Source organism: Marinomonas sp. S3726, assembly GCF_000967665.1.
Lineage (GTDB): Bacteria > Pseudomonadota > Gammaproteobacteria > Pseudomonadales > Marinomonadaceae > Marinomonas.
Genome location: NZ_JXYC01000029.1, coordinates 1 through 57,671, shown reverse-complemented (window position 1 = coordinate 57,671; position 57,671 = coordinate 1). Strand labels below are relative to the sequence as shown.

The following is a 57,671-nucleotide window of genomic DNA, read 5'->3' as shown; positions in this document are numbered from 1 at the left end:
TTCTTTTTCGGCTTGCTCTCTAGCTGCTTTCTGAGCTTCTTTTTCTTTTAGCTCAGCCGCTTTTCTCGCTTTCTCAGCATTTAACTTTTCAGCTTTTTTACGTAACTTTTCAGCTTCGCGCTCTTCGTTTTCTCTTGCAGCTTCTTTTATCGGGTCATACTCGTGTTCAGAAACATACTCTTCATCAAGTATTGTTCTTGCGCCTGCATAGGTATGTGTTTTATCAACTGGCGCTTCATTAAATTGCTGGCTTGTTGCCGAAGACGTTCTGGCGTATTTAGGGGTATAAGTTGATTGCGCCTTAGCCCCCCATTTCACTTTATTTAAGGTAATCGGGTCACATAAAGCAGATAAAGGCACCTCAGAACGACTAATTGAATTTTGGCGCACAATTGTTTCTGCATGCCTTAACGCCATAGTCGCTTCACTTGGGTTACTAGAAGTAGCAAGATTCAATAGTTTTACAACTTTGGATATAGCTTTTTTTCTTCTTCGTATGCTCATAGATTCTGCCTTATGCACATTGGCAACTTAATTCAAAAATATAATTGACCATCCGTATCTTCAGTCACAACAAGATCATCAGCCAACAACATTCGAATCTTCTGCAAAATATTGGCCAACTCTTTCTTTTTATATGCAAGGGCTGGAAACTTGCCCCATACAGGCTCTGGCCAAGCTTTATCAGAAGTAAAGCGCACTACATGATGCAGGTGTAACTGATGCACTTTATTGCCGATAGCGGCAATATTTAGCTTATCAGGAGAAAATGCGTCATGTAGGTTTTCCGCTAATAGGCAACTTTCGTCCATTAGCGTATGCCTATCTGACTCTTCTAATTGATAAATCTCCGTGATTCCAACGCGCTTAGGTACCAGCACAAACCAAGTATAGTTAGCATCATTAATTAAGCGTAACTCACATAAAGGAAACTCCCCTACTTTAACTGAGTCCTTTTTTAATCTTTCATCTAGCTCAAACATACGACTTCCTATTTACAATACGTTTATACATAAGCACTATAGCACCCCATTGAAAATCCACCCAGAATCAAGAGCCTAAGATGACAAATTTACCTTGTGTTATAGATGCTAAAGCTAAACTTGCGGAATGCCCTCGCTGGGACGAGATCAATGAGTGCCTATATTTTGTAGATATCGACTCATTTGAGCTGCATGCCTTTGATACCAAAAACAATCGCCATGATATAAGAAAGTTCGATGAAGCAATCGGGTGTTTCTCGTTAACTAAAGAAGGTGGTTTCATTGCTGCGCTGCGTTCTGGGGTATATACATTTGAAAGCTTTAATGCGGAATTGAAGCCATACTGGTTGGCAGATTACGACCAAGAAACAACACGGTTTAACGATGGTCGCTGTGATTTTAACGGACGTTTTTTAGCTGGCACCATGTACTCACCTAAAGATGCCTTTAAAGGTGCTCTACATCAATTCTCAAAAGGTGAAAATAAGGTTCTGGATCAAGCTGCTTGGACATCAAATGGTCTAGCTTTTTCTCCAGATGGAAAAACCATGTATTACTCCGACACACCAAATCACGTGGTTTATCAATTTGACTATGACATGGGAACCGGTGAAGCAAGTAACAAGCGAGACTTTATCCGCTTCCCTCATGGCAATGGCCGTCCTGACGGTGCCGCCGTCGATAGCGAAGGCAATTATTGGTCAGCACTCTACCAAGGACAAAGAATTGTTAAGATTAGTCCTCAAGGTAATATCTTAGAAGAGTACCCTGTCCCTGCAATTTATCCTACAATGGTCGCATTTGGTGGCAAGGATATGAAAACACTCTTTATATCAACTTGTCGCGGTGCCCATTCTGAAGAAGAATTGAAAGATTACCCTCAAGCAGGGGGCATTTTTGCCATGGACGTGACAACACCAGGTCTGATCGAAGCCAGATTTGATCAATAGCATTTAACTTTAACTAAAATAGACGACAGAACAATGCGCGCAAGCAATTATTTATTTTCTACTTTACGTAATCCTCCAACTGATGCAGTTGTAACTAGCCACAAGCTGATGATGCGAGCTGGCATGATTCGCCAAGTTTCTAAAGGTTTGTACACTTGGCTACCAACCGGCTTAAAAGTGTTCCGCAAAGTAGAGAACATTGTCCGTGAAGAAATGCAAAAGGCAGGTGCCTTAGAAATCATCATGCCTGGTGTGCAACCAAAAGAATTATGGGAAGAATCAGGTCGCTGGCAAGAATACGGCCCTGAGCTTCTGCGCATCAAAGACCGTCATGAACGTGATTATTGCCTTGGGCCAACCCACGAAGAAGTGGTAACTGATCTGGTTCGTAATGAGATTAGCAGCTACAAGCAACTGCCTCTTAACCTTTTTCAAATCCAAACTAAGTTCCGTGACGAAGTAAGACCACGTTTTGGTGTTATGCGCTCCCGTGAGTTCATGATGAAAGATGCTTACTCTTTCCACTCTTCTCCTGAATCATTGCAAACAACCTATGATGTTATGCATGACGCATACTGCAAAGTGTTTGACCGTGTTGGCCTAAACTATCGCCCAGTACGTGCAGATACAGGCAGCATTGGTGGCGCTTTCTCTCATGAGTTCCATGTACTTGCAGAATCTGGTGAAGATGATATTGCATTCAGTGATAGCTCTGATTTCGCAGCAAACATTGAGCTTGCAGAAGCAATCAGTGATAAACAAGCGGCAGACGCACCGACACTTGCGCTGGAAGAGATCCTAACACCTAATTGCAAAACGATTCAGCAAGTCGCTGACTTCTTATCTTTAGATGTTAAGCAAACTGTTAAAACCATGTTGATTAAAGGTCAAAATGCAGAAGGTGAAAGCAATATCATCGCCTTGGTATTACGTGGCGACCACAACATTAATGAAATTAAAGTGGAAAAAATCGAAGGGGCACTTGTTCCTTTCGAGTTTGCTTCAGAAGCTGACATTCTTGCTCAAATTGGCTGCCAACCGGGCTCTATCGGTCCGATTGGTTTAGTTGAAAAAGGCATTCGTGTTATTGCTGACCGCTCTGCGGCTGTTTTATCTGATTTCTGCGCTGGCGCAAACAAAGATGATTATCACGTTACTGGTGTTAACTGGGAACGTGACTTTGGTGAAGTTGAAACGGCTGACATTCGTAATGTTGTTGCTGGCGACCCTTCTCCAGATGGTAAGGGCGTAATTGAAATTAAGCGCGGTATCGAAGTCGGTCATATTTTCCAACTTGGACAAAAATATGCTGAAGCATTAAATGCTAATGTTCTGGATGAAAACGGCAAAGCACAAACCATGTGGATGGGTTGTTACGGTATCGGTGTTTCTCGCGTTGTAGCGGCTGCGATTGAGCAGAACTTTGATGACAAAGGCATTCTATGGCCTGATGCCATCGCACCTTTCCAAGTGTCTATTGTGGCAATGAAATACGAAAAGTCTGAAGCCGTGCGTGAACAGGCAGATCGCATTTATGCAGAACTACAAGCCGCAGGTATCGATGTCATGCTTGACGACCGTAAAGCAAGCCCTGGTGTTAAGTTTGCTGATGCTGAGCTTTTAGGCATCCCGCATCGCGTAGTTATTAGCGATAAAGGTTTAGACAAAGGCACAATCGAATACAAGCACAGACGTACAGGTGACAATGATGACCTTGCGCTTGATACGCTTGTTGAGACACTGATTTCTCGCCTAAACTAACTTTCAACTTATTTCCCCCCTTATTTAAGTAATCATTTAAGGGGGGAAATAAATTATAAGGAATGAAGATGACTACTATTTATCACAACCCTCGCTGCTCCAAATCTCGTGAAACATTAGCCCTATTAGAAAGCAACAAAATAGAAGCCGATGTTCGCTTATACCTTGAAGACACACCAAGTGTAGATGAGTTAAAAGTATTATTAACTCAGCTTGATATCACACCAATTCAACTAATGCGCACCAAAGAAGCTATCTATAAAGAAAATAATCTTCACTTAGATTCTGTAACAGATGAAGAGCGCCTAGTTGCTATGACTCAGTTCCCTAAGTTGATCGAGCGCCCAATTGTTATTCACAATGAAAAAGCCAAAATTGGTCGTCCTCCAGAGCAAGTTCTAGAACTTTTTAAATAACAAAACATTAGGTTTACAGCTGATCCACTAGATTAAAAGTAGAGATAATGACGCCCTATATTTTGGTTTTATACTATAGCCGTCACGGCTCGGTTGCAGAAATGGCAAAGCATATTGCTCGCGGTGCCAAGCAACAAACATCACTGGATGTGATGATAAGACAAGTACCTGAAATCTCAGATATTACTCAAGCTGCACAAGAACCGATTCCTGCAGATGGCGCGCCATATTGCAGCCTAGAGGATCTAGCTAACTGCAGCGCTTTAGCCTTAGGTAGCCCGTCATACTTTGGCGGTATTGCCAGCCCTTTAAAATACTTTTTAGACCAAACCTCTATGATATGGATGTCGGGTCAGCTAGCGAACAAACCTGCCAGTGTTTTTACTAGCGCCAGCACAATGCACGGTGGCCAAGAAATGTGCCTACAAGCATTAATGACACCTCTCTTTCACCACGGCATGATAATTCACGGCTTGAGCTATAAAAGCCCAGCGCTTCACAAAACAGCATCTGGTGGCACGCCTTATGGCGCAAGCCATTTTGCTTCGAGCACAGGTTCTTCTACCCTAAGCGAAGAAGAAAGCAAACTTTGTCACGACCAAGGCGAACGTCTTGCCAAGCTATGTAAAGCCCTTTTAAACGAGTCTTAATTCAAGTCTATTTAGTGAGAAACTGATAACAATGGCAAAAAGAGAACATGTCACCTCTACTGAGCGAAAAACTTACAAGGCACTTTGTAAACAGACTAAGCCCTTAATGGTTTTAAACCTATGCGCCTTGATTATAACCATCGCGGTTTGGCACTTGGCTTTAAATAAAATTGAGTTAAACGCCCCTTGGATAGTTCTTACCGTTGCTATTCTACCGCTATTAATGGTGTTTCCAGGTACTCTGTCAGGAAGTTATCGGGGTGCAATCTGGACCTGTTTTGTCACCCTTATCTACTTTGTCGCTGGGGTTTTAAACTGGATCCAAACCCATGCTTGGGCATATGGTATGAGTGAAACACTTTTGTCAGTGATTTTGTTTATCGTTGCACTCATGTATGCAAGGTGGAAAGGCCTTAGCGAGTTACCAATTAGGAACTAGCTAAAAACAGAAGACGAAAGATGCTTTTTTAACGCTCTGATAAAAGTCGTTCAATAAAAAAGGGTGCTATTGCACCCTTTTTCATCATTCATAAACTGCTTTTGCTATAACCTTGGTAGCTCGATACCTTCAAAAATAGCATCAACTTCGTGGCGACCTACCGCTTCCATTGCAGCCTCAACTCTATCTCGCGTTAGGTGAGGTGCGAAAGATTGAATAAATTCATACATATAACCACGAATAAATGCATTTGAGCGTATACCAATACGTGTACAACTATCTTCAAATAAGTGAGAAGCATCTAACGCCACAAGATCTTCATCTAATTTTTCATCGTAGGCCATAGTTGCCACAATACCTACCCCTAAACCTAATCGAACATAAGTTTTGATGACATCAGAGTCTGCAGCAGTAAACACCACGTTCGGCTCAAGCTCTGCGGCCTGAAAAGCTTGATCTAATTGGGAACGTCCCGTAAAACCAAATACGTAAGTCACAATAGGATACTCAGCCAAAGTTTCTAAACTTAATTTTTCCTCTTGCGCCAATGGGTGATCTTTTGGCACAACGACAGAGCGATTCCAAGTATAACAAGGCAGCATTACAAGATTACCAAAAAGCTCGAGTGCTTCGGTTGCTATAGCAAAATCCACTACCCCATCATTTGCCATTTCAGCAATTTGCATTGGCGTACCTTGATGCATATGTAGCGTGACATCAGGATAGCCTTCCATAAATTGGTGAATAATACTTGGCAATGCATATCTTGCTTGAGTATGAGTCGTTGCAATATCTAGAGAGCCTTTTCTATCGTCACTAAACTCTTTCGCAACTTTTTTTATGTTCTTGGTTTGATTGAGTATCTCACCTGCTATCTCAATAATTTTTTCACCGGCAGGTGTTACATGAGTCAAATGTTTACCACTTCTAGCAAACACTTCCACACCCAATTCATCTTCAAGCAAACGAATTTGCTTACTCACACCAGGCTGAGAGGTATATAAACTCTGCGCCGTTGCTGAAACATTCAGGTCGTGACGGGCCACTTCCCAGATATATCTAAGCTGCTGTAGTTTCATGTAGAGGCCCTTATTCGAAAAAGAATTAAAAACATAAGAAAATATTACTTTATAGAATAGAGAAAAAGCACTAACGTTGCCAGCTTAAACCACATATAGATGGAAAACGATGGATTTTATTTGGTACATATTAGCGGGTGTTGGCGTTGGTTTCGCTGTTGGCATGACAGGTGTTGGCGGTGGTTCTTTAATGACCCCCCTATTACTCATGTTTGGTTTCCCACCTAATATCGCTATTGGAACCGATCTAATGTATGCAGGCATAGCCAAAAGTACGGGTGTGGTCATGCATGCAAAACACGGTCACGTGAATTGGAAGATAATGGGAAGCATGGCTGCCGGCAGTATTCCCGCATCATTAGTCACTATATGGGTATTATCTCAGTTTCACGCACCTGAAAATTACCAAACCATTTTAACCAGCTCGCTTGGGGTTATGTTAGTTGCGACTGCCTTTGTCATTATTTTCAAAAAGAAATTAGTTAATCCAAACAAGGCACAAGATTCAAACTCACAAAAAAGTCACACTTATATCTTTTTAAGCGGCATCATTTTAGGCTCATTAGTTACCCTTACATCTGTTGGCGCTGGGGCCCTGGGTACCGCGTTAATGATGATTTTATTTCCTGCCATGTCAGCAAGAAACATAGTCGGGACAGATTTAGCCCATGCGGTTCCTCTAACGCTTGTTGCAGGTCTTGGTCATCTCGCTTTAGGCAATGTGGACTATTCTCTTCTTGTAGCACTCTTAATTGGTTCCATCCCTGCTATCTATGTTGGCACTCTCGTTGCCACACGTGTACCAAACAAGGTATTACAACCAGTTCTTGCCAGTGCTTTAATGGGGTTTGGCATAAAATATTTGTTTTTCTGAATGCACAAAGATAAACAATATGTACAATACTAACCCCTTGGATAAAAATCCGAGAGGAAACATAATTAAAAAAGCATAACAAACTAGCAGAATAACGCAGGAAAAGATTAATGAGCGACGCCCGTCTCGAAGATTTAAATGTATCTTCTTTTAAGCCACTGGTAACCCCACAAGCCCTTAAAGAAGAGCTACCAGTGAGCGAAGCCATCCGTGCCACAGTAACTCAAGGCCGTGATGATATTAAAAATATTTTAGATGGTAAGGATTACCGCCTTGCTATCGTGATTGGACCTTGTTCAATCCATGACCCAGAAGCCGCTTTAGATTATGCAAAAAGACTAAAAGCACTATCTGAGAAGGTCAGCGATACTCTGTATATCGTTATGCGTGTCTATTTTGAAAAACCTCGTACTACTGTTGGCTGGAAAGGTCTTATCAATGACCCTCACCGCAACGATACTTTTGCGATCGAAGAAGGCATGCACATTGCCCGTAAACTATTGCTAGACCTTTCTGAACTAGGCCTACCACTAGCAACCGAAGCACTTGATCCAATTTCGCCTCAGTACTACCAAGACCTTATTAGCTGGTCTGCAATTGGTGCACGTACAACTGAGTCTCAAACTCACAGGGAAATGGCAAGTGGCCTTTCTGGCCCTATTGGCTTTAAGAATGGCACAGATGGCTCTATGACAGTTGCGGTAAATGCTATCCAGTCTACAGCTCACTCACATTCTTTCCTTGGTATTGATGAGCAAGGTCAAGTAAGCGTTATTACTACTAAAGGTAATCATTACGGCCACATGGTTCTTCGTGGCGGTAACGGCAAACCAAACTATGACTCTGTGAATGTTGCATTAACAGAGCAAGCGATGGAAAAAGCCAACATTCCAGCTAACATTATGATTGATTGCTCACACGAGAACTCAAACAAAAAACCTGAGATCCAACCATTAGTCGCTAAAGATGCAACTAAGCAAATTCTAGAGGGTAACAACTCTATTATGGGTCTAATGATTGAGAGTAACATTGGTTGGGGCAACCAAAAGATTAGCGAGAACCTTGCTGATCTTGAATACGGCGTATCCGTTACTGATGCCTGCATCGACTGGGAGACAACTGAAAAAAGCCTACTTGAAATGGCTGACCAGTTAAGAGATACGCTACCTAAGCGTCCTCGCGGTTAATCCCGTTAAGCATAAAAAAAGGAGGCATCAGCCTCCTTTTTTTATGCTTGCTCATGATTGTTTACATGAAAGCATTATCTGTCACAGTATGATCAGTAGAGTCTTGCACACCATTCAGAGCGGGTACTTTTTCAATCAAAGTTTTTTCAACACCTTCTTTTAGTGTTAAATCGACAGCACTACAGCCTTGGCAACCACCACCAAACTTAAGCACAGCAATGTTACCTTCTTTGATTTCAACCAAACTCACTTCACCACCATGAGAGGCAAGGCCTGGGTTGATATCAGAATAAAGCACATAGTTAATTTGATCTTCTAGTGGGCTATCCGCAGATACTTTCGGCATTTTAGCATTAGGCGCCTTAATGGTAAGCTGACCACCCATTTTCTCTTTTGCGTAATCGACAAAAGCTTCATCTAAAAAGTTTACTGAATTCTTTTCAATCAATACTTTTAGTTTAGGAAGATTCAACACTTCATCTGTATCGACCATTTCTTCAGGTCGGCAATAGGCAAGACAAGTTTCTGCGTAAGGTGTACCTGGTTGCTGAATAAATATGCGAACCGCCATCCCTTCAACGTCTTGCTTCTCTAATAATGAACCCAAGTATTCTTGAGCACTGTCAGTAATCGTAATATTCATATATAACCTTCATAAAATCGGTAAGGCGAATCATAAGGCTATGGTAACTTAAATCACTAAGGCAACGAAAGACCGAGCAGTTAACTAAGGTATTAATTCAATAAAAAAGTCGCATTTATTACACCTTGTGTAAAATCCTAAAAGATAAAAATTTCGACTGATATGCCTTATCAGTAAAACCACTAACCATATGCATAAATATTCGTTTTTTGTATATAGTAATTTTGATAAAGTAGCCGCAAATATTATTTGTCTACTTAGTGGTTGTTCCAACATGTATCAATATGACGCAATAGATCAGCAAATTGTTGAAGAACGCGTAAATCAATTTCGCGATCAAACTCAACGTTTTCTTAATAACGAGCTTCCAGAGGCAGAGTTCCTACCTCTTCGTTTACAAAATGGCCTTTACGTTCAACGTCATGCGCCTATGCTTCGAATCGCTATTCCTTATGGCATGCTGTCTAGTAAGCAAATTCGTAAGCTTGCTGATATCAGTCGCCGTTACGACCGTGGTTATGGCCACTTTAGTACTCGTCAAAACCTTCAATTAAACTGGCCTACTCTTGAATCTGTGCCAGATATCTTGGCAGAACTTGCTGAAGTACAAATGCACGCAGTTCAAACCAGTGGTAACTGTATTCGTAACACCACGACAGACCAATATGCAGGTGTAATTGACGATGAGATCGTTGATCCTCGCCCTTATTGTGAAATGATTCGTCAATGGTCTACTTTCCACCCTGAGTTCGCTTTCTTACCACGTAAATTCAAAATTGCAGTAAACGCAACTGAATCTGCTGATAGAGCAGCAACTCAAGTACATGATATTGGCCTACACATTAAGAAAAATGATGCGGGTGAAATCGGCTTTAAAGTTATTGTTGGTGGTGGTCTTGGCCGTACACCAATGATAGGAACAACGATTTGTGAATTTATGCCTCGTAAAGACATCTTGTCTTACTTGGAAGCGATCCTTAGGGTTTACAACCAACAGGGTAACCGCCTAAATAAATATAAAGCTCGTATCAAAATCTTGACTAAAGCATTGGGCATTGATGAGATTCGTGCTCGTGTTGAAGCTGAATGGGAACACTTGAAAGGTCGTGAAAACACAGTACCTGAAGTGGAATTCGAACGCTTACAAAGTTTCTTCACTGAACCTGCGTACAAAGCATTAAGCAATAACCCTAGCTCTCTAACTGAAAAGTTAAGCCAGAGCCCTGGTTTTGCCCGTTGGTATGAGCGCAATACTTTTGCTCACAAGAAAGACGGCTACCGCATTGTCACCCTTACATTGAAGAAAACAGGTATTGCTCCAGGTGATGCTACGTCTGAACAAATGGACCTTGCTGCTGATTTCGCCGATAAATACAGCTTTGGCGAGCTAAGAGTGAGCCATGAGCAAAATCTAGTACTTGCGGATGTAGAACAAGAGCAACTAGTAGAATTGTGGGAAGCAGCCAAAGACGCTGGTTTCGCTACACCTACACTAGGCTTATTAACTGACATGATTTGCTGCCCTGGCGGTGACTTCTGCGCCCTAGCCAATGCAAAATCTATCCCGATTGCTCAACAAATCCAAGAGCGTTTCGATGATCTTGATTATCTATACGATATTGGCGACCTTGATTTGAACATCTCTGGTTGTATGAATGCTTGTGGACACCACCATGTTGGTAACTTAGGTATTCTAGGTGTTGATAAGAAAGGCGAAGAGTTCTACCAAGTTTCGATTGGTGGTGCTTCTGGTCACGATGCCAGCATAGGTAAGATTATCGGGCCTTCTTTCTCTGAAGAAGAGATTGGCAGCATCATAGAAAAAATTGTTAGCGTTTATATTGATAACAGAACTGAAGAAGAGAGATTCATCGACACCTACCGTCGTATTGGCATCGCTCCATACAAAGAGGCAGCATATGCAAAAAATAATTAAAGACGGCGTAATCCAAGATTGCGATCTGAACTGGATTCAAGATCAAGAGCAAGCTGTTGAAGCATTAGCTGGCGATCAAAAAGCAAAAGCTATTATCCCACTAAACCTTTGGTTGGATGATGCGCACGATACATCTGGCGTTGCTGGTATCTGGATTGACAGTACAGAAAGCACTGAACCTCTAGCAGGTAAAGACTTGTCTGAACTTGCAGTAATAGGTTTGAACTTTCTAGCTTTTGCTGATGGTCGTTGTTTTAGTTATGCACGCCTACTACGTGAGCGCCTTAACTACCAAGGCGAAGTACGTGCACTTGGTAACTTCATCCCTGATCAACAAGGATATATGTTGCGTGTTGGTTTTAATGGTTTCCAATTCAACGAATCAGTTGATATTGAAAAAGCATTATTACTGCACAAACCTTTTTCCGTTGCGTATCAAGGTGATGTAGCAGATCCAAGACCTGTTTTTGCTCGCCGCTAAGCAAAATAGCAGTAAAATTAGCAAATCTTATTAATTTGCTTAAAGAAAAGGCCCTTCACGGGCCTTTTTCTATTGCGTATTTTGTTTCCCATCATTAAGGTATAAAACACGCTAAAGTTGTTGATTGTTAAAGGGTCTTAACGTGTTTTATAAAAATATCATCACTGCACTATTGGCTATTTTCTTCGCCACATCAGTATATGCTGAAACAGCATATGTATCAGACATTCAATTTGTCTCAGTACGAGAAGGTCAAGACAATAGCACTCGAGCTGTTGAAAGAGGACTTCGTAGTGGTACATCTTTAGAAGTACTTGAACGTGCAAACGGACATACTAGAGTACTTACACCAAAAGGAAATGAAGGCTGGATCGCTGATTATTACCTAACAGGTAAAAAAGTAACCCGTGAGAAAGTCATCGAGCAAGAAGCCCAAATAACAGAACTAATTGAAAGTAAACTTACTATTCAAAAACAGCTTAACCAATCTAGTACCTTAATCAATCAGTTGAAAAAAGATGTTGCTGGATTAACTTCTGACAAAACATCTCTAGAACAGAAGCTAGCTGATCTAAATGAATTAACACTACAAGCGCAAGAAATCGTAAAAGATAAAGAAGTCATGAGCTTCGAAGTTGATTCTATTATGCAACGCCTGCAGTTCGCTGAAGCTGAGTCATTACGCTTAAAAGACGAACGCCAGTTAAAATGGTTTATAATTGGAGCAGGTACTTTAGTCATTGGTGTGTTGTTTGGTGTTATCGCCCCTTCAATGCGTCGTAAGAAAGCTAACAATGGAGCATGGTCGTAACTAGATGGAAGTTTCCATAGTCCACTCTTTTTTCCTTATCTTTGCTGGTGCAGCTGTTATTGCGACAGTTGCACTTTATACCAGACAACCTCTAATCATTGCTTATATTGCTCTAGGCGCCCTTCTCGGCCCTTACGCGTTTAGCCTCATTGATGAGCCCAAGCTAATGGATGAGATGTCTCACATAGGCATCATTTTCTTACTTTTCCTATTGGGCTTGGATATGCAGCCAAGCCACTTGCTCAATATGCTTAAAAAGGCCTCCTGGGTCGCTCTATTAAGCTCTATTGCCTTTGCAGGTGTTGGTTATTCAATTGCGTTAGCTTTCGGTTACAGCCAAATTGAGTCAAGTATCATAGGCATTGCCATGATGTTCTCAAGCACCATTGTCTGTATCAAATTATTACCTACTACCGTATTGCATCACAAACACACAGGTGAGCTAGTTGTTGGTCTGCTGCTGTTACAAGATATTATTGCGATTGCAGTATTATTAGTGCTTTACAGTATCGCTGGTACACAAGAAAGCAGTGCGAGCCAAATACTCATCCCCATCATAGGCCTACCTAGCCTTATTGCACTCGCCTTTTTGTTTGTTAAGTTTGTACTACTTAAACTGATCGCTAAATTTGATCGCTTTCATGAGTTCATCTTTTTAGTATCAATTGGCTGGTGTTTATCTATGGCTGTTGCTGCAGAATACCTAGGCCTTTCTGCCGAAATGGGAGCCTTTATTGGTGGTGTTGCCCTAGCCACAAGCCCAATCTCTCAATATATAGCAACACACTTAAAGCCTTTGAGAGACTTTTTCTTAGTACTCTTCTTCTTCACCATTGGGGCAAGCTTTAATCTTGAGTTGCTAGGCCTTGTGATAGTACCTGCAATTATCTTGGCAGTTACTAGCATGCTGTTAAAGCCAGTCGTATTCAGGTACTTATTAAAAGGTCTGAAGGAAGATGCCTCTACCTCATGGGAAGTAGGCTTTCGACTAGGTCAAGTGAGTGAGTTTTCTTTGTTAATCGCCTACCTATCTGCAAGCATAGGCCTTATTGGCATAGAAGCGTCTCATGTTATTCAAGCCACAGCGATTCTCAGTTTTGCTCTCTCAACCTATGTGGTGATATTAAACTACCCCAACCCAATCGCTATTTCTGATAAATTAAGGCGAGATTAAAGCTAATTAAAAATAAAAATGCCAACCGAGTGTTGGTATTTTTTTGCCTATTTATCACCTTTCTGTCCAAATATCCCTTCAAGCAAATGTATCGATTTTGTTGAAATTAGCTCAGCTTGTATCAAACCTATGAGACTTTTTAAAATTGATACATCTTGCGACAAATTAGCTCTAGACTGACAAACTTTTGCGACATGCCAATGTTTTACTAATCACATCGAAAAACAACAGGTTTTTCATTTATTAAATTTGAGTAAAACAATGGAGCTAAACATGAAAAAGTATTTTAAAAAGACCACTACTATTGCCCTAATCAGCCTTTGCGGTTTATCTCTAACTGGTCTTGCGACAGCCATGCCAAATGATGGCGATAGAATGATGAAGCACGGCAAGGTTCAACTTGAACGTGAATACACCTTAACTGAAATCAACACCTTGGTTGAAGCAAGACTACTACGAAGCCGTAATGCAGAAACAACCTTAGAAAGTATTGAAAAAACGGCTCAAGGTACCTTCTTAGTTACCCTAAGTGGAGCAGAGGAAGGAGAAAAGAACATTGAGCTAAATAAATATGGGTTACCTGTCGATGCACCCTTCCTAGGCTTATTTTCTAAGCACGCAGGCAAAGGCGGTAAAAAAGGCAAAGGTCAATGTGACAAGGGTGAGCGTGGCTATAACAAACATTTCGGCAAACAGGATGATATGAGCCCAGAGCGCCAAGAAAGAATGGCAGAGAAGGCAGAAAGAAGACAAGAGAAGCGTGAAGCATACATCGAAAAGCACGCACTAACGCTTGAAGAAATGACCACTCTTGCTGAAGCTAGACTAATTCGCCTGAATAACGAGAATTTAAAATTAGGTGAAGTTACTAGCAATGAAGAAGGTGGCTACACAGTTACTATTTTAAGTGCTAATAATGATTTGGTAAGCCGTGTAAAACTAAATGAAGCGGGGTTTCCTGAACTTAAAATGAAACATCACAAAGGTTAATATTTGAACCAAATTAAAAAGCCCCATTCGGGGCTTTTTTCATTTTTAATTCAGCTGAGATTCGTATCTTGCATCCGTCAATGTTTTAAGGAATGCAACTAAGGCGTCAACTCTTTCATCTGGTAAAGCAGGACCATCAGTCAACTCAGTTGCTAGGTTTATCCCAACTTCTGGTTGCCCCCATAACTCACCTGTTTCAGGGTTCTCTGTACGTGTGACATTGTTATATTTATCATAAAACAGAACCACTGTTTTTAAATCTTGAAATACACCATTGTGCATATAAGGCCCAGTCACTGCGACATTACGCAAACTTGGCACTTTAAACTTACCTTTTTCTGACTCAAAACTGGCTTCCGGATTATTGAACAAGCCGAAATCTGTTGCTGTCACACCGTTGATCGCTCTTAAAGCTTTATTTTCTGGCACTCCAATATTGTGATAACTAAAATCGGTAAAACTTTCTGTCGCATAAAATGGCGAAGAACTTAGCTGATGACATTGATTACAATTGGTAAACTGCTCTGAGAAAAATAGCGTTCTTCCTAACTCTTCCTGATCCGTAAACGCCACTTCACCGCGAAGATATTTGTCATACTTTGAATCAAACGGCATAAACAATTCAGTTTGCTCGAATGCCATAATAGCATCACTCATGGCTTTATAAGCTTGTTTACTGTCCGTCAGCACCTCAGCTCCGAACAAGTGTGAAAACAGTTTTTGATAAGTAGCATTTTCATTGATGCGAGTTAGCACTTGATCCTCAGATAACATTGCCATCTCACCTGGGTTTAACGGTGGCCCAGCAGCTTGATCTGCTAAAGTTGAAGCTCTGCCATCATGGAATTGACCACCAATATATTTACCTTCTTTATTTTTTGAGAACAAAGGACTTAGTGCAGCATAAGCAGCGGTTGGCGCATTACGATCACCAATGGATATATTATCAGAGCCAAGAGAAGCCATACCAAAAACACCATTATCCCTATCATCAATAAAGCCTTTTGCAGGATTATGGCAGGTAGCGCAGGACTGGTTACGGTTAAGCGACAAGTTCACATCAAAGTAAAGTTGCCCACCTAATTTTGCCATGGGGTCATCCATAGCAAGAGGTAAGCTCGACTTCTTCTTTGTATCAAGCACACTAGTGGTTTCATCAACTGACTGACAAGCTGTCAGAGCAAAACCAGATAAACACAATAACCAAGCAAATTTGCGCACACTTCACCTTTTTTCTAAACAAATTTTGTTTTAACTTCTTACAAATAGTAACACAAATAGTAAGTATTATCGTTTTGATAAAAGTCAAAAAAAAGCAGCATTTTCATGCTGCTTTTTTAAAGGCTTAAATAACTGAAGTGTTAAGCTTGATCTGGAAGTGTCACATTCAGCTCCAATACTGAGCAATCCTCAATATTTTCTAACTGTATTTGAACATCATCCGAACCAATATTGACGTATTTGCGGATCACCTCAATAATTTCTTTCTGCATCTGAGGTAGGTAATCCGGCTGCTGCCTTTTACCACGTTCGTGGGCAACGATAATTTGTAAACGCTCTTTCGCTACAGACGCTGATGTAGGCTCATTCTTACTTTTAAAATAATCAAAAATACCCACTCAACTAACCCCCAAGTAATCGTTTAAAAAAGCCTTTTTTAGGCACTTCCAAAAAGCGTAACGGGCGATCTTCGCCTAATAATCTGTGAACGGCATCATCATATGCCAGACCAGCTTCTGATTCAGTATCCAAAATAACAGGTGTCCCTTGGTTTGAAGCTTTTAACACAGCTTCAGACTCAGGAATCACGCCTAAAAGAGGAATAGCCAGAATCTCTTCTACGTCAGCAACGCCTAACATTTCACCTTGCTCTACACGCTCTGGATGGTAGCGAGTTAACAGCAGGTGCTCTTCGATAGGGTCCATACCTTGTTCTGCACGGCGAGATTTGCTTTGCAGAATACCTAGAATACGGTCTGAATCTCGAACAGAGGAGACTTCTGGGTTAGTTACAACAATGGCAATGTCTGCGAAATAAAGGGCCATTTGCGCCCCTCTTTCAATACCCGCTGGTGAATCACAAACGATGTAGTCGTAAGTCTTACCTAATTCGTTTAAGACTTGCTGAACACCTTCTTGTGACAAAGCATCTTTATCACGAGTTTGTGACGCAGGTAATATAGATAAATTTTTTGTACGTTTATCTTTAATCAGAGCCTGAGTCAGTGTCGCTTCGCCATTAATTACATTCACAAAGTCATAAACAACACGTCGTTCACAGCCCATGATTAAATCTAGGTTTCGCAAACCTACATCAAAATCAATAATGACAGTTTTATGGCCGTTTAGAGCCAAGCCAGTGCCAATGGCAGCACTTGACGTGGTCTTCCCTACCCCGCCTTTACCTGACGTTACCACAATAATTTTTGCCAATTTTTTTCTCCCAAACGCAATTTTTATGCGTATTTATCATTTTTTATAATTTAGAGTGTCAAACCATACATATGAATAGCCGCGGCATTAACCTAACTTGAGCAGACTAAAAAGCGACAACATCTAAATTTTCATCATTCAACAAAACTTGAGCAGATTCCTTCCACAAAATTTTCTGTAGCGCATCACTCAGGATAAAATTACCCGCGATTGATACTAACTCGGCTTCCATACTACGACAAAAGATGCGCGCATTACTATCACCCTTAACACCCGCTAAGGCTCGACCTCTCAAAGCACCATAAACATGGATGCTACCATCAGCCAGCACTTCAGCACCTGGACTAACAGAAGATAGTATAATTAAATCCCCTTCTGCGTATACCTGCTGCCCTGAACGTATCGGCTTACTGATAATTTTTGAGCTTTGCGCAACTCTCTTTTCTTCAACGACAGTTTTAATCACGACATCAGGGTTAGCTTTATCTTGATTAACATTATTCTCTAATCTGGTCGCTCGAGTTTTTGATGCAGGCAACAAAGGTAAACTTACCTCATCTTGCCAAGCAGGTTTATTCGTCTCGTGTGAACGCCAGCCAATAGGGCTTAAACCTAAGTTTTTTAAATGTAGCAAAAGACGATTAAATTCGTCTAGATTAATCACTTGATCTAGTTTTGACAGATCAATAATAACAGGGGCCATCTGAAAAAAATTAGGCGCTTGCTCTACTTTATTTTCAATTGCAGCGATAAGCGACATTTCATCAAAATGACTTATCTCTAACAAAATAGTGGTCACAACACTTCCTTTGAACTGGAAGTTTGACTCTGACATACGTGTGTCCTTATAAATGGTGTTGAAGCGCTTTTTCGCCACACTTATTTTAACAAGCTCAAAATTTAAAGAAAGCTAGAAACAGGGATTCGCACCCAAGAAATACCTTTCTACAACAAAAGTTAATTCTTTTCGGCCAACTTGTAATTTTTTACTGAAATGTTTTTTTCAAATGTACACAAAACTTCGCAGCAATGAGGTACTTACTAACCTGCAAAAAAGCATCTGATAACCATCTTTACACGTTAAAGCTTTTGAAACATAAAAAAAATAAAAAAGAAGCTAGACAAGGAGTTAACGCACTGAAAAATAAAATGAAATTCCACTTATTCAGAGAGTTATTGTATTGTTTCTGGGGACAACTTCTCCCTAATATTAGGGAAACTTCGATTAAATCACCTCTTCTCAGTCTTCTCAGAAAAAGTATCAATCAAGGCGTCACTTTGCCGCTTTTTCTGAGAAGAGCTGTAGGTACCTTTCGAGAAGGGACAACACAGGATGATATTTTTTTCTGAAATGCCGTTTAGGTATTCTTCAAAGACCCGCAGGGCGTGGTCTAAAAGCCCTACCTTTAAGTTGAGGATCTTATCAATAGAATCACTATTAAGTTGCGCTCCTCGCCATAAATCTAGTTGCTTTTATCCACACGCTGAGGCGGGAGGACTTATTCGCAGCTCCCCTAGAGAGAAGTTCAGGTTATTTAAATGGCATAAGCCTTGTCGAGTTGGCTAATCCCAAGCCCAGGCAATTTAGATAATTTTATTTGCACAGGAATACGCTCCTTTAATGCTTCAACATGGCTAATTATGCCGATCATTTTACCTGCTGCATTAAGAAGCTCTAAAGCATCAAGTGCAATATCTAAAGTTTCACTATCCAAAGTACCAAAACCTTCATCTAAGAAAAGAGAATCAATACTCGTTTTATGAGACACCAAATCAGATAAAGCGAGGGCAAGCGCCAAGCTGACTAAAAATGACTCTCCACCAGATAAAGTACGTGTGTCCCTTTCACTATCTGCTTGCCAAGTATCTAATACAATAAGTTCTAGTTTATCGCCAACTTTACGCTTTAACTGATACCTATCATGTAGCAAAGCAAGCCTTTGATTTGCTAAATATAGTAGGTTATCTAAGGTAAGACTTTGAGCAAACTTCCTAAATTTAGCCCCATCAGCCGCGCCAATCAACTGCTGCAACTGAGTCATCAAGGCCATATCATCTCTAGCTTTAGCCAATTTTTTAAGATTTGATTGATACTTAGTTTGAGCCTCATCATGCGCTTTAAGCTGCATTTGAATTTGCCCAAAACTTTGATGCTCTTGGCTGTGCTGCGCTGATAATTCAATAATCGTTTCTTGCAAAGATTTTATCTGATTGGCCAAGTCTTCTTCTTTAAATGCGAGAACTAAATCAAGGTTAAAACCTGTATTTTCAGGCAAGGCATCTTGGTGCTTTTTCATTTCACCTTGTACTTGCTGTAATCTATCTTGTGCTTGTGCTTTTTCTTCTTCGAGACGTTTTCTCTCACGAGTTAAGCGCTCAATTTTATCATCATCTAAACACAGAGCCTGCCAACTCGCTTCGTCTTCAAAACCCGCCTCAGATAGCTTTTGCTGCCATACACCTTGAGCCTTTATCTTATTTTCACGTAAAAGCAACAGGCTGTTTTCTTGTGCTAACACACCTCCTTCTAGGGATTGAATGTCAGCACTATTGTCTAATACCTTTTGTTGAGCAGCCTTAAGCTCTTTATCAGATAAGGTAAGAGCGAGTTTAGTTGCCTCTCTTTTTTGCTCTAAACTGTGATCACCCAAATGATTCACTAACTCAGTTTGAATCAAAGCCAGCTCTTTTTGGTAAGTCTCTAAAACTAAATTTAATTCATGACTTTTTTGTTGTAACTGCTGCAACTGCTCTTGGCTAGCTGCAAGCTTGGCATTTTGATTAACTTCTTGCTGCTTCAAAGTCTCTTGTCTTGCTTGCGCATCTTGCCAAGTAAGCAACCTATGTTTAAGTTGTTCAAATGCTTGATTCAGTTCTTGAAACTCATAAGGTCTGTCTAGGTGAGGCTGTAACTCTTGCAACAACTGAGTTTGTTTATCATGAAAAAGATTAATCTCAGCGCGATTCTCTCTGCAAATTTCATCGATACGAGCATTCATCGCAAGCAAAGATTGAGCATCAAAGCCTTGCTGTTGTATGAGTTTTTCCAGTGTTTGTTTTGCAGCTTGGGCCTGCTGTCGAGCGTTATCAACATTTTGCATTAGAAGAGTGAGCTGATTTCGTATAACGTCGTTTTGAGCTTGTAACGTTTGTGACTCAGCCTGAATAACTTGCCAAGCCATGAGATCAGAAATTGCAGGCCAGACCTTATCATTAGGTAAACTTAAGTCATTCGCACCTTGCTTAATTTGATCGATAACAGACTTTTGTTCTAACAGGTTTGCCTCTTGCTGGCTAATCAAAACCTCTAATGTTTGTCGCTGAGATTTTAACTCACGCCCCTCACTTTCAAGCTGATTGACCTTAGTTAGCTGAGTGTCATACTGAGCAAGCGTTTGTTGATTAACACTAGGTTGATGCCCGTGAGCATAGGGGTGTTCTAAAGCACCACATAAAACACAGGCTTCATTATCCACCAACTCTGCTCTTAAGACCTCCAACTGCTGAATTCGCTCTTCTTTCTTTGCTAACAATTCGAGAGTCTCTAAATGGGCCTTTGCTTCTTGAAAAGCTTGTCGCTTAAGTACTAGCTGTTGATCTAAGTGATCTTTTTTCCCCTGATCTTCTGCTTTTTGCTGCTCGAATCGCAATAATTGTCCTTGAGCATAATCATAGTTTTGCACTATTTGCCAAGCCTGCTGAATCGAAGGCGCTGCTTGCAGAGATTGACGATCCGCCTCTAACCAAGCATTAGCTTCCATTCCAGAAGTAAGATTTAGAATATCGTTTTCAGCGTTAAGTAAGACATTATCTAAATGAGCTAAGCTAGCATTTTCATGCTCAACTTTAGTTTGATTATCTTGCTGTCGTTGCACTAACTCAGTTTTATCAAGTTGGAGTTTATCCTTTAGTTCGTTAGCTTGATGTAACGAATTTTGTTGCTCTAACAAGTATTGCCATTGCTGCTGCCAAGCTGCCAATCCATTATTTATCAACTCATTTTGCGGTGACTGACTTAAGCTTATTTGGAGTGATTGCATCTCCTGAGTGAGGTGCGTCAATTGCTTAACATCTGCCTGTCTTTGTAAGTCTAACTTTTGACTTTGTGCGTTAGTTTCTTTTAAGTCTAAAGCTGTTTTAGACAGCAATGCATCTTGCTTATTTTTTTCACTTAAAAGTGGACTAATGACCTGAATATCTAATTGATGAAAGTTTTCTGATTCAGTCTCACACAAGGTATGTTTAGCTATAGCGCTGGACTCTGTTTTAACTAGGCTATCTTTTGCTTCTTTTAATCTGGTAAGTTCGACTTGGTTTACTTTTAGCTTTTCTACCGCATCTCTTTCAGCTGTTGACGTATGCTGTTTTTGCTCATAAAACTGACGGATAACTTTGGCACTTAACGCCGATTCAAGAGACATCAAACTTGGTTTAAAGCTTTCCCAGGCGCTATCACTTGTCCCTAACATTAGACCCAAATCAGCTTGTTTGAGACTTAAACTTTGCCAAACTTTGAACCAATTCAATTGGCTTTCGTGACTTTCTTTTTGTAACTTTAAAGTGGCTTCACGTTCAGCAAATTCTGCTTCTTTCTTTCTTAAATTTGCGAGTGTTTCTTCATCTAAACTTTCGTATTCGTCCAACTGCTGCTCTTGTAAAAGCAGCTCTTGGCGTTGCCGCTTATGCTCCTCAAACACATATTTAGAAATATCCCCGTAGACTTCTGTTCCCGTAAGCTCTTCTAATAATTCTGCTCTGGCGTTTGCTTCTGCATTTAGAAAAGCCGAAAAGCCACCTTGAGCAAGTAGCATGGATTTAGTAAATCGAGCAAAATCTAAACCAGTGATTTGAGCCATTAACGTCAATTTTTCATTTACTTTTGTTGTCAGTACTTCACCTGAGGCAAGACAAAGCTCAACATTAACCGGCTGTAATTTACCGTCACTTCTCTCACGGGCACGCCTTTGGCTCCAAAAAGCGCGATAGCGAACTGATTTAACTTCAAATTCAACTTCTGCTAAGCATTCAGCTGTGTGACGTGTCATGACTTCATTATGTGAAGGGCTCACCTTAAGACGAGGTGTCTCATGAAACAGAGCAAGACAGATGGCATCCAATAAACTGGTTTTTCCGGCGCCTGTGGCCCCCACTATGGCAAAAACGCCAGCATCACTAAAAGGCGATTGGGTAAAATCCAACTTCCACTCCCCTTTCAAGGAGTTAATATTTTTTAATCTAAGACTACAGATTTTCATCTTCTAACGCCTCTTGAGAAGCAAGCATGGCTTGATATTGCTGCTTAAATAAATGAGTTAGTTGGACTTTATCTTCGTCTATTCCAGCACTGTCTACACAAAGTTCAAACACTTCAGTCACGGACAGTTCTGCCAAGGTTTCTTTACTACCTTGTGGCATAGATTGCACCTGAGTTTTTAACTGTCGCTTAACTCTTAATAACTCAATGTCCAAACCTTCTAATGCCATTTGCAGCTGTCGATATAAGTCAGATACATATTCATCTGACACTAAAGTTACTTCCGCCCACAAAGTTGGCGTTTCTCCTTGAGACTGATCTAAATTAGCATGAGCCTGCTTTAATTCGGATACCACCTGACTAAGCTCACCACTCGTACTAAAAAGAGCCTGAAAACTTGGAATTTCTAAAGTCTGTATCACAGGTTCTGTATGACTCTGCGAATAATCTACCAGCACCATACTTTTATTACGTGCCAACTCATCAAAACTTAATGCGATAGGTGAACCTGAATAGCGGACATGATCAAGACCGGATACTTTTTGTGGTCTATGTATATGACCTAACGCCAAATAGGAAAACGGAGGAAAATAATCCATCGGAAAGGATTCTAATGTGCCCACATAAATTTCACGTACAGATTCAGAAATACTTGCCCCAAGTGTCGTTAGATGGCCAGAGCCCAATATCGGCACTCCCCCTAACATTTGAGACTGAGCTTGCGCGGCTTGATACACATCTTGATAAAAGTCTTTAATTTGTTCTGCTAATAAGCCTTGTTTACGACGCTCATCAAGGCCAGCTTCACTCTGAAAAATATCACGAGGGCGAATATAAGGCACAGCACACATTAACGCAGCGACATCTGAACTGCCTTTTTTGTACAGCTTGATAACGTGTTCATCTGGCTGTTGTGGGTCAGCCGCTGCAACAACATAAGTTGTTAGCTCTGCCAGTAAGGTTTTTGACTCGTTAAGCATACTCACAGAGTCATGATTGCCAGCAACAATGACAAGCTGACACTCACGCTTATGTAAGCCTAAAACCAACTGATTATAGAGCTCTCGAGCATAACTTGGAGGCGACCCCGTATCAAAAATATCCCCAGCAATAAGAACAACATCTATGTTTTGTTCTTCGACACACTCAAATAACCAATTGATAAGTGCACTATGCTCATTTTTTCGACTTTTACCCATAAAGAACTGACCAAGATGCCAGTCAGATGTATGTAGAATTTTCATCAAGCTATCGCATGTTTAGTGGAAGGTGCAGAGTAACGAATAGCAGAGCTTATTGCAGCATAAAATAAAAAAAGTGATAAAAACCAGTATGCTATCTCAGCAATTAAACAGCCTTAATGAGCAAAGCTTTGATTTAGGATAAAAAGAGTGAAGATGAATGACTCATTCAAGAAATGCAGTTAGAGAAGCGGCGAATATGCCTTTACGTCTCTGCTTGCGGATAAAATGCCTTAAATATAAAGACTAATTCATAGCGGATGATTGAGGGCCACCAAAGTCTGCCGCATTCACCACAGAGGAACTCACACGAACAACAAATAACCGAGAGTTTTTATTCTCTAATTGCTGAATGGTTGTACTACAGCTTATTTTCATTCCGCGCCTGTTTTGGCCTAAGGTTTTAATGGGCCGCTTTAGTAAGTTTGGGCCATTAGCCGTAATTTCTGTATTCCAACCTTTCTCATAAATATTGGTTAATACATCAAGCAAAGGTAGCTCAACAGGGCTTTTTTCTAACGCGAAGCTTTTGTCATAGCCAAACAAACGCTCTGCTTCTGCGTTAAATTCGATAATTTTTGCATCTTGATCAAGAATAATCAGCGGAGCATCTAATCCACCTAATACTGCATTTAAAATGCCTTCTGTTTCTTGCTCTTGATTCTTTTGTTGCTCAATAATTTTTTGATACTTTCTCAACTCTGTATGAGAGGCTTTATAGGCAGCAATTAAACTTTGCATATAAACAAATAAACTTGAGTTTGAATGGCTAAGGTTCGGTAGTACCGACCTGACTTTCTGCTCTATTTCCCTATCTTGCCAAAGTCTAGAAACAAACATAGCTAAAAGAATAACTAGGCTAGTTACCAATACAAAGATAATTAAAGATAAGTTAGAGGCATATTCTGGTAATAACCAAACCTCAACTAAATAGGCAATAATACAGCCAGCTATCCCACCAAATAAAAGGGGCTGGGCCGAGCCTTGTAACATATTTTACCCCCTCGCAAGAATCTAAGAATGATTAATACTAAGTTATAAACTGAGCTTATCGCTCTTCTAAAATATCAACTTTAGCAGCCCAACTTTGGCTGTAATGTGTCGAATTGTTGTATTTATGCGAGGGAAATAAGTGTTTTGCAGTGAATTGTGTAAAAAATATAGACTTGAAAACCTATCTCATTGAGATAGCTAAAAAATAAAAAGTCACATAAAAAAGGCCTAAGCAATGTACTTAGGCCTTAGAACCCGCTAATTCGATTAAATAGCCGTTACTTATTAGGCACTTGTGCCAAAACGCTAACAAGTAAACGCCAAAAGTCATTAACAGAGTCTATCTCAAGGCGTTCATCAGGAGAGTGAGCGCCACGAATGTTAGGCCCAAAAGATACCATTTCCATTCCCTGATATTTCGCGCCAATAATGCCGCACTCTAAACCTGCATGTATCACTTTTACATTTGCTTCATAGCCCATAATATCCTTATGAACCTGAAGGAAATGAGCTAAAAGCCCAGCACTTGGATCAGGCCTCCAACCAGGGTAATCATTTTCTAAGCTTACATTCGCACCAATTTGTTCAAATACAGCTTGAGCAACACGGGCCAGATCAAAAACAGCCTCATCAATTAGAGAACGGACAAGCAAGCAAGCGCTAAAAGCAAACTTATCTTGTTCTAATTTCAGGTCTATTACCCCAAAGTTACAGGAAGTTTCTGTTACACCTTCAAGCTCGGTACTCATTCTATTAACCCCGTGAGGGGCAGAAATAAGCGCGTTGATAATGGCTTTCTGCTCAGCTTGATTCATCACAAACTTAGGCGTCTCAATTTCAACCAAATTTAAATTTAACTTAGTTTCAATAGCAGCAAACTCAAGCTGCATTTGCTGCTCTACCTGCTTAACTAATGCTTTTACTTGCTCGATATTTTCGGGTGCAACACAAACACTCGCAACGGCTTCACGGGCAATGGCATTACGCAATGTGCCACCATTAAAACCTGCAATAGAAATCAAATTGGCATCATTCAGTTTAACAAGCAACTTGCTAAGCAATACGTTTGCGCTGGCTCTGCCCTTATGGATATCCAGACCTGAGTGGCCACCCTTAAGGCCTTTCACACTCAACTCAAACGCATGATCATCAGAGCTAGTAGCTTGTGCATTAAAGGTTTGATCAATATTAATATCAACGCCACCAGCACAGCCGATATACACATCGCCTCTGTCTTCAGAGTCAAGGTTTAACAAAAGGCGACCTTCTAGAATCCCTTCTTCTAATTCTAATGCCCCTCTTAAACTCGTCTCTTCTTCTATGGTAAATAGCGCTTCGATTGGTCCATGCTGAATATCATCAGTTTCTAGAACAGCTAAGGCAGCAGCAACACCAATACCGTTATCTGCACCTAAGGTAGTATTTTTTGCTGTTACCCAACCCTCTACAATGTGAGTTGCTATTGGATCTTTAACGAAGTCATGCTCAACCCCTGCATTCTTTTGCGCCACCATATCCAGATGTCCTTGCAAGACAACTGTCGCCTTACCTTCCATGCCTGGGCTCGCATTTTTGCGGATAATTAAGTTACCACAAGGGTCAACATAAGTTTCTAACCCTCTTGCATGGGACCATTCGATTAAATTATTACGCAACTGCGCTTCGTGAAATGAAGGTCTTGGTGTATCGCATAATGTACGAAAGTGTTTCCAAACAATTTTTGGTTCTAAATCTTCTAAATATTGATTCATTATTTAATTCTTCTTATTAAGTAAATAAATTGGTCGATAACTTTTTAGGTCATTTGTATATAAACAAGCGCCTTTAGTCAGCCAAATAACGAGAGACAAGGTGCTCTCTAAAGTATTCTGGGTTTAGGCTCTCGCCTGTTGCTCTTTTCACAAGCTCATCTGTGCTATAGAAGCTTGCTTGCGACCAGATGTTTTTTTCTAGCCAGTCTTGTATTGGGCTAATCTCTCCCTTAGCAATCAAGGCATCAACATCCATTTCTTTACGGATACTTGCCATAAACTGTGCCGCGTACATAGCACCTAAGGTATAGCTTGGGAAATAACCAAAAGAGCCATCGGTCCAATGGATATCTTGCATACAACCATCGGTTAATTCGTCTTGAGTAGATACACCAAGATATTCCTGCATTTTTTGGTTCCACAAAGCAGGAATGTCATCAACCTCAATCAGACCTTCTACTAAGTCTCTCTCAATCTCATATCTTAAAATGACGTGGGCTGGGTATGTCACTTCATCAGCATCTACACGAATATAGTCTGCCTTAACCCAGTGATATAAGGTTTCTAGGTTTTCAAGATCCATACCCTCACCTGTACCTAGGTGTGACTGAATCTGAGGGTGAACATAACCTAAAAAGGCTTTACTACGCGCTATTTGCATTTCCATAAAAAGTGACTGACTTTCATGTATCCCCATAGAACGGGCTTCACCAACAGGTAAATGAACCCAATCTCTAGGTAAACCTTGCTCATATTTTGCATGACCCGTCTCATGAATAATCCCCATCAAAGATTGGGTAAAGTCTTCCTCACTATAACGAGTTGTAATGCGCACATCTTCGGGTACACCACCACAAAACGGATGAGAGCTTACATCTAACCTGCCACGGGTAAAGTCAAACTTTAATAAAGACATAATGTCTAGACCTAAGGCTTTCTGAGAGGCTTCACTAAAAGGGCCAGCCGGTGTTACTAAGGTTTTAGCATTTTGCTTTTCGATAACTGCGCGAGTTAATTCAGGTAGCCAAGATTTAACTTGGTTAAAAATTTCATCAAGTTTTACTTTGCTCATGCCAGGCTCATAGAGATCAAGCAAAGCATCATATTTCGATAGGCCTGTTGCTTCTGACCTAAGAGCCGCTTCTTCACGAGTAAGCTCAAGCACTGGTTTCAGATTTTCTGCAAAGCCATCCCAGTCAGCTTCTTTTCTTTGGGTACGCCAAGCATGTTCGCATTTAGCACCTGCTAATGATTTTTTTTCGACTAGATCAGCAGGTAAACAGTTTTCAGCTTGCCATGTGGCTTTCATTTCACGTAAAGACGCCTTTTCTTCAAAGCTTAAGCTTGATTCATCAACTTGTTCGAAAGCGTCTTTTAGAGCAGGGTTAACCAGAATGTCATGGGTGAGTAGAGATAATTCAGCCATTGCATTAGCCCTAGCTTGATTACCATTTTCGGGCATCATAGCCGCCGCATCCCAGCCTGTGATAGAACTCAAATGATTAAAATGATGTAGACGAGTAAACTCTTTCACTAAAAACTGATAATGCTTCATGAGCTTTCCTATTTTGATGTGGGAGTGATTTGCTAAATGTATTAAAACAAGCAAATAAGAATTGTTAATGCTTGCGCCAAGATTAAAACAAAGCAAATAAGTGGCGCAATCGAATTTCAGACTGGACTCATACGAAAAACGTATGCACTATAAAAATTCTTTATAAAACCTAAAGAAGATCAGAAAAAACATGGATATACGGATACTTTATGTTTTTATAATTAAAGTATCTTTGACCCTTAATTCCCGATTCTATTTTGCCATTGCGCGAGGTTAACCTTGTCTCTAATAACGCCTTACTTTGAATACCAATATGATGATTTTAACGGTATTACCATTAACACTTTGAATACGGTTTCCTCTACCCAAGGTTTTAAAACGGCACTCACGGACCTCATCGAACAAGCACAGGCAGATTCAAAGCAGCTTATTTGGGTAAGTATTCCTCTCAGTCATGCAGCTTATATACCTATCACAACTGAATTAGGATTCGAATTTCATAACTGTTTAACGGATGAAATCACCCTCACCTTAACCCTAAAAGAGCAGGTATATGTTCCCTTTATACCCAGCTATACCATAGGCGCAGGTGCCATTGTCATTAATGACAAACAAGAAGTCTTAGTCATTAAAGAACGTATTGAAAAAGGATCTGCCTATAAATTACCGGGTGGCCATGTGGAACTGACTGAGAAAATTTCTGAAGCCATTGTTAGAGAGGTGTATGAAGAAACTGGCGTTAAAGCTAAATTCACCAGTGTTCTAGGCTTAACCACTAAGCACCCTTATCGTTTTGGAAAATCAAACATGTACTTCATTTGTAAACTTAAGCCGTTAACAGAAGACATTAATATTCAAGATACACATGAAATTGAAGACGCAAAATGGGTGCGAATAGAAGATTATATTCAAGATGAGACCCATCACGCGTTTAACCGATACATGGTTAAACAATTAGCAAATAAAACCGGACTTGAATATCTAGATGTCAATAAAGAAGGCGATCGTCACCCTAAGTTAGAAACTTTCTTTAGCTCCTTATAAAAGCACTTCATCCTAAATAAGCTTCTTTTAAACAGCCATCGATTTAGCGGTAGAAATAGCATTTTCAATGTAATTTCACCGCTTTTCTAGATACTAAGCCTAAGAAGCTTTGCACGTCCTCCCCAGAATACAAACAATCTAAAACTCTCTCACGGCTGCTTTTTTACTGCACGAAATTTATATTTTTGAAATATTGGTTCAATTTTCACTCAATATCTGCGATAACTAATTTAGTTAAAAAGCAAATTATACCCAAGGAAGTGGTGAATTGATTCAAGGCTTCCTATCAATGAGTTAATCAATTTTTAATGCAGGAGCACTGAATAGATGGAAAACGCACCAAGTTTTATTCCGACTTCTTTAGGTTTACCTATCGCTCAATCCCCCTTCCAGTTTAATGGCGCCAAGCTATCCATTTTCTTCTTAGAATGTGAAGATGAAGCTTTGCAAAACCAACTGGATACCAATATCAATCAGGTATCTAACGGCGAACATAACTATAAAACCTTATCCATTAACAATAAGAGTGTATTGTTGATGATAATGGCTGATATGAGCTTTGTTGCCAGTGACCAATCAGGCACCCCTTACGGCACTATTGCTTACCCAGAATGTTCATTTTGGATTCCAGCATTTGATACCAAGACATTAGAACCTGGGTTATTTTTACCCTTGTTGCTACTAGACAATGGAACAGCGATTGCTTCAGGTCGAGAAATGTACGGCTTTGAAAAACAGCAGGCCCAGTTCCAATTTTTAAACGACACGGGCGAATTTGATGTAAAACAGCCAAGTTTTACTGCTTTACCTTATTCCTTCAAAACCCTATCGGCTCAAACAAAAGGACAATTTAATCCCTTATTTACTTTAAGTGGTTCACATCACAAGCATGATACAGAATCACTAATCGACCATAGCCTGTTTTCAAGCGAGCTGGGTAAGCACCTCTTCGATCAACCTTTTAAAGTCTCTGATTCTCAGCACACAATATCCTTTGAAGACTTCTTAAAGGTCAATCTGCCTTGTGTCTTTTTAAAGCAATTTCCGTCAATTCAAGATGGTTCAATTGCCTGCTTTCAAAAGATAGCTCACGCTCCTTTCACCTTAGATTCAATAAATGGTGGCGGACTCTACTGGCAGTTACTTCCTCCTTCGATAACTAAATTTCAACTACAGATTTTTCCAGTTGAAAGTCACCCGATTGTTGAGCAATTTGGCCTGATGGCAACACAACAATCAGATGGCAGCTATGTAATGGAAACAAAAGGTTTTTGGGTAGATATTGATTTCACTCTTCAGCTAGGAGCATAACAATGGGTAAGCAAAAGATTGCAGTGTTAGGTGGTGGCATAGGTTCTTTGACAACAGTATACGGCATTACCAGCAAACCAAATTGGCAAGATGATTATGACATTACGGTTTATCAAGAAGGTTGGCGTTTAGGCGGAAAATGCGCCAGTAGTCGCAACCCTGATGTTGCCAATCGTATAGAAGAACATGGATTACACATCTTCTTTGGTTTTTATGACAACGCCATAAGAATGATGCGTACAGCCTACGAAGAATTAGAAAGACCTGCGACAGCACCTCTAGCTAGTTTTGATACCGCCTTTAAACCCCATAGCTTTATAGCAGTACAAGAATACATTGATGAAAAATGGGTCGATTGGCCTATCTTCTTCCCGACCAATGACCAAATACCAGGTGTTGATGCTAACTTTAAAGAAGACAGTGTCGATACACCTCTAGGTATGATTTCTTGGTTAATTAAGGAGCTGATCTCCCAACTAAAAAGCAATGAAGAACTACAACAACCCCATGCCAAAACAGAAGAAAGTCCATTAGATTCGGTGAAGGATTTTATCAGTGATTTGAACCCTTTCCACCATGGTATTCTTGATGTTGTCAGCTCCCTAGAAAGTATTGATAAACATATTGAAGAAGCTTTAAAGGGCGATTTAGACAAAATTGAATCCATCACAGAAACGTTGGAAAGTATTTTGGCTGGTGGGATTGCCTTACTTGAACAACTGTTTGGCCCAACGTTCGGTACAGTCACCAGTATTAGGCAAACCTTGCTTGCCGTAGAATTTGGCCTTTACGTCATTAAAGGCATCATCACTAACCCTCTTTTACTGCTTAACTGGGATGCCATTGATCACCTTGATTTCAGAGAGTGGATGAGCAATAACGGCGCACCTGAAAGAGTGACTTGCTCAGCGATCACACGTTCTTTTTATGACCTTTACCTTGCCTACCCACAAGGTAATACGGAAAACTCCTTATGTGGCGGTAACGTTTCAGCAGGCACCTTGTTACATGCCTACTTTCTTGCATGTGGCCAATATAAAGGGGCTATTTTCTGGAAGATGCAAGCAGGTATGGGAGAAACCGTTATTGTTCCTTTATGCCAAGCACTGCAAAAGCGCGGCGTGAAATTTGAATTTTTTAGTCGTGTAACCAATTTAGGCTTATCTTCTGATAAAACACAAATCGACAATATTGATATTCAAGTTCAGGCCACGTTAAAAGACCCGAGCGCAGGCTACTACCCATTTATTACAGTGAAAGATCTCGACTGCTGGCCAGCTAATCCAAATTATGATCAATTGGTTCAAGGTGACGAACTTAAGGAAATGCACGTTAATTTGGAGTCACCTTGGAGCACTTGGCAAGGCGTAGGAACGAAAACCCTCACATTAGGCCAAGATTTTGACAAAGTTGTTCTTGGTATCTCTGTTGGTGCCCTACCTTATATAACCCCAGAGCTTATGACAGCCAGTGATCAATGGAATAAGATGGTTAGCACGGTTCAATCTTCTCAAACCCAAGCAATGCAACTTTGGCTGAAACCAAACCTAGAGCAAACAGGTTGGAAGATGGCTAGTGTTGTTATGGATGGCTATCAAGACCCTTTCAACACATGGGCAGATATGAGCCAAACCATAGATAAAGAGACTTGGCCGCAAAATCACCTCCCCTTCTCAATTGCCTATTTCTGTAATAACTTTATAGATGCGGACCCAATACCACCATTCTCAGACCATGGCTTCCCTGAAAGAGAGTCATTAAGAGTTAAGAATAATGCCATTAAATGGCTGAACGAGAATACTGGCTATATTTGGCCAAACATCTCAAATGGTGCGGGCCTAGATTGGGAACAACTGGTTGACCTTCACGATAGACAAGGAGAAGCTCGTTTTGATGGCCAGTTCTGGCATGCAGCGATTAACCCAAGTGAGCGTTATGTGTTATCCGTTGCCGGCACGAATAAGAACAGAATCACGCCAGATGGCAGTGCTTTCAGTAACTTATATTTAACTGGTGATTGGGTTGATAATGGCTTCCTAAATATTGGCTGTGTTGAATCCACAGCGGTTGCAGGGCTAAAAGCATCTCAGGCAATCAGTGGTTACCCTGAACGTATATTCTATGTAAAAGGTTAATAAACTCGGTAAGCGTCTCCTAATCAATATTAGAAGGCGCTTATTTTTCAGCTATATTGAAATATGTTTAAGGTAGATACCTTAGAGAGAGAAGATTAATTGAATAGAGGAAAAGGATTTGCTTGATTATATAATTCAATCAACCGTCATAAATAAACAGTCTAAAGTGTTTTCGCTTGCCAAAGATAAGGATCAAGAACAGGTCCTAATCAAGTATGCGAAACTAGAGGCAGAGGATGAATCCCATTCCGGTGAAATTGAATTCGAATATAATTTAAATGCAAAACTCAACTCTAGCTGGTTAATGCCCCTTAAAAAGCTGGTCTATGCAGAGCCTGATCATAACCCTGTCATTTGTTATGGGGTAAGAAATGGCGATCTATTATCCAATCTCATTAAACATTTTGAATTAGACCTAAGTGAGAAGCTTCGTATTGCTGTCATGATGGCTCAGGCAGTACATGAACTTCATAAAAACCACATACTAATTCGTAACCTTAGTCCAGAGAGTTTCTGGCTAAGCCAAGATAGAAATACCCTATATATTGCAGACCTGTCCTTAGCAACACCATTAAAAAGTGGTGAAGTAATGGGAGCAAGTACCCCCAAGCTTGGCCATATTGCTTATGTTTCGCCGGAGCAGACTGGCCGATCTAACTTACCTATCGATAACCGAAGTGATCTTTATTCTTTAGGCGCCAGCCTTTATGAGCTCTTTAGTGGTAGACAGATTTTTAATTGTGAAAAATTAGACTTGTTAGAAATCATTCACTGTCACCTTACCCAAAAACCTCAAGATCTGGCTAGCTTAGTCTCCCCCATTCCAAGCATGTTGAATAAAATTATTAATTGCTTGTTAGAGAAGTCTCCTAAACTTCGTTATCAAAGTAGCTTTGGTTTAGTCAAAGATTTACAACGTTGCTACCAGTCTTATAAAAATAATTTAGAGACGCGAGATTTTGCCATTTGTGAGCAAGATACTCCTGAACGATTACATATCAGCCATAAGCTCTATGGCCGTGATCATGAAACGAAACAGCTTATCAATCAGTTCGAAGCAGTCATTCAAGGTTCCAGTTCACTCTCCCTAATTACGGGGTTTTCTGGAATTGGTAAATCATCCCTAGTCAATGAACTGCAACAACCCATTATCTCTCGTAAAGGCTTGTTCAGCAGTGGTAAGTGCGATCAATTTAACCATAAAAAACCTTATACGGTCTTTGTTCAAGCCTTTCGTCGCCTAGTCAGACAGCTGTCGGGGTTAGACGCAAAAAGCAAAGCGTTCTGGCAGCAACATTTATCTCAAGAGTTAGGCGATAATGCGGGGGTTATTTACGAAATTATCCCAGAACTTGCCATATTATTTGAACGAGATATTGAAGCTGCTGCACCCTTAGGTGTGAGTGAGTCAGAAATACGCTTTCAGATTACTTTTAATAAATTTGTCCATGCCTTTTCCAATACCCAACATAGCTTGGTGATATTTTTAGATGATCTCCAATGGGCTGATTTCTCTTCACTTAGACTGATCGAAGAATTATTAAAGCAACAAGGCTCTTTGATGATCATTGGTGCATATCGTGACAATGAAGTAGATGAGTCTCACGCGCTACATAGTACCCAGAGACGCATTGAAAACAATGGTAATCAAATATGCAGATTAGAACTTAAACCCTTAACAGCCAGCAATGTACAGGCCTTAATTGCAGATACCCTTTGGTTACAGCCTGAAGAAGTCGAAAGCCTGACACAATTGTGCATAGATACAACACAAGGCAACCCCTTCTTTGTTAACCAATTTCTGTTAGAACTCTACGAGCAATACCATATTTATTATGATTTTGACTTAGGTAAATGGCAGTGGAATATCAAAAACATCAAGAACTTGAAGGTTAACAATAACATTGTTGATTTGATGGTTAACAAGCTGAATCAATTTAGCCGAGAGTCTCTTTATACGATCCAGCACGCCGCTAATTTAGGCAATCAGTTTTCCTTAAAAGACCTGCATATGGTGTCTGGGCAAACGGTTATCCAAGCCTATGAAAACCTTTGGCCCATGATAGAAAGTGGCCTTATCCTGCCTCTTAATGAGAGTTATCGTTTTGGGACTGATGAGCGACTTTTGATTAAAGCTGAATTTTGCTTCTTACATGACAGGGTACAACAAGCGGCCTATCAATTTATCGACGAGGAATCCCTCCCTCTATTCAAGCTTGATGTGGGCCTAAAATTATACCAATCTTCTTCTGATACTCAGCTTGAGCAAAAACTATTTGATATTGTTGAGCAATTAAATGCCGGAATAGAGTTTGCTTTAGAGTCTGACAAGCGTCTTATTTTACAACTCAATTACCAAGCAGCAGAAAAAGCAAAACGCTCATCGGCCTATTCTTTAGCCCAATCTCTGTTAAAAGAAGCCCTCACACTTACTCATTTAGCCAATGATCAACAACACTTGAATTTATTACTTTCTCTTGCAGAAGTAAGTTATATGGTGGGAGATTTTGAACCCGCTGAAGCGCTTTATGCAAAGGCACTAACGCTTGCTAACACCCCATTAGAAAAAATTCGCGTGTTCACAGTCCAAATGGCCCAATATCAAGTACAGGGCCGTTTTCATGAAGCGATAGAATTACAAAAACAAGGTCTGTCCTTATTGGGTGTTAATATCCCAGACGATGATGAACTCATTGCCGCTGAGTTTATGGCAGGGTTTGAACGTATAAAAGCCCTTACCCAAGGTAAAAATATTGCAGACCTGATTAATCAATCAGAAATCACAGATGTAGAACAAGAAGCCATTCTCCAACTTTTATGGGGTATGTGGTACGCAAGTTATCTAGCGGGTGCAATTCCCCTTAATGTACTTAGCTCTATCATAATGACAGAGATTTCCTTAACTAAAGGCCATACGGACATTTCTGCTTTTGCTTATGTTAACTATGCCCTTGCTATCACCGCGGTTCACGGACGTTATGATATAGGGAATGAATTTGGGCAGTTAGCAGTTGCCCTGTCGGATAAGCGTCCAAATAAATTAATGCGAGCCAGTGTTTATTTTCTCTATGCGACTTTCACTCAACATTGGAATAAAAACCTGCATCACTCAGTAAATTATTTTGACAATAGTTTTGACTGGGCTTTGCAATATGGGGATTTAGCGACGGTTGGCTATATTTGTGCAGTACGAGGCAGTGACACATTAGCCCGAGGGGATGATTTAGCCCAAACCCATGCCTCTCTACTCCAAGATATCGCACTACTTAAAAAGCACAAGCAAACAGATATGATAGATTGCGTCACGGTTGGTGCTTTGCAATCTGTGAAAGGGTTACTCGGTCTCACACATAAAGCAGTCAGTTTTAATGATGAAAGTTTTAACGAATCGGACTTCTTAAAAAACTACCAAGAAGCGCCCCTACATTTAGCCTATTTTTATAATGCAAAAATTCGTCATAGCTATCTTATGCAGGATACAGAGGAAAACCAGCTGCATAACGCTGCACAACTAGAAACCGTCGTCACCTATGTTTCTGGGCAAAATAAAATAGCTGAAGCAAGTTTTTATACAGCGCTTATCTTAATTAAATACGCTGATAAATCTAACTTAGAGACCTGCCAAAACCTAGCTAAAGCAAAAACAATTTTAGAAAGTTATACACTTTGGGCAGATAACTGTGCGATTAACTTCAACCATAAAAAACGCCTTTTAGACGCTGAGATTGCCCGTATTTCAGGTGATGATGCTACAGCGCAAGAATCCTATGCCGATGCGATTGAAGAAGCGAATCAGAATGGGTTTATTCATATGTGTGCTCTTACCAATGAATGCTTTGCTCTTTATTGGAAAGATAAAGGCAAACAGCAAGTTGCAAAAAGTCTTATTCAAACAGCCCATAAGGCCTACCTAAAATGGGGAGCCGTCGCTAAAGCGAAATTAATACGAAGTACTTGGCCAAATATAAAGTTCGACATTCCAAATGAAACTGGCCATATCAGCCTGATGGACCATGTGGATCTACAAAGTTTACTCAAGGTAAACCAAATCATTTCCAGTGAAATCCAACTTAATAGCCTAGTAGAAAACTTGATGCGAATTCTGCTGCAAAATGCAGGGGCTGATAATGGCTGCTTTATTCGTGTTGAGGAGAAAGAACTTTGGTTAGAAGCCAGAGGAACCGTTAACAACATTCAGGTTATGTCTGACCGACTCCTGACCAATTACTCAAATCACACGGATATTCCTTTAAGCATTATCAAGCAAGTGGAAAATTCACTTGAGATTGTATTGGTGAATCAAGCGGCCGAAGATGATGAGTATGGCAATGATACTTATTTTGCTAGCCATAACCCTAGTTCAAGCCTATGTATTCCAATTACTAACCAAGCCAAGCTTGTCGCTATCGTATATTTAGAAAACAAAAATATTGAACACGCCTTTAGTGATAAACAAATTACCTTACTTAAAGCTATAGCAGCTCAAGCTGCCGTTTCCCTCTCTAATGCATACTTGTATAGCACCTTAGAAAAACGCATAAATGAGAGAACAAAAGAGCTCAATGAAGCACGACTAAGTGCTGTTAAAGCTAATCAGTCTAAATCAAATTTCTTGGCCAATATGAGCCATGAAATCAGAACCCCAATGAATGGGGTCATTGGTTTAAGCCAGCTCTTGCTCAAAACTAAGCTAGATGGAAAACAAAAGAACTATGCTAAAAAAACACTAGAGTCCGCTAATTCCTTATTAACCATTATTAATGACATTCTCGATTTCTCTAAAATCGAAGTCGGTAAAATGACACTTGAGTCTGAGCCCTTCAACCTTGAGCAAGTCATCAGAAGAGTCACAACAATTTGTGAGTTAAAAGCCCATAATAAGGATTTAGAGCTTATCGTCGATATTGACTCTGAAGTGCCTTATCAACTTGTTGGCGATGCCCTTAGGTTAGAGCAAATTTTACTTAATCTTACTAGTAATGCGGTGAAATTTACCAAGTCAGGCCATGTCATAATTCGAGTAAAACTCACGAATGAAAAACTCGACTCTAACTTGGCTCATTTAAAAATTGATGTGGAAGATACTGGGATAGGTATAAGCGAACAACAAGCCAATCTCTTGTTTGAATCCTTCACACAAGCGAATGATTCCATCACTAGAGAGTTTGGCGGTACTGGCTTAGGTCTCGCCATTTCCAAGCAATTAGTCGAGTTGATGCAAGGCAGTATTTCAGTTAAAAGCCAACCCAATATTGGTTCGACATTCTCATTAAACTTAAACCTAGAATGCACGGATCAAATTGTTAAACCTCAAAATAAGAGTATTTATCATGATCTAAACATCTTGGTTGTGGATGATAACCCGATTTCTCAACAGGTCATCTCACGCATGCTAGATCATCTCAATATCAGTTGTATATTAGCTGATGATGGCTACGAAGCGGTTAATCAAGTTCTAGAATTTGCAGAAGAAAATAAACCCTTTGATATGGTTATCATGGACTGGAAAATGCCAAATATGGATGGCATCGAAGCATCAAGAATCATTAAACAAGAACTTGAGCTTAATACGCCACCTCAGATTCTCATGTTGTCAGCTTATGATAAAGACGAGGTTAAAAAACTAAGTTCACCTATTACGGTCGATCATTTTTTAGAAAAGCCTGTCAGTCAATCCACTTTGATGGAAACCATAAGCGAAGTACTGGGTATGTGTGCTCAAACGCATTTATCCCATGAAGTTAACGTTAGCCCAGAGCATAAAAAATATAACTTTAGCCATTGTCAGATTTTATTAGTGGAAGATAATGAAATTAACCGACATGTGGCCTTAGAAGTTTTAGCAGAAACAGGTATCGCCGTAGATGTTGCGTTAAATGGGCAGGAAGCAATTAACCTAGTTTCAGTCAATGATTACCAGCTTATTCTGATGGATGTACAAATGCCCATTATGGATGGCCTAAGTGCGACAAAGAAAATTAGACAATTTAAAACTCAAAGTCAGCTACCTATTATTGCAATGACAGCCCATGCCATGCCTTCTGAAAAAGAAAAAAGCTTAGCAGCAGGAATGAATGATCATCTGACTAAACCGATTAATCCACACACTCTCTTTGAAACTCTCAACGCAATTCTGCCTAAAGCTGGCGAGCAAAGCTCAACTCAGGCTCAAGTTCAAGTGCCTATCGCGGGTGTTGAAGCTGGTATGGATACCATCACAGCATTACGTAAAATTAAAGATTTAGATGTGGAAAGAGCACTAGAAAGCTTGCAAGGAAAAGAAAGTCTCTATTTGGATATTACGCGGAATTTCCATAACCAATATCAAGGCTACAAAGCCAGTATTGAAACCTTGAAACAAGAAAATAATACAGATGGTTTTTACCGCTATATACATTCTCTTAAGTCTAATTCAGCCTACATAGGTGCCTTTGAGTTATCTGAGCTCGCTAAAAACATGGAGAATGCAATTTCTGAAGGACGTTTTATTGATACAGCCCTAAGCCCTTTGGTTAAAAGCTTAAAACACATTTTTGAGCAACTAGATCAGATATTACAAGTACCTGAGGTAAGCTGTGAGGTAAGCAACTCAAGCTTTAATAAACAAGAGGTCATCGGCAAAATTAACGAACTTATCCCATTAATCGCTGATGCTGACGCGAGCTCAGAAGATGTCTGCCATAGTCTAATGGAGCTTTGTTTAGGTACAAAATACTACGATTCATGTAAAGCAATAGCCGCACTACTTGATAACATAGAATACCAAACAGCTTTAGAGCTAATTAAAAGTTTAAACTCAGATTTAACACAAGAGGAAAATAAAGAGGAAGGTGTTTATGATGCTTGAGCAGTAAAAAATAAATTAGCTAGAAAATAAATATAAAGAAGGTGCAAAGTTAATCTGAAAGATGGGATTAACATATAAAAAAAGACACTAAGGAAGATGTCTATGACAATTGAAAAGCAAACAGTGCTTATTGTAGATGACGATGTTAATAGCCGTAAGATGTTACGTGAACAGCTTAAATCTATGGCAAAAATTATTTTAGCGAAGAATGGAATTCAAGCGATAGAACTGGCTAAACAGCACCTGCCCACATTAATTTTACTCGATGTCATGATGCCCATCATGAATGGTTTTTCAGTACTCGAACAATTAAAACAATCTGAAGAAACTCAGCATATTAATGTCATTTTTATTACCGCACTCGACTCTCATGTAGATGAAGCTTATGGCCTTAAGTTAGGCGCTTGTGACTATATACATAAGCCTTATCATTATGAAATTGTGAATGCCAGGGTTAGCACTCATCTTGAATTAGCAAAACAACGTAAACTATTGGAAGACCTAGCCCACTATGACAGCCTAACCATGATACCTAATCGTCGCTTTATGGAAGAACATCTCACCCAAGAAAGGGCAAAGGCGGTACAAGCCAAGCATCCTCTATGTATAGCTATGATAGATGTGGATTTTTTCAAAAGTTATAATGATAACTATGGTCACAGAGCTGGCGATATCGTGTTGAAAAAGGTGGCTCGGCACATCAAGCACACTCTAACCAGAGAGTCTGATTTTGTTTGTCGTTATGGCGGAGAAGAGTTTTGCATTATTCTTCCCAACACTGAAATTTCTCTAGCAGAAGATATTTTAGAAGCTTGCCGCTTAGAGGTTCAGAACCTTGCAATTGAGCATAGTTTTAGTGAGATTTTTCCTGTTGTTACCGTGAGTATTGGCGCATGTGTTATCACACCAAGAGATCAAGATTCTTTAGAGAGCATTTTAGTTAAAGCAGATGATTGCCTTTATGAGTCTAAAAACTCAGGTCGCAATCAAGTTACCATTCAAGCCTTTAATAGCAATTTAGAAGAACCCTCAGCACAAGCTTTACCCGAACTTTAAACGGCTAATAAAGGGAATAAAGTATGCTTTCTTATTCCCTTTACCTTCGAAGTTACCAAGTTGTTAGATAGGGTTATTTAGCTTTTGCTTGTTTAAACAAAAGCGTTTTTTCATGGCCCGTGATAGCTGGTCCAGCAAGGGCACTAAGGCTTAACTTACCTAACATTATGAGCAAAGCTGCTGCAAGCGAATCTAAGAAAACACCAATATAGGTACCGATTACCCCATATGCTTCTGGCATATTGTGCATTGCTGCAAGGGTATAACTTCCTGTTAAATAATGAAGTACTAACGCAACCCAGAAACCAAAACAGTAAGGACAACGCCATGCTTGATATAAATAAGCAAGCGGTGCCGGCAACCTTTCAATTAAATAATTAAACCAAGTCCCCCAATCAGGCAACTTTTCCCAAATCAAAATGTAGAGACTCAGCCCCACTAATACAATACTAAAGTCCATCACCACTCCTCTTAGAATATCGGCTTAATGTCTTAACAATCGAATTATCCCATTGAAATTTGGACTATATAATTGATAAAACTGTGGGATAATCGGCTTATTATCTGATTCATGGAAAAGACTATGCATCCAATTCAAGCCTTTCAAGTTAAGCACCATAAAATTAAAACCTTGTCTCATGAAGAGCATAGTTCTCAGACTGAACACATCTTGATGCTGGTGAACAAAGGCAAACTCAGTATGAAGTACCAAAACCAAGTTGAGTTAAGCGAAAACATGCTTACCCTCATCCCACCTGGTGTGGCTCATACTCTGGTGGCAGGTGAAGATTTAGATATATGGTGGATGGGGTTTTGTCCAAGCTGTTTAACACTGGATTTTGATGCAAGCTTGTTACAAACCTTTCGTCAAATACGTCTTGGAGCCTTACCTGTGTTTCAGGTTAGTAAGGACAGAGCGCTCTTTATCAATCGTATGTTTGAAGAGCTAGACCAGCTGCACGTTAATAATGAAGCCGATATTGAAGTAATTCAAAAAAGCCTCATCACTCTAATCTTGCATGAAGTCAATAAAGCCAGTAAGCCATTTGAAACAAGGGCTAACCAGACCGATATTAAGGTCAGTAATGCATTAGATTTTATTCAGCAGCACTATCTCACACCCATCTCATTAAAAGATGTGGCTAATGCCATTCATTGCAGCCCTTCCCATCTAGCGTATCTAGTTAAACTACATACAGGGTATACAGTGGGTCAATGGATCCTTAATAGCCGTTTAACTCAAGCCTGCTCTCGCCTCATCCATTCAGACCAAGACATAAACCACCTTGTTGAAGAATTAGGCTGGCATGATGTTACTCACTTTATTAGGCAGTTTAAAAAGGCCTATGGCATTACCCCTGCTGCATGGCGTAAGCAGCAAAAAAATCATTTTAAGCAGACTGATTCAGCGCTTTAATATAAAGACCAAGCTTGTTGTCCAATTGACCAACTAGATCAGATGTAATTAGGTCTGTAGTAGAGCGAATCTGGCTTCCTAATAAGGGCAAGCATAAACTTGCTTCTTGAATCACACGTCCTGACATAGTGGTAACAATTTCTGTTAAAGCATCTTGAGCATGATGTGCTCTTGTAGAAGTGTTAATGAGCATTAAAGGCATATCGACAAAAGATTCACCACTTACCAGCCAGTCCAATGTATTTTTTATCAACCCAGTAACACCATGGGCATACTCTGGACTGGCAATAATGAGTCCATCAGCCTGCGCCATCGCATGCATCAAATGACTCAATGCCGCTAAGCTTTTTTCCTCAGTTTGCAACGAACTAAGATCCCCGGCCTCAAAAGCCAGCTCTAAGTCAGGGTTAAAAAAAGGCAAATTACCAAGTTCATCAAAGATATAAATCTCTAGTTCATTTTGAAATAGGGTGTTAGCTCTAAGTTGAAGCGCTTCCAGCGCCATTCTATTAAAAGATTGTTTACGCAAACTGCCACAGAATGCGAGCAAGCGAAGAGGTGAACTTAACTGATCCATCAACTAACGTCCTTTCTAGTGTTTTAACGAGGGAAGCTACAAATAAGTTATCCCGCCTGCCTCAGCGGGTGGAATTAATCCTAGGTTCCCAAGGCTTTTGCTGGCCTAATATAATGGCGATAGTAACCAATCAGGTTGCTTGAAATAAACAAAAGTTCCATCACAACGGCAGCCGGTGACCCCACCATATAATTGTGAACTAGCCAAAAACTGGTGCCAACTATCATTAACTGACGCAACACTTTATCCGATTCGCAAAAGCTTGCACGTGTTTGAAATAAAGTACCGATACAACTAATCACACTAATTAGGCCCGCAAAGGTAAAGGCCGTTGCTGTCACTGAGCATGCAGAGAAAAACCACATCATTTTTTTAGAGGTGGTCACAATACTGGAGAGATAACGCAAGGTAGCAATACTCATCAAAATAGAAGCGGTCCATTGCTCTAACAAAATAAAATGCGTTGTAATGAGCAAGCCTGCCGCAAATAAACAAGCAACTATCTTATGCCTTTCTTTAAATTGAAATGAGCAAAAATCAAAAACAATAGCGATACCAATCAAACACTGAGATAAAAAGAACGGTTCAAGTAAATTGATTTCAGTAAAACGAGTTAAAACACTTTCCATTTACGCCTCAGATATATCCATAAAGAAGCAAGAGTTTAAGCTAAAACCCTTGCTCAGTCTCATCAAACAATATCATTTTATAGGTTGATGGATTAAATAATCCAAACAAAATAAACAAGTTAGCTTCTTGCTATAAATTCCTAAATCGAACATTCTGTAGTCAGTTTTATTCCATATTCAGGTTTTATGATATAGAAGGTTTAAACATGCTAACAGAAGAAGTATTAACCTCCATTGAAGAAAGTGTTCTTTGTTGGCTTGCCACTGTTGATGTTCATGGTACTCCCAACGTGTCCCCCAAAGAGATGTTCGTCGCTTATGGAAAAGGCCATCAGAAAACTCACATATTAATTGCCAATATCGCCTCCCCTAACAGTGTCGCCAACATTCGAGCCAATTCAGCTGTGTGCTTGAGCTTTGTCCACGTATTCAAACAAAAGGGATATAAGCTACAAGGACAAGCACGTATTCTTAATAAGGATGACGATAGTTTTGCTGAAAAGCACCAAAGCTTGTATGCCCTAACTGGCGATGACTTTCCGTTTCAGCGTATTATTGAAATAGAAGTATTAAAGGTAAACCCAATTCTAGCCCCTAGATACAAGCTTTTCCCTGATACCACAGAAGCAGATCAAGTCGCATCGGCACTAGATACTTATGGTGTTAAACCCAAATAATATTTAACCGGTTAAGGAGAACAAGATGAGCACAACTCAATACCCAGTTTCAGGAAGTTGCCAATGTGGACAAGTAACCTTCTCTCTATTAGCAGCGCCAAAGATGGTGATAGCCTGCCATTGCAAAGCCTGCCAAAAACTCGCAACGAGCGCTTTTAGCATTACAGCTGTGATGGATAGAGAAAGTCTTGATATACAAGGTGAACTAGCTGACTGGGGAAGAATGGCTGACAGTGGCAATGAAAATAACGCCAAGTTTTGTCCATCTTGTGGTAATCGCATTTATCATTTCGACCCTAAAACACCTGATATCATCAAGTTCAAAGGGGCTTCAAGTTTGGATGATACCAGTATGTTAAACCCGACAGTGCACATCTGGGTAAGTGAAAAACAAGCTTGGTTCGATATTCCAGAAGGCGCAACAACATACGATAAACAGCCTTAATTAAAAGAGCTGAACAAGATAATTTTGTATAAAGTTATTTTTTTAATTTATTAATTAAACTTTTATATAAATCAATTGTCATAACTTTGTCAGTTTTTTATATAAAAATGACACTTTAAATAATTGCACAAATCACAGTAACCACTAAGCTAAAGCCTAATAAAGGCAAATTGATTAAACAGGAAATCAACCTATGTTGAAGCAATACATTACTTCGAAAAACCTTTTTTCATTGTTCATTATGTTCGTATTTATTCAATCATTGTTTTTTAAATTTAGTGGATCTTATGAAACCCAATATATTTTTGGTGCATTAGGTGACTGGTCTGGGCTTGCGTGGTTTGGCACTTATGGTGGTTATATTATTGGCACAGCAGAACTTATCGCCTCAATATTATTGGTAACACGCTTACATGCTATTGGCGCTTTAATGGCTGTAGGTATCATGACAGGCGCAATTTTCTTCCATTTAGCAACACCGCTTGGGGTTGTACAACCTGCATTTAATGCTGCTGGTGAAGTAATCGGAAGTGATTCAGGTACGCTGTTTATTATGGCTTGCTTAGTTTGGGTAAGCGGTGTGATGTTGGTACTAAAAGACTTAAAAGATCCTTCAAGCCTATTAGCTGATTTGATGGCTAAACTGGGTATCTTAAAAAAGGCTGATTAATAAAATAATCATTATTTAAGAAGAATAAAGAAGCCCAATTCATTTCCCCGTGATTGGGCTTTTTTATTGCCTTAAAATCTTACTTTCGTTTATGAGAAAGTCCCTTCACTTTCACATTATTGTTCCTATCTCGGCTTTTAAGTATCAGCTCGTCTCCTGCATTAGCTTTATTCGATTTAGCTAGCCTGTCATATAAAAGTACATTTACGCTTGCAGCAAGGTTCATACAGCCAACAGTAGGTACAAATACTACATGATCCGCTTTATCAATGACCTCTTGGCTAATGGTGTTATCTTCTGGGCCAAAAATATAAATCGCTTTATCAGGGTGCTCAAATGCAGGTAGAGGTGTTGCACCTTTAACAAGGTCTACACACACAATTTTAGTATCCTTATCAATACTTGCCGTTAAGCACTCTTGCCCAAGGCTTTCTACATTTTGAAGAGGAATATCAATACGTACTTTTTTCGTGTCTGTCGTTAACTTAGCCGCTCTGTCGTAACGACGCCCTGTATAAAGTACTTGGTCCACTTCATAGCAACCTGCTGCACGCATTACAGAGCCAACATTAGAGGTACTCTTGGGGTTAGTCAGACCAATACAGACAAATTCAGTTTTCATTATTAGCTAGAACTCAGAAATAGGGATTAAAACGAGCTCATCATATAGAAAACTAAACGAGAAATCAGCCTTACACTTGGAGCGAGTGTGCATACTCCACTATTCAATTTCTTACTTCTAATGTCTTATTTCTCAGCAAAGTCTTGAATAAAGCTTCTAATACGTTCGGCATTCTTGCCTTTATCATCTTTGCCTAAACGTGAATGAGAGCGAATATCTAATACGCTACCTGTTTTATTCGCTTGTATACGAATAACAATATCGTCCTTAAACCCAAAGAAAAAACTAGTTGCAACGGCTTCTATTTTACCTAGTGCCTCATCTGCCGAAATAATTTCCCAGCCAGCTTCTTGCACTAATGTTAAAGCTTGGTCGAAAGCAGCTAACTGAGTAAGTTCTGTATTAAGAGACTTAATATCTGGATAAAACTCTGTTTGAATTTTGGCATGATCAGAAGAGAAATCTAAACTGTTACTCGATAAGGGTCTAAGATCGATTACAGCCTCATAGCTAGGTGGGTTTTGGATATCTGTTGAGATGTCGTTTATTGGAGGAATCTGGGTGCCATTTTCTGTCATGGCGGCATCAGGCAGTTTGTTTAGCCAAATACCGACAATAGGTACAAGCAACAAAAGCGCCGCTAAACCTGTTTTAATTCGAGTTTCAGACTCGCTAATAAAAATAATGATAGCTACAGCTAATACTGCTACAGCAGATTGAAAAGTACTTTCTAACATATCGTTAGCAACACGAAAGTTAAATGCGCCAAACCTGACACCAAATATCGCTAATAGAGCGCAAAAGATACAAATAATACTGGCAATTAAAACCAGTTTAGACCAAACCTTTGAACCCTCTGGAAACGACATACTCTCCCCTAAATAAGCTACTAACATTATAATTTTTTTATATCTTGGCAGCAGAATATATAGCATCCACCACTAAAATCATATGTTATTCAATAGTCTGGAAGCATAAGAAGCAGTTTTTCTATTTTCCCAAATGGAATACTATTAGATTAGTTTTTCCATTTCTTCATAGCGAGCTAAACATGGACATGTCGCAATTATCGCGGGTTAATATTAATTTATTAGTTACCCTACAAACATTGCTGAAAGAAAGAAGTGCATCAGCCGCAGCGAATAGTATGAATTTAAGCCAGTCTTCTGTAAGTAAAAATCTTGCTCAGCTTAGACACCTTTTTAATGACCCACTTTTTCATCGTGGACCCCACGGCTTAATACCCACTCAGCTAACTTTAGAAATAGAACCTAAATTAACCCAAGCCTTATTCGCCCTAGACAACCTCTTTGCGCCAGATGAGTTTAACCTTGAACAACATAGGGGAAAACTTAAAATGTCTATGCCTGAGAGTGCCTTTGAGTTTTTACTCGCCCCCATTATTACTGAGCTAACTAATGAAGCGCCACATATCCAATTAGATACTTGGTTTAAGGACACACTCAGTTTAGAGCACCTCAATCAAGGATTAGTAGACTTTGTCATCCTACCCCAAGACTTAGGACAAGCCGCTAAGATTGGCAATCAGCTTATGACTCATGAATTATATCGTGACGAACTAGTCTGCTTATTAAGAAGTGATCACCCTCTACTTAGTCCTGCTTCTATTATTTGGGACCAAGATGCTTATTTGGCCTGTCGTCATATTCATGTAAGGGATAATGAACTTGGTGCGCCAGTATTTGATCAAACCTTGGCTGAGCGTGGCTTGCAAAGAAACATTGCCGTTCAAGTGCCAGATTTTCATAGTGCCAGCGCGCTTTGTGCGAATTCTGATTTGGTTTTTACCACATCAACAAATTGGGCCGACTATATTTGCAACAAGCTAAAACTCACTTGTTTACCTATGCCTTGTGCCACACTACCCGTTGTTTACTCACTCATCTGGCACCAAAGAAGTGAATCAGATCCAGCTCACCTATGGTTTAAAGATAAATTAATTAAGACAGGAAAAGCACGTTAACTAAAAAAATAAAAGGCCACTCAATAAATGAGCAGCCTTTTAGGGTATTTGATTTACCTAGATAGTGAATGCGCTAAATCGGCCAACATTTAACTAGACCTAATTAACCAGGCCTAATTAACTAGCAAAGCCCTTTAGCGGCAAGGTTTTAGCGTGGAGCCAGTTTTCATTAGCGTATTCAGTTGTGCCATCTGTAACATGTAAAGTATACGCCTGACGAGATTTACTCGAACGGTTGGGCGCACTATAGTGAGGTAGCTTACCTTGAAACACGACCAGACTACCTGCTTTCACTTCGACAGGAACCCCTGTATCAATTGGCCATGGCGTATCATCTAAAGGCAGCATATTTGTATTGCTTCCTTCACGGTTAAAACGTTCCCTTAATGGCCCATTATGGCCTTTAGGCTCAACCCAAAGGCAACCATTTTCTAAAGTAGCGTCTTCCATTGCAAACCAATAAGTCACAACACTTTGAGGCGTGGTAAAGAAGAAAGTCGCATCTTGATGCCAGTTGACTTCGCCACCTATTTTAGGTTGCTTATAAATATACATAGACTGGCGAATTTGTGGTGCTGCCAAGCCAATATCCTTGGCGATATCACCTAAGACTTTTTGATGGCTAAAACGATTAAAAACGGGATCAAGCTCATGAAGGGCATGACCTATCTTATTGATACACAGGGATCTGTCTTGAACAAACTCACCTTTTTCATCAAAAGCTTCTTCTTCAAAAAAACAGCTCATGGTTTCTGCAGAATCTAAGAAAAAGTCGTTACCGCTTCTGTCATTATCCTTAGTACTAAAAGTATGGGATCTGTCTTCGTCATGCCAATCATTCACAATTTTAGCCGCCTGAGCTTTCACTTTTTCTAGTTCATCTAGCTCAAATACTTGATCAAGCACAAGGAAACCTTGTTCGTGATATTGATTAATTTGTTCATCATTCAACATAGCTAAACCCTTTTACGCTTCCTAAAGATCACAATAATTTATGCCTTTACTTTACGAGCAAAAGCTATGTTCTAAAAGAGAAAATAGTGAATAAACTATTTTCCAATTTGGAATATTACTTAACATTTAAGGAAACTACGATTAAGCCATCCATAAAAAAAGAGCGCCTAGGCGCTCTTTTTTTACTAAATACCAAAAACGAATGTTTTTAGAATTTATACCGCTTGTTTCTCAAGGTACTCATCATAAGTACCGTGGAAATCAACAATACCTGTTGGTGTGATTTCAATGATACGCGTTGCCAAAGAGGAAACGAATTCACGGTCATGAGAGACGAACAACAAGGTGCCGGCATAGTTTTCTAGAGCCAAGTTCAATGACTCGATAGATTCCATGTCCAAGTGGTTAGTCGGCTCATCCATTAATAGAATGTTTGGACGTTGAAGCATGATCTTACCGAACAACATACGGCCTTGTTCACCACCAGAAATAACCTTAACGGATTTCTCGATCTCTTTTTGAGAGAACAACAAACGACCTAAGGTGCCACGCATCACTTGCTCGTCATCACCTTCTTGGCCCCATTGCCACATCCAATCAATCAGCGTTTTATCTTCTTCGAAGTCTGCTGCATGGTCCTGAGCGTAATAACCGATCTGAGAGTTTTCAGACCATTTAACGGTACCTGCATTAAGCTCAGTATCACCTACCAAACATTTCAGTAGTGTTGATTTACCAATACCGTTTGGCCCAATGATGGCAATACGCTCACCCACTTCAACCATAAGGTCTAGATTTTTAAAGATCTCTTCCTCATAGGTTTTTCCTAAACCTTCAACCATTAAGGCATTACGGTGAAGTTTTTTCTCTTGTTCAAAACGGATAAATGGGTTCTGACGAGAAGAAGGTTTAACTTCATCAAGTTGAATCTTATCGATTTGCTTAGCACGAGACGTCGCCTGCTTAGATTTAGATGCATTGGCAGAGAAACGGCTAACGAAAGCTTTAAGTTCGTTAATTTGCGCTTTCTTCTTCGCGTTATCAGACAATAGACGCTCACGAGATTGAGTCGCTGCTGTCATGTATTCATCATAGTTACCTGGGAATAGGCGTAATTCACCATAATCCAAGTCAGCCATGTGTGTACAAACACTGTTTAAGAAGTGACGGTCGTGGGAAATAATGATCATAGTGCAGTTACGTTCATTAAGCACACCACCTAGCCATTCGATAGTATGAATGTCCAAGTTGTTGGTAGGCTCATCAAGTAACAGAATTTCTGGTTCAGAAAATAGTGCCTGCGCTAGCAATACACGTAGCTTCCAACCAGGTGCCACTTCGGTCATTGGACCATAATGTTGTTCAACCGGAATACCTACACCAATTAAAAGCTCGCCTGCACGTGCTTCTGCAGAGTAACCATCCATTTCCATGAATTCAGCTTCAAGGTCACCCGCACGAAGGCCATCTGCCTCAGTCATGTTAGGGTTAGCATAGATAGCGTCTTTCTCAGACTTAACGGCCCAAAGCTCTTCATGACCCATGATTACTGTGTCGATAACACTGTATTCTTCATAAGCAAATTGGTCCTGTTTCAATTTACCAAGACGCTCATTAGGGTCTTTTGAAACATTACCTGATGTTGGCTCTAAATCGCCCCCAAGAATTTTCATTAGGGTGGATTTACCACAACCGTTAGCACCAATTAAACCATAGCGATTGCCTTCGCCGAATTTAACAGATACATTTTCAAAAAGTGGTTTAGCACCAAACTGAATAGTTAGATTTGCAGTAGTTAGCAAGGTCGTCTTCCGATTAAATTATCAATTAAAGTGTTGATCGATACTGTTTATAGGCAGCTATTCACTTATAAAAAAACAGCACTAGCCAGTATCAAATAAAATTTGGCGGCATTATCGCACAAATGAATCCAGACATCAGCACTCGCTTAAGAATTAGTCACAGCATCCCAATGTTTTTAAATTACCCTCGCTGCTTTTAGCTAAAACCCAACCATGATAAAACGCCAAGCATTAGAAAAAGCCCTGTAAATCTCACAACTTAGTTTAGATCTTTCGAATTTAGGCCTGATTTGTCAGCAGTGAATAAAATTCACCGCAGCTTCTGTAAAGAATGGTTAAAAAAGAGAACAATCTAGTCTAGTATCTAGGGTTAAAATTTTATTAAACCAAATGAGGGATTATTGGTGGAACTCAGTTAAGCCGTTTATTATTGAAATAAATCGACTGACTGATAGCCTGTTAGAGCTTATATAACCAATGAATAATACCTTTGATTCCAACAAACAATTTGACCAAGCTGCTAGCGATATTTTAAGTCAAATCATTCAGCACAGGCGCGATGTTCGTGGTAACCGTTTTCTTAAAAACGCGATAAAAGAAGGCGACCTTAAACAGATTCTAGATGCCGCCTTGCATGCACCCTCTGTCGGTTTCTCCCAACCATGGGAATTTGTTCTAATTCACAAAGATGAAATCAAGCAACAAATTAGTCAAAGCTTTCAACGTGAAAATGAAAAAGCAAAAGAAACCCTCTCCAAAAGTCTTGATGACGACAAGCAAGCACTTTATCAATCGTTAAAATTAGAAGGGATACAAGAATCGCCTTTAAACTTGGCGGTTTTTTATAAGCCCAATAATGCTCCCGTTCTTGGCCAAACAAGTATGCCGGATATGGGCCGCTTTAGCGTGGTATGTGCGATTCAAAATATGTGGTTAATGGCCAGATCGCTTAACATTGGCATGGGCTGGGTCAGCATACTTAACCCTGATGAGGTTAAGTCTATTTTAAATGCACCTGAAGATAGAGAGCTAATTGCCTATCTGTGCTTGGGCTATGTTGATAAATTTTATGACAAGCCTGAGCTAGAAATCCGAAAATGGGAAGCCCGAAAAAAGGCCGAACAAGTCGTGATTAAAGAGCAGTACGCAGATGTATAAGGCCTTAAACTAAACAAGAAGTAACAGCACCCTCACTTAACGAATAAGAGTTTATTATGATAATAGGTTTTTATCTTTGTTTATTTAGCCTCTTGATTTTGGCCTTATCCTTTAACGTTGTTAAGCAAAGACGTATTTACCGTGTGCCTTATGGTGACGGCGGCTACAAGCCACTTATCTGGGCCAGGGCTAGCCACTTTAATGCCTTAGAAAATATCCCTTTAGCACTCTTATTATTGGCTAACCTTGAAATAAATCAGGCGCCGAACTGGTTTCTTCACACCCTAGCAATAGGTCTATTTCTCGCTCGTATCATACATGCAAAAAGCACCTTGAAAGGCTTATGCCGTGGTCGCGCCATTGGCATGCAAATAACCTATGCCATTGTTTTCATTTTAGTTATTGCTAACCTGATTATTCTGCCTTATCACAAGATATTTTCTTTTTAAGATCCAATTCTCAAGCATTTTTTACACACAGCTTTTTAAGCCTGCCTTTTAACATGTATTAGTCAGCCATTTTCTGTTTCACCAAGTGGAAAACCCTAGGTGAAACAGGTATGATGCGCTCGCAAAATCTGGTGTATAACCAGCCACATCATCTCCTTTATATATGCAAGAGCCCCATGACTGATCAAGCTAAACCTCAATCTGCAAAACTACTTAAAACAGCCCATACACATATGCCTATGGGCGTTGCCGATAGCTACCGTTATTGGGGCGAAGATAAAACTGTTTTTGTAAAAAGTACTAAAGGCGCCACCATCACAGACTGTGATGATCAAGAGTTTATCGACTTTCGTCTTGCTTATGGCCCAATCATTTTAGGCTACCGTGATTCACGTGTTGATGAGGAAGTCATTAAGGCAATTACACAAGTTGGTACTATTTCAGGTTTTTCTACCGAACTAGACTCAGAAGTCGCGACCTTAATTAAAGATCTTTGCCCTCAAATTGAAAAGCTTCGTTTTGCTAACTCAGGCACAGAAGCGGTATTAGGTGCAGTACGAACAGCGCGTGGTTTTACAGGTCGCAATAAGATAGTGGTTGTTGAAGGTGGTTTTCACGGTTTATACGATGAAATGATGTGGAAGTCAGATGTTGATAATTGGGATGCGAACACTCAAGCCGCACCTGAAGTAGCCGCGTTTGGTATTGGTATTCCAGAAAGCAGTAAAGAACACCTTGAAACCGTGCCTTTGAATGATCTTGATGCATTAAACGACGTTTTTGAGCGTGTTGGCCATGATATCGCAGCGATTGTTATCGAGCCTATTATGGGTAACTGCGGCAGTATCGCAGCAACTCAAGACTATATTCAGGCTTTGCGTGATATTTCAGATAAAAACGAGTCATTACTCATCATGGATGAAGTAAAAACGGGCTTCCGTGTTGCTAAAGGCGGCGTTCAAGAGCTTTATGGTATTTATGCAGACTTAACCACCTATGCAAAAGCAATGGGCAATGGTTACCCTGTTGCTGCTTTTGGCGGTAAAAAAGACATCATGGATAAGATCAACTTTGGTAAAAATGGCGTGACTCATGGTGGTACTTATACCGCTAACATGATCGCTTTAAGCGCGGCTAAAGCAACGTTAACACTATTACGTGATACCGACGCACTTGCCACTGTTGATGCGAACGGCCGTGCAATCCAAGAACGCCTTGGTAAAGTATTCAGCCACTTTGGAATAGAGCACAAATTCGCTGGTCCTGATGCTATGTTTGGCATTCACTTTGGTACTTTTGTTCCTCAAAACTACCGTGATTGGAAGCAAACAGACTCAGAGCTTTACACTGAATTTGCTTTTAACCTGATTAAAAAAGGCATCATGCTTGAACCTGATTCTCGTGAACCTTGGTTCATTTGTGAAGCCCATCAAAACATTGATCTAGACTGGTTAGAAGCAACCGCCATGTCTGCTATGCAAGAAGCAATCGAGACACATAAAGCGAAGTAATTTAGTTTTAAACAGCAGGCAACTTGCCTGCTGTTTATACCATTTTTTGAGCTTATCTTATGCTATTTTCTAGCACTCACCTTCATCTTAATCTGCGCATTGAACACTTCCACGCCTTGAGTATCCAGCACACTGACAGGTAAGACATGATCCCCTTCCTGCAAGTTTTGATAATTTGCTATTTCACAGACTGCTCTTAAGTTAGTTTTTGCCATTTTCTGATATTTCACTTCCATACCGACAGGAATCCAACGATATCTAGCATCTAGAGAAACATCTAAACAAGTGCCAGCCGCCAGCTCAGCAGCATTACACATAGCAATCGCATGAACAGTATTAATATGATTAGTCACGCTGCGACGCTTTTTAACATGTACTTCGACCAAGCCTGGCTCTAAACGATGGAAGTAAGGATGTATCGATGCAAAATAAGGTGCTTTAAAACAGACAGCTTTTGAAAATAAGGTTCGCCCAATAGGGTTGCTACCTAATTTCCCCCATAAATTTAGCGCCATACTCCTTGATGCTTGATAACTCATAAATCCACTCCTGCCTAGTTGAAGTTTCACCTTAACCAATCACTTTTTAATACAACAGGTTAAAAAAAGGCAAAATAGCTAACAATAAACTTCAGCTTGTTGGAATTTAAGCGCAATTCACTTGCACCAAGCGCTAATCCATTAGAGACTTAAAGCTCTACTTAAATGTCTAAATTGTATCTTAAACAAGGATTAACACATGAGAAGCACAGTCCCTCAGGTCACGTTCAAGACTCGCGTAAGAAATGAAGCATTAGGTGGTCCTAACCCATTTGAATGGAAAGACCTCACCACTGATGATGTTTTTAAAGGTAAGAATGTTGTTGTTTTCTCTCTACCTGGCGCATTCACACCGACATGCTCTACCTCTCACCTTCCTCGTTTTGAAGAGTTGTACGATGAATTTACAGCACAAGGTGTAGACGCTGTTGTTTGTCTTTCTGTCAACGATGCTTTCGTCATGTTCCAATGGGGCAAAAGCCAGAATGCTCAAAATGTATTCCTATTACCTGACGGTAATGGCGACTTTACAAGACAAATGGGCATGCTAGTTAAGAAGGATAACCTTGGTTTTGGTATGCGTAGCTGGCGTTATGCAATGTATGTTGAAGATGGCTCAATCACCAAAATGTTCTCTGAAGAAGGCTATCAGGATGATGCACCAGCAGATCCATTTGAAGTCTCTGATGCCGATACAATGTTAGCTTACCTAAAGCAAAGATAAGCTAATCAGGCCATAGCTTAATGAGTATATTGTTAAGCTATGGCACACTTTTTTGAGTGTTTTTAGCGTGCGATTTCTTGCGTTTATCTAAACTTACCTCGCTTTTCTCCTCCTTTTAAATTTCATATTACAAAATATTCTAGAGATGTTAACAGCTCTCAGTTTTATTAAATGAGCCTTTAATAAAAAGAATTTGAGCCTAGAGATATTCCTATTGGTAATTTATAAAATTTGTTGATATAAAAATTTGTAATATTTCTGTTTAATATTTGATCATAAACATCAAATTTTTCAGTCATAGAGGTTTTACACTTTTTATGGAGTTAACGAATGAATCAAACAATAAAAAAATTCGGCTTATTACCTTTTCTAATTTTGCCTTTCTATGGTGCAACAGCGAATGCCGCTGCAGACTTATCAAGTAAGCAAATAACTAATCTACAAGCAGACGAGACAAAAACCTATGTTAGGTGTTGGTATCGCCCTTCTGGCGATCACAATGATGCAAGAACAAGCTGGGAGTGGGCATTAAAAGATGATGGTAGTTACTACTCGATAAAAGGTTACTGGTATTCAAGTACCTCTTGGAAAAACATGTTTTATACGGATGTTGAAAACGCCACTATCCGTGAGCGTTGTGAAGCGACTCTTAATGCCGATTACGATGGTGCAGATATCACTTTTTACGCGGCAGATACGCGCTTATCCTATAACCACACTATCTGGACAAATGATGTTGCCAGTAATGATGACAACGTAAGTAAAATCAATAAAGTGGTGACATTTGGCGACAGTATCTCAGATGCTGGCAACATCTATAACGCTTCTCAATGGATATTCCCAAATGATAAAACTTGGTTCCTAGGCCACTTCTCAAATGGCTTGGTTTGGAATGAGTATTTATCGTTAGCAAAAGGTTTGCCTAACTATAACTGGGCGGTTGGCGGTGCAGCGGGCTCCGATCAATACGTAGTACTATCGGGTTTAACTAGCCAAGTAGAGTCCTATGTTGAATACATGCAGTTAGCGAAAAATTACGACACTAAAGACACACTTGTTACGTTAGAGATAGGCTTGAACGACTTTGTTAACTATGACAGAAGTGTCGCTGAAGTTAGCGCAGACTTTACCGAAGCGGTTGATAATCTCATCGCTAATGGTATTGAAAATATGCTGGTATTGGCACTGGTTGATGCCTCTATTGCGCCTCAATTCAAATATGCTGATCCAAGCAAAGCCGATGAAGTAAAAGCGAAAATAGTTGAATACAATGCCTTTGTAGAAGGCAAAGTAGCTGAGTATCAAGCGCAAGGTCTTAACTTCGTACTTTACGATACTTTCAGCTTATTTGAAGACATAGTTGCGTCACCAGGTGACTATGGCTTACGTAACACCAGTGATTCTTGCCTAGATATTAATCAGAGCTCGTCTTCTGATTACTTAAAGTCTCATGACCTTAGATCTGATTGCGATACCTATGGTTCTGATACTTACCTATTCTGGGGCGTAACCCATCCTACAACGCAAACACACAAAATCATTTCTGATGCTGTAGTTGAAAATGCACTACCAAACTTTAATTTCTAATGCGTTAAACGTTAGTCATTAAAATTAGAGATAAGCAGGCCTTTCACCTAAGGCCTGCTTTTTTAGTTAAAGAATGTCTTTATCTCACGACTTATCATGATCGGCTCTTCAAGAGGCAGCATATGACTGCTACCTGCTACCATTTTTTGCGACATCTTGTTACCCGCCAAGGCCTTAAGCTCCTGCATCCAAGCAAGATTGATTAAGGTATCTTTTTGGCTATAAATAAAACGAACATCACACTCTAATGCCAATAAAGGCTGCATAAGATCATCACGTGAAGACGTATTTTCAAGCTGACTCAGCAAGGTATCTGCACCCAGTGTTTTATCCATCTCCAAGATAAGATCGATATGCAAAGCAGACTTCTCTGCCAATAAGGCTTCTGCTTTCACTCTTGGCATACCTTTATAGCCAAAGCGTTTGAGTATGGAGACGGTCTGTTTACGCAAGCTAAGTTCATCTGCATTGAGAGCACAGGGGCTGTTAGCGAGCACCATGAGTTTATCTAATCTTTCGGGAAAGCGACTCGCGACTAAACTGGCAATATAGCCACCTAAGGAAAAACCTAAAAGGTTAACCCTATCCTCTTCAAACTGAGCAACAAGATGATCTGAAATGTCATCTAAGCGCATCTTATTAGGTATTGTGAGATAACAAAGTTCAAACTCATCAGATAATGAAGGCAATACAAATTGCCATAATTGCTCTGTACACATGGTGCCAGGAATCAGGTATAGCTTGGCTTTCATCTCTCTCACTATTTTTGTTTCATAAATGCTATGGCTAAACCTGAGCTAATAAATGTCAAACCAGCACTGATATTCATACCAGAAACAAGTCTTGGTCTCGACGCTAAGAAGCTAGAAAGTTTAGAGGCAAAAATCCCCATTAGCGCAAAACCAACGGCAGTTAACAAAGCAAACCAAACGCCATATACCAGCATTTGTTGGCTCACTGAGCCAAGCTTAGGATCCACAAATTGAGGAATAAAGGCGAGGACAAACATACCCGGTTTTGGGTTAAGCGCAGCGGACAAAAAACCTGTCGAAAAGATATTGGTTAATGACTGTTTTTTAACTGGCTCTAAGCTAAAGAGATTTCGGGATCTCAGCACCTTAATACCTAAGAATATTAAATAAGCCGCACCAATAATTTTAACAGCATAAAAAGCAACTTCAGAGGTTTGTATCAAGAGGGTTAAACCAAAGGTAGCCGCTAAGACATGGAATAAAATACCGGTACCAGAAGAAAAACCAGATAAAGCCGCAGCCACTTTACCTTGGCTTAAACCACGTCCAATGGCTAATAAATTATCTGGTCCTGGGGTAATAACCAACAATAAACAGGCTAATGTAAAACTCATCCAAACAGCAATGGGGAACATAATAAACTCCTTTTAGTTAATAAAAAGACTCTATCCCACTCAAGTCACATTAGCCAAGTTATTTAAGGTCGAATTTGCGGACTGCTCATTACTTTTCGATACTTCTCAAAACAAAACCACTATGACAATGACAACACTCCCGCTCTCTCCTCTCCTTTTTAAACGAGACAGGCATTTAAAAAGGGGGGCCAGTAGACTCATCTACTCCGCGCAGAAAAGTACGTCTGACACAGCGTGAAACACAATGGTAGTAAGGCGTATCTTGTAGGCTAACTAGGGACTTTCGCTTCACTAAAAGAAAGCGCATTTTAGACTCTTCATCCTTGAGTGAATCTAATAAAGCTAGATTGTGATTAGAAGAAGATCAAATTGGTATGCGTGTCCTATTAATGCTGGCAATATTTTCTAACATTATTAAACCTCAAAATTAAATGTGTAACCTACCGTGTTTCCACCATATGCACCAACCCCATAGTAAGTACCTCCAGTCTCATCAACTCCACCTTCTGATATTACAAATTTAGATGGCTGATGGGATGGACGCT

General features: G+C 40.0%; 51 protein-coding genes (1 of these 51 running past the window's edge). 27 read left to right on the top strand and 24 right to left on the bottom strand.

Going from position 1 to position 57,671, the window contains the following annotated elements; all coding sequences use genetic code 11:
- Together TW85_RS20205 and TW85_RS20200 are read right to left on the bottom strand one after the other, a co-directional pair.
- A protein-coding gene (locus tag TW85_RS20205) for a DUF2786 domain-containing protein (protein WP_046018959.1) crosses the window boundary here: on the bottom strand, positions 1 to 504 show its start. Its footprint begins 1,401 nt before the window's first position; the window shows 504 of its 1,905 coding nt (coding positions 1–504); its start codon is at positions 502 to 504; its stop codon lies beyond the left edge, outside the window.
- A 32-nt stretch (positions 505 to 536) separates the two neighbouring features.
- Positions 537 to 983: an HIT family protein gene (locus TW85_RS20200; protein ID WP_046018958.1), complete on the bottom strand. Its 447-nt coding sequence runs from the start codon at positions 981 to 983 to the stop codon at positions 537 to 539.
- An 80-nt stretch (positions 984 to 1,063) separates the two neighbouring features.
- On the opposite strand from TW85_RS20200, the gene TW85_RS20195 reads away from it, so the two are divergent.
- From TW85_RS20195 to TW85_RS25680, 5 genes are all read left to right on the top strand, one after another.
- Entirely contained in the window at positions 1,064 to 1,933 is an 870-nt protein-coding gene (locus tag TW85_RS20195; RefSeq protein WP_046018957.1) for an SMP-30/gluconolactonase/LRE family protein, read from the top strand.
- Positions 1,934 to 1,966: 33 nt separating this feature from the next.
- Positions 1,967 to 3,694 carry a proline--tRNA ligase gene (locus TW85_RS20190; protein WP_046018956.1) on the top strand — a complete coding sequence of 576 codons (1,728 nt, stop codon included), beginning with the start codon at positions 1,967 to 1,969 and terminating at the stop codon, positions 3,692 to 3,694.
- 68 nt (positions 3,695 to 3,762) lie between these two features.
- Positions 3,763 to 4,110 (top strand): arsenate reductase (glutaredoxin), encoded by a 348-nt coding sequence (arsC, locus tag TW85_RS20185; protein ID WP_157196993.1) that lies wholly within the window; start codon positions 3,763 to 3,765, stop codon positions 4,108 to 4,110.
- Between the two features lie 47 nt (positions 4,111 to 4,157).
- Entirely contained in the window at positions 4,158 to 4,760 is a 603-nt protein-coding gene (gene wrbA, locus TW85_RS20180; RefSeq protein WP_046018954.1) for an NAD(P)H:quinone oxidoreductase, read from the top strand.
- 31 nt (positions 4,761 to 4,791) lie between these two features.
- Positions 4,792 to 5,199 carry a DUF2069 domain-containing protein gene (locus TW85_RS25680; protein ID WP_052702330.1) on the top strand — a complete coding sequence of 136 codons (408 nt, stop codon included), beginning with the start codon at positions 4,792 to 4,794 and terminating at the stop codon, positions 5,197 to 5,199.
- Between the two features lie 104 nt (positions 5,200 to 5,303).
- Here the strand turns inward: TW85_RS25680 and cysB are convergent, their stop codons facing one another.
- Positions 5,304 to 6,278, bottom strand: coding sequence for an HTH-type transcriptional regulator CysB (cysB, locus tag TW85_RS20170; RefSeq protein ID WP_046018953.1), 975 nt, complete (start codon positions 6,276 to 6,278; stop codon positions 5,304 to 5,306).
- Between the two features lie 109 nt (positions 6,279 to 6,387).
- Here cysB and TW85_RS20165 point away from each other — a divergent pair, with 109 nt between their 5' ends.
- A complete protein-coding gene (locus tag TW85_RS20165; RefSeq protein WP_046018952.1) occupies positions 6,388 to 7,152 on the top strand; it encodes a sulfite exporter TauE/SafE family protein in 765 nt (254 codons plus the stop codon).
- Between the two features lie 110 nt (positions 7,153 to 7,262).
- A complete protein-coding gene (locus TW85_RS20160) occupies positions 7,263 to 8,339 on the top strand; it encodes a 3-deoxy-7-phosphoheptulonate synthase (protein WP_046018951.1) in 1,077 nt (358 codons plus the stop codon).
- Positions 8,340 to 8,400: 61 nt separating this feature from the next.
- Here the strand turns inward: TW85_RS20160 and nfuA are convergent, their stop codons facing one another.
- A complete protein-coding gene (nfuA, locus tag TW85_RS20155) occupies positions 8,401 to 8,982 on the bottom strand; it encodes a Fe-S biogenesis protein NfuA (protein ID WP_046018950.1) in 582 nt (193 codons plus the stop codon).
- 274 nt (positions 8,983 to 9,256) lie between these two features.
- Between nfuA and TW85_RS20150 the strand changes: the two genes are divergently transcribed.
- From TW85_RS20150 to TW85_RS20130, 5 genes are all read left to right on the top strand, one after another.
- The gene (locus TW85_RS20150) at positions 9,257 to 10,918 is read left to right on the top strand and encodes a nitrite/sulfite reductase (RefSeq protein ID WP_046018949.1); all 1,662 of its coding nucleotides are present in this window, start codon (positions 9,257 to 9,259) and stop codon (positions 10,916 to 10,918) included.
- On the top strand, positions 10,902 to 11,399 hold the full coding sequence (locus TW85_RS20145; protein ID WP_046018948.1) for a DUF934 domain-containing protein: 498 nt from the start codon (positions 10,902 to 10,904) through the stop codon (positions 11,397 to 11,399). Before TW85_RS20150 ends, TW85_RS20145 begins: the two co-directional genes overlap by 17 nt.
- 142 nt (positions 11,400 to 11,541) lie before the next feature.
- A complete protein-coding gene (locus tag TW85_RS20140) occupies positions 11,542 to 12,210 on the top strand; it encodes a TIGR04211 family SH3 domain-containing protein (RefSeq protein WP_046018947.1) in 669 nt (222 codons plus the stop codon).
- 4 nt (positions 12,211 to 12,214) lie between these two features.
- Positions 12,215 to 13,384 (top strand): cation:proton antiporter, encoded by a 1,170-nt coding sequence (locus TW85_RS20135; protein WP_046018946.1) that lies wholly within the window; start codon positions 12,215 to 12,217, stop codon positions 13,382 to 13,384.
- A 273-nt stretch (positions 13,385 to 13,657) separates the two neighbouring features.
- On the top strand, positions 13,658 to 14,374 hold the full coding sequence (locus tag TW85_RS20130; protein WP_046018945.1) for a hypothetical protein: 717 nt from the start codon (positions 13,658 to 13,660) through the stop codon (positions 14,372 to 14,374).
- Positions 14,375 to 14,419: 45 nt separating this feature from the next.
- Here the strand turns inward: TW85_RS20130 and TW85_RS20125 are convergent, their stop codons facing one another.
- From TW85_RS20125 to TW85_RS20080, 9 genes are all read right to left on the bottom strand, one after another.
- The gene (locus TW85_RS20125) at positions 14,420 to 15,595 is read right to left on the bottom strand and encodes a cytochrome c peroxidase (RefSeq protein WP_238326270.1); all 1,176 of its coding nucleotides are present in this window, start codon (positions 15,593 to 15,595) and stop codon (positions 14,420 to 14,422) included.
- A gap of 140 nt (positions 15,596 to 15,735) precedes the next feature.
- Complete coding sequence (minE, locus tag TW85_RS20120) at positions 15,736 to 15,993, bottom strand: cell division topological specificity factor MinE (protein WP_009833334.1); 258 nt, start codon at positions 15,991 to 15,993, stop codon at positions 15,736 to 15,738.
- Positions 15,994 to 15,997: 4 nt separating this feature from the next.
- Positions 15,998 to 16,807 carry a septum site-determining protein MinD gene (minD, locus tag TW85_RS20115; RefSeq protein ID WP_046018944.1) on the bottom strand — a complete coding sequence of 270 codons (810 nt, stop codon included), beginning with the start codon at positions 16,805 to 16,807 and terminating at the stop codon, positions 15,998 to 16,000.
- Between the two features lie 106 nt (positions 16,808 to 16,913).
- A complete protein-coding gene (minC, locus tag TW85_RS20110) occupies positions 16,914 to 17,642 on the bottom strand; it encodes a septum site-determining protein MinC (protein WP_046018943.1) in 729 nt (242 codons plus the stop codon).
- A gap of 700 nt (positions 17,643 to 18,342) precedes the next feature.
- Entirely contained in the window at positions 18,343 to 22,062 is a 3,720-nt protein-coding gene (locus tag TW85_RS25675; RefSeq protein ID WP_052702329.1) for an AAA family ATPase, read from the bottom strand.
- Positions 22,049 to 23,305 (bottom strand): exonuclease subunit SbcD, encoded by a 1,257-nt coding sequence (gene sbcD, locus TW85_RS20095; RefSeq protein WP_046018941.1) that lies wholly within the window; start codon positions 23,303 to 23,305, stop codon positions 22,049 to 22,051. The genes TW85_RS25675 and sbcD overlap by 14 nt, the downstream gene beginning before the upstream one ends.
- 243 nt (positions 23,306 to 23,548) lie before the next feature.
- Complete coding sequence (locus TW85_RS20090) at positions 23,549 to 24,295, bottom strand: PAS domain-containing protein (RefSeq protein WP_046018940.1); 747 nt, start codon at positions 24,293 to 24,295, stop codon at positions 23,549 to 23,551.
- A gap of 278 nt (positions 24,296 to 24,573) precedes the next feature.
- Entirely contained in the window at positions 24,574 to 26,046 is a 1,473-nt protein-coding gene (locus tag TW85_RS20085) for an aminoacyl-histidine dipeptidase (RefSeq protein WP_046018939.1), read from the bottom strand.
- A gap of 73 nt (positions 26,047 to 26,119) precedes the next feature.
- The gene (locus TW85_RS20080) at positions 26,120 to 27,601 is read right to left on the bottom strand and encodes a carboxypeptidase M32 (protein ID WP_046018938.1); all 1,482 of its coding nucleotides are present in this window, start codon (positions 27,599 to 27,601) and stop codon (positions 26,120 to 26,122) included.
- A 279-nt stretch (positions 27,602 to 27,880) separates the two neighbouring features.
- On the opposite strand from TW85_RS20080, the gene TW85_RS20075 reads away from it, so the two are divergent.
- From TW85_RS20075 to TW85_RS20055, 5 genes are all read left to right on the top strand, one after another.
- Positions 27,881 to 28,645 carry an NUDIX domain-containing protein gene (locus TW85_RS20075; RefSeq protein ID WP_162197515.1) on the top strand — a complete coding sequence of 255 codons (765 nt, stop codon included), beginning with the start codon at positions 27,881 to 27,883 and terminating at the stop codon, positions 28,643 to 28,645.
- Positions 28,646 to 28,972: 327 nt separating this feature from the next.
- Positions 28,973 to 29,956: a hypothetical protein gene (locus tag TW85_RS20070; protein ID WP_046018937.1), complete on the top strand. Its 984-nt coding sequence runs from the start codon at positions 28,973 to 28,975 to the stop codon at positions 29,954 to 29,956.
- A gap of 2 nt (positions 29,957 to 29,958) precedes the next feature.
- Positions 29,959 to 32,091, top strand: a complete 2,133-nt coding sequence (locus TW85_RS20065; RefSeq protein WP_046018936.1) for an NAD(P)-binding protein — start codon at positions 29,959 to 29,961, stop codon at positions 32,089 to 32,091.
- Between the two features lie 118 nt (positions 32,092 to 32,209).
- Positions 32,210 to 38,938: a response regulator gene (locus tag TW85_RS20060; protein ID WP_046018935.1), complete on the top strand. Its 6,729-nt coding sequence runs from the start codon at positions 32,210 to 32,212 to the stop codon at positions 38,936 to 38,938.
- Positions 38,939 to 39,040: 102 nt separating this feature from the next.
- The gene (locus TW85_RS20055; RefSeq protein WP_046018934.1) at positions 39,041 to 39,994 is read left to right on the top strand and encodes a diguanylate cyclase; all 954 of its coding nucleotides are present in this window, start codon (positions 39,041 to 39,043) and stop codon (positions 39,992 to 39,994) included.
- Between the two features lie 73 nt (positions 39,995 to 40,067).
- Here the strand turns inward: TW85_RS20055 and TW85_RS20050 are convergent, their stop codons facing one another.
- Positions 40,068 to 40,454 (bottom strand): hypothetical protein, encoded by a 387-nt coding sequence (locus tag TW85_RS20050; protein ID WP_046018933.1) that lies wholly within the window; start codon positions 40,452 to 40,454, stop codon positions 40,068 to 40,070.
- Between the two features lie 123 nt (positions 40,455 to 40,577).
- Between TW85_RS20050 and TW85_RS20045 the strand changes: the two genes are divergently transcribed.
- Entirely contained in the window at positions 40,578 to 41,411 is an 834-nt protein-coding gene (locus TW85_RS20045; RefSeq protein ID WP_046018932.1) for an AraC family transcriptional regulator, read from the top strand.
- Here TW85_RS20045 and TW85_RS20040 read toward each other — a convergent pair.
- Both TW85_RS20040 and TW85_RS20035 read right to left on the bottom strand, forming a co-directional pair.
- A complete protein-coding gene (locus TW85_RS20040; protein ID WP_046018931.1) occupies positions 41,386 to 41,988 on the bottom strand; it encodes an NADPH-dependent FMN reductase in 603 nt (200 codons plus the stop codon). The two genes, TW85_RS20045 and TW85_RS20040, sit on opposite strands and share 26 nt — an antisense overlap.
- Before the next feature lie 80 nt (positions 41,989 to 42,068).
- The gene (locus TW85_RS20035; protein WP_046018930.1) at positions 42,069 to 42,617 is read right to left on the bottom strand and encodes a YgjV family protein; all 549 of its coding nucleotides are present in this window, start codon (positions 42,615 to 42,617) and stop codon (positions 42,069 to 42,071) included.
- A 206-nt stretch (positions 42,618 to 42,823) separates the two neighbouring features.
- On the opposite strand from TW85_RS20035, the gene TW85_RS20030 reads away from it, so the two are divergent.
- The 3 genes from TW85_RS20030 to TW85_RS20020 all read left to right on the top strand — a co-directional run bounded on the left by TW85_RS20030 (position 42,824) and on the right by TW85_RS20020 (position 44,409).
- Positions 42,824 to 43,294: a pyridoxamine 5'-phosphate oxidase family protein gene (locus tag TW85_RS20030; RefSeq protein WP_046018929.1), complete on the top strand. Its 471-nt coding sequence runs from the start codon at positions 42,824 to 42,826 to the stop codon at positions 43,292 to 43,294.
- A gap of 25 nt (positions 43,295 to 43,319) precedes the next feature.
- On the top strand, positions 43,320 to 43,739 hold the full coding sequence (locus TW85_RS20025) for a GFA family protein (RefSeq protein ID WP_046018928.1): 420 nt from the start codon (positions 43,320 to 43,322) through the stop codon (positions 43,737 to 43,739).
- 193 nt (positions 43,740 to 43,932) lie between these two features.
- Positions 43,933 to 44,409 (top strand): hypothetical protein, encoded by a 477-nt coding sequence (locus tag TW85_RS20020; RefSeq protein ID WP_046018927.1) that lies wholly within the window; start codon positions 43,933 to 43,935, stop codon positions 44,407 to 44,409.
- Positions 44,410 to 44,488: 79 nt separating this feature from the next.
- On the opposite strand, the gene TW85_RS20015 is transcribed toward TW85_RS20020, so the two are convergent.
- Together TW85_RS20015 and TW85_RS25670 are read right to left on the bottom strand one after the other, a co-directional pair.
- Positions 44,489 to 45,031, bottom strand: coding sequence for an RNA methyltransferase (locus TW85_RS20015; protein WP_046018926.1), 543 nt, complete (start codon positions 45,029 to 45,031; stop codon positions 44,489 to 44,491).
- A 125-nt stretch (positions 45,032 to 45,156) separates the two neighbouring features.
- Entirely contained in the window at positions 45,157 to 45,900 is a 744-nt protein-coding gene (locus tag TW85_RS25670) for a DUF1499 domain-containing protein (protein ID WP_052702328.1), read from the bottom strand.
- A 182-nt stretch (positions 45,901 to 46,082) separates the two neighbouring features.
- Between TW85_RS25670 and TW85_RS20005 the strand changes: the two genes are divergently transcribed.
- Positions 46,083 to 47,015: a LysR family transcriptional regulator gene (locus TW85_RS20005; protein ID WP_046018925.1), complete on the top strand. Its 933-nt coding sequence runs from the start codon at positions 46,083 to 46,085 to the stop codon at positions 47,013 to 47,015.
- Positions 47,016 to 47,132: 117 nt separating this feature from the next.
- Here TW85_RS20005 and TW85_RS20000 read toward each other — a convergent pair whose 3' ends face one another.
- Both TW85_RS20000 and TW85_RS19995 read right to left on the bottom strand, forming a co-directional pair.
- Positions 47,133 to 47,969, bottom strand: coding sequence for a phytanoyl-CoA dioxygenase family protein (locus TW85_RS20000; protein ID WP_046018924.1), 837 nt, complete (start codon positions 47,967 to 47,969; stop codon positions 47,133 to 47,135).
- A gap of 215 nt (positions 47,970 to 48,184) precedes the next feature.
- Positions 48,185 to 49,771: an ABC-F family ATPase gene (locus TW85_RS19995; protein ID WP_046018923.1), complete on the bottom strand. Its 1,587-nt coding sequence runs from the start codon at positions 49,769 to 49,771 to the stop codon at positions 48,185 to 48,187.
- A 477-nt stretch (positions 49,772 to 50,248) separates the two neighbouring features.
- Between TW85_RS19995 and bluB the strand changes: the two genes are divergently transcribed.
- The 3 genes from bluB to TW85_RS19980 all read left to right on the top strand — a co-directional run bounded on the left by bluB (position 50,249) and on the right by TW85_RS19980 (position 52,889).
- A complete protein-coding gene (gene bluB / locus TW85_RS19990) occupies positions 50,249 to 50,929 on the top strand; it encodes a 5,6-dimethylbenzimidazole synthase (protein ID WP_046018922.1) in 681 nt (226 codons plus the stop codon).
- Between the two features lie 56 nt (positions 50,930 to 50,985).
- The gene (locus TW85_RS19985) at positions 50,986 to 51,378 is read left to right on the top strand and encodes an MAPEG family protein (RefSeq protein ID WP_046018921.1); all 393 of its coding nucleotides are present in this window, start codon (positions 50,986 to 50,988) and stop codon (positions 51,376 to 51,378) included.
- Positions 51,379 to 51,554: 176 nt separating this feature from the next.
- Positions 51,555 to 52,889: an aspartate aminotransferase family protein gene (locus TW85_RS19980; protein ID WP_046018920.1), complete on the top strand. Its 1,335-nt coding sequence runs from the start codon at positions 51,555 to 51,557 to the stop codon at positions 52,887 to 52,889.
- Positions 52,890 to 52,951: 62 nt separating this feature from the next.
- Here the strand turns inward: TW85_RS19980 and TW85_RS19975 are convergent, their stop codons facing one another.
- The gene (locus TW85_RS19975; protein ID WP_052702327.1) at positions 52,952 to 53,428 is read right to left on the bottom strand and encodes a hotdog fold domain-containing protein; all 477 of its coding nucleotides are present in this window, start codon (positions 53,426 to 53,428) and stop codon (positions 52,952 to 52,954) included.
- A gap of 199 nt (positions 53,429 to 53,627) precedes the next feature.
- Between TW85_RS19975 and TW85_RS19970 the strand changes: the two genes are divergently transcribed.
- On the top strand, positions 53,628 to 54,152 hold the full coding sequence (locus TW85_RS19970) for a peroxiredoxin (RefSeq protein ID WP_046018919.1): 525 nt from the start codon (positions 53,628 to 53,630) through the stop codon (positions 54,150 to 54,152).
- 330 nt (positions 54,153 to 54,482) lie between these two features.
- The gene (locus tag TW85_RS19965) at positions 54,483 to 55,739 is read left to right on the top strand and encodes an SGNH/GDSL hydrolase family protein (protein ID WP_046018918.1); all 1,257 of its coding nucleotides are present in this window, start codon (positions 54,483 to 54,485) and stop codon (positions 55,737 to 55,739) included.
- 62 nt (positions 55,740 to 55,801) lie between these two features.
- Here the strand turns inward: TW85_RS19965 and TW85_RS19960 are convergent, their stop codons facing one another.
- The 3 genes from TW85_RS19960 to TW85_RS26610 all read right to left on the bottom strand — a co-directional run bounded on the left by TW85_RS19960 (position 55,802) and on the right by TW85_RS26610 (position 57,433).
- Entirely contained in the window at positions 55,802 to 56,491 is a 690-nt protein-coding gene (locus TW85_RS19960) for an alpha/beta hydrolase (RefSeq protein ID WP_046018917.1), read from the bottom strand.
- 8 nt (positions 56,492 to 56,499) lie between these two features.
- Positions 56,500 to 57,126, bottom strand: coding sequence for a LysE family translocator (locus TW85_RS19955; protein ID WP_046018916.1), 627 nt, complete (start codon positions 57,124 to 57,126; stop codon positions 56,500 to 56,502).
- A 175-nt stretch (positions 57,127 to 57,301) separates the two neighbouring features.
- Positions 57,302 to 57,433 (bottom strand): hypothetical protein, encoded by a 132-nt coding sequence (locus tag TW85_RS26610; RefSeq protein ID WP_272947176.1) that lies wholly within the window; start codon positions 57,431 to 57,433, stop codon positions 57,302 to 57,304.
- Positions 57,434 to 57,671 lie beyond the last annotated feature (238 nt).

Bases quoted from the DNA above. Each gene is read 5' to 3' on its own strand.
- TW85_RS20200 (WP_046018958.1), bottom strand. From the start codon at position 983: ATGTTTGAGCTAGATGAAAGATTAAAAAAGGACTCAGTTAAAGTAGGG.
- TW85_RS20195 (WP_046018957.1), top strand. From the start codon at position 1,064: ATGACAAATTTACCTTGTGTTATAGATGCTAAAGCTAAACTTGCGGAA.
- TW85_RS20190 (WP_046018956.1), top strand. From the start codon at position 1,967: ATGCGCGCAAGCAATTATTTATTTTCTACTTTACGTAATCCTCCAACT.
- arsC (WP_157196993.1), top strand. From the start codon at position 3,763: ATGACTACTATTTATCACAACCCTCGCTGCTCCAAATCTCGTGAAACA.
- wrbA (WP_046018954.1), top strand. From the start codon at position 4,158: ATGACGCCCTATATTTTGGTTTTATACTATAGCCGTCACGGCTCGGTT.
- TW85_RS25680 (WP_052702330.1), top strand. From the start codon at position 4,792: ATGGCAAAAAGAGAACATGTCACCTCTACTGAGCGAAAAACTTACAAG.
- cysB (WP_046018953.1), bottom strand. From the start codon at position 6,278: ATGAAACTACAGCAGCTTAGATATATCTGGGAAGTGGCCCGTCACGAC.
- TW85_RS20165 (WP_046018952.1), top strand. From the start codon at position 6,388: ATGGATTTTATTTGGTACATATTAGCGGGTGTTGGCGTTGGTTTCGCT.
- TW85_RS20160 (WP_046018951.1), top strand. From the start codon at position 7,263: ATGAGCGACGCCCGTCTCGAAGATTTAAATGTATCTTCTTTTAAGCCA.
- nfuA (WP_046018950.1), bottom strand. From the start codon at position 8,982: ATGAATATTACGATTACTGACAGTGCTCAAGAATACTTGGGTTCATTA.
- TW85_RS20150 (WP_046018949.1), top strand. From the start codon at position 9,257: ATGTATCAATATGACGCAATAGATCAGCAAATTGTTGAAGAACGCGTA.
- TW85_RS20145 (WP_046018948.1), top strand. From the start codon at position 10,902: ATGCAAAAAATAATTAAAGACGGCGTAATCCAAGATTGCGATCTGAAC.
- TW85_RS20135 (WP_046018946.1), top strand. From the start codon at position 12,215: ATGGAAGTTTCCATAGTCCACTCTTTTTTCCTTATCTTTGCTGGTGCA.
- TW85_RS20130 (WP_046018945.1), top strand. From the start codon at position 13,658: ATGAAAAAGTATTTTAAAAAGACCACTACTATTGCCCTAATCAGCCTT.
- minC (WP_046018943.1), bottom strand. From the start codon at position 17,642: ATGTCAGAGTCAAACTTCCAGTTCAAAGGAAGTGTTGTGACCACTATT.
- TW85_RS25675 (WP_052702329.1), bottom strand. From the start codon at position 22,062: ATGAAAATCTGTAGTCTTAGATTAAAAAATATTAACTCCTTGAAAGGG.
- sbcD (WP_046018941.1), bottom strand. From the start codon at position 23,305: ATGAAAATTCTACATACATCTGACTGGCATCTTGGTCAGTTCTTTATG.
- TW85_RS20090 (WP_046018940.1), bottom strand. From the start codon at position 24,295: ATGTTACAAGGCTCGGCCCAGCCCCTTTTATTTGGTGGGATAGCTGGC.
- TW85_RS20085 (WP_046018939.1), bottom strand. From the start codon at position 26,046: ATGAATCAATATTTAGAAGATTTAGAACCAAAAATTGTTTGGAAACAC.
- TW85_RS20080 (WP_046018938.1), bottom strand. From the start codon at position 27,601: ATGAAGCATTATCAGTTTTTAGTGAAAGAGTTTACTCGTCTACATCAT.
- TW85_RS20070 (WP_046018937.1), top strand. From the start codon at position 28,973: ATGGAAAACGCACCAAGTTTTATTCCGACTTCTTTAGGTTTACCTATC.
- TW85_RS20065 (WP_046018936.1), top strand. From the start codon at position 29,959: ATGGGTAAGCAAAAGATTGCAGTGTTAGGTGGTGGCATAGGTTCTTTG.
- TW85_RS20055 (WP_046018934.1), top strand. From the start codon at position 39,041: ATGACAATTGAAAAGCAAACAGTGCTTATTGTAGATGACGATGTTAAT.
- TW85_RS20050 (WP_046018933.1), bottom strand. From the start codon at position 40,454: ATGGACTTTAGTATTGTATTAGTGGGGCTGAGTCTCTACATTTTGATT.
- TW85_RS20045 (WP_046018932.1), top strand. From the start codon at position 40,578: ATGCATCCAATTCAAGCCTTTCAAGTTAAGCACCATAAAATTAAAACC.
- TW85_RS20040 (WP_046018931.1), bottom strand. From the start codon at position 41,988: ATGGATCAGTTAAGTTCACCTCTTCGCTTGCTCGCATTCTGTGGCAGT.
- TW85_RS20035 (WP_046018930.1), bottom strand. From the start codon at position 42,617: ATGGAAAGTGTTTTAACTCGTTTTACTGAAATCAATTTACTTGAACCG.
- TW85_RS20030 (WP_046018929.1), top strand. From the start codon at position 42,824: ATGCTAACAGAAGAAGTATTAACCTCCATTGAAGAAAGTGTTCTTTGT.
- TW85_RS20025 (WP_046018928.1), top strand. From the start codon at position 43,320: ATGAGCACAACTCAATACCCAGTTTCAGGAAGTTGCCAATGTGGACAA.
- TW85_RS20020 (WP_046018927.1), top strand. From the start codon at position 43,933: ATGTTGAAGCAATACATTACTTCGAAAAACCTTTTTTCATTGTTCATT.
- TW85_RS20015 (WP_046018926.1), bottom strand. From the start codon at position 45,031: ATGAAAACTGAATTTGTCTGTATTGGTCTGACTAACCCCAAGAGTACC.
- TW85_RS25670 (WP_052702328.1), bottom strand. From the start codon at position 45,900: ATGTCGTTTCCAGAGGGTTCAAAGGTTTGGTCTAAACTGGTTTTAATT.
- TW85_RS20005 (WP_046018925.1), top strand. From the start codon at position 46,083: ATGGACATGTCGCAATTATCGCGGGTTAATATTAATTTATTAGTTACC.
- TW85_RS20000 (WP_046018924.1), bottom strand. From the start codon at position 47,969: ATGTTGAATGATGAACAAATTAATCAATATCACGAACAAGGTTTCCTT.
- bluB (WP_046018922.1), top strand. From the start codon at position 50,249: ATGAATAATACCTTTGATTCCAACAAACAATTTGACCAAGCTGCTAGC.
- TW85_RS19985 (WP_046018921.1), top strand. From the start codon at position 50,986: ATGATAATAGGTTTTTATCTTTGTTTATTTAGCCTCTTGATTTTGGCC.
- TW85_RS19980 (WP_046018920.1), top strand. From the start codon at position 51,555: ATGACTGATCAAGCTAAACCTCAATCTGCAAAACTACTTAAAACAGCC.
- TW85_RS19975 (WP_052702327.1), bottom strand. From the start codon at position 53,428: ATGAGTTATCAAGCATCAAGGAGTATGGCGCTAAATTTATGGGGGAAA.
- TW85_RS19970 (WP_046018919.1), top strand. From the start codon at position 53,628: ATGAGAAGCACAGTCCCTCAGGTCACGTTCAAGACTCGCGTAAGAAAT.
- TW85_RS19965 (WP_046018918.1), top strand. From the start codon at position 54,483: ATGAATCAAACAATAAAAAAATTCGGCTTATTACCTTTTCTAATTTTG.
- TW85_RS19960 (WP_046018917.1), bottom strand. From the start codon at position 56,491: ATGAAAGCCAAGCTATACCTGATTCCTGGCACCATGTGTACAGAGCAA.
- TW85_RS19955 (WP_046018916.1), bottom strand. From the start codon at position 57,126: ATGTTCCCCATTGCTGTTTGGATGAGTTTTACATTAGCCTGTTTATTG.
- TW85_RS26610 (WP_272947176.1), bottom strand. From the start codon at position 57,433: ATGCGCTTTCTTTTAGTGAAGCGAAAGTCCCTAGTTAGCCTACAAGAT.